49 protein-coding genes and 1 pseudogene (1 of these 50 only partly in view) are annotated in these 46,801 nt (G+C 64.1%); 25 read left to right on the top strand and 25 right to left on the bottom strand.

The features are described 5' to 3' along the window. From garL to gudD, 4 genes are all read left to right on the top strand, one after another. Positions 1 to 737: the 3' portion of a 2-dehydro-3-deoxyglucarate aldolase gene (gene garL, locus BG57_RS08785; RefSeq protein WP_035962322.1), read on the top strand. The gene continues 49 nt to the left of window position 1, outside the view; only the last 737 of its 786 coding nucleotides appear in the window; the start codon falls outside the window, past its left edge; the stop codon is at positions 735 to 737. A gap of 65 nt (positions 738 to 802) precedes the next feature. Next, complete coding sequence (locus BG57_RS08790) at positions 803 to 1,699, top strand: 2-hydroxy-3-oxopropionate reductase (RefSeq protein WP_035962324.1); 897 nt, start codon at positions 803 to 805, stop codon at positions 1,697 to 1,699. Between the two features lie 172 nt (positions 1,700 to 1,871). Beyond that, on the top strand, positions 1,872 to 3,242 hold the full coding sequence (locus BG57_RS08795; protein ID WP_052005674.1) for an MFS transporter: 1,371 nt from the start codon (positions 1,872 to 1,874) through the stop codon (positions 3,240 to 3,242). Between the two features lie 34 nt (positions 3,243 to 3,276). Next, positions 3,277 to 4,626 carry a glucarate dehydratase gene (gene gudD / locus BG57_RS08800; protein WP_035962329.1) on the top strand — a complete coding sequence of 450 codons (1,350 nt, stop codon included), beginning with the start codon at positions 3,277 to 3,279 and terminating at the stop codon, positions 4,624 to 4,626. A gap of 13 nt (positions 4,627 to 4,639) precedes the next feature. On the opposite strand, the gene BG57_RS08805 is transcribed toward gudD, so the two are convergent. The 3 genes from BG57_RS08805 to BG57_RS08815 form a co-directional block, all read right to left on the bottom strand. Beyond that, complete coding sequence (locus BG57_RS08805; protein WP_035962330.1) at positions 4,640 to 5,476, bottom strand: DUF72 domain-containing protein; 837 nt, start codon at positions 5,474 to 5,476, stop codon at positions 4,640 to 4,642. A 63-nt stretch (positions 5,477 to 5,539) separates the two neighbouring features. Beyond that, on the bottom strand, positions 5,540 to 5,806 hold the full coding sequence (locus BG57_RS08810) for a cupin domain-containing protein (protein WP_035962331.1): 267 nt from the start codon (positions 5,804 to 5,806) through the stop codon (positions 5,540 to 5,542). A gap of 61 nt (positions 5,807 to 5,867) precedes the next feature. Then, positions 5,868 to 6,164, bottom strand: a complete 297-nt coding sequence (locus BG57_RS08815) for a hypothetical protein (protein ID WP_035962333.1) — start codon at positions 6,162 to 6,164, stop codon at positions 5,868 to 5,870. Between the two features lie 300 nt (positions 6,165 to 6,464). Here BG57_RS08815 and arsC point away from each other — a divergent pair, with 300 nt between their 5' ends. The 3 genes from arsC to BG57_RS08835 all read left to right on the top strand — a co-directional run bounded on the left by arsC (position 6,465) and on the right by BG57_RS08835 (position 8,603). Next, positions 6,465 to 6,887, top strand: a complete 423-nt coding sequence (gene arsC, locus BG57_RS08825) for an arsenate reductase (glutaredoxin) (protein ID WP_035962335.1) — start codon at positions 6,465 to 6,467, stop codon at positions 6,885 to 6,887. 115 nt (positions 6,888 to 7,002) lie between these two features. Beyond that, the gene (locus BG57_RS08830; protein ID WP_035962440.1) at positions 7,003 to 7,287 is read left to right on the top strand and encodes a hypothetical protein; all 285 of its coding nucleotides are present in this window, start codon (positions 7,003 to 7,005) and stop codon (positions 7,285 to 7,287) included. 143 nt (positions 7,288 to 7,430) lie between these two features. Then, the gene (locus BG57_RS08835) at positions 7,431 to 8,603 is read left to right on the top strand and encodes a GGDEF domain-containing protein (protein WP_035962336.1); all 1,173 of its coding nucleotides are present in this window, start codon (positions 7,431 to 7,433) and stop codon (positions 8,601 to 8,603) included. A gap of 12 nt (positions 8,604 to 8,615) precedes the next feature. Here the strand turns inward: BG57_RS08835 and BG57_RS08840 are convergent, their stop codons facing one another. After that, positions 8,616 to 9,113, bottom strand: a complete 498-nt coding sequence (locus BG57_RS08840; protein ID WP_035962441.1) for an MgtC/SapB family protein — start codon at positions 9,111 to 9,113, stop codon at positions 8,616 to 8,618. Between the two features lie 178 nt (positions 9,114 to 9,291). Between BG57_RS08840 and BG57_RS08845 the strand changes: the two genes are divergently transcribed. Then, positions 9,292 to 9,690, top strand: a complete 399-nt coding sequence (locus tag BG57_RS08845) for a RidA family protein (RefSeq protein ID WP_035962337.1) — start codon at positions 9,292 to 9,294, stop codon at positions 9,688 to 9,690. Position 9,691: 1 nt separating this feature from the next. Here the strand turns inward: BG57_RS08845 and BG57_RS08850 are convergent, their stop codons facing one another. Then, positions 9,692 to 10,291 (bottom strand): alpha-ketoglutarate-dependent dioxygenase AlkB family protein, encoded by a 600-nt coding sequence (locus BG57_RS08850; RefSeq protein ID WP_035962442.1) that lies wholly within the window; start codon positions 10,289 to 10,291, stop codon positions 9,692 to 9,694. Between the two features lie 149 nt (positions 10,292 to 10,440). Between BG57_RS08850 and BG57_RS08855 the strand changes: the two genes are divergently transcribed. Beyond that, the gene (locus tag BG57_RS08855; RefSeq protein ID WP_035962340.1) at positions 10,441 to 10,833 is read left to right on the top strand and encodes a response regulator; all 393 of its coding nucleotides are present in this window, start codon (positions 10,441 to 10,443) and stop codon (positions 10,831 to 10,833) included. Positions 10,834 to 10,846: 13 nt separating this feature from the next. Here the strand turns inward: BG57_RS08855 and BG57_RS08860 are convergent, their stop codons facing one another. Both BG57_RS08860 and BG57_RS08865 read right to left on the bottom strand, forming a co-directional pair. Further along, positions 10,847 to 11,653, bottom strand: coding sequence for an endonuclease/exonuclease/phosphatase family protein (locus BG57_RS08860; RefSeq protein ID WP_035962341.1), 807 nt, complete (start codon positions 11,651 to 11,653; stop codon positions 10,847 to 10,849). Positions 11,654 to 11,686: 33 nt separating this feature from the next. Further along, entirely contained in the window at positions 11,687 to 12,214 is a 528-nt protein-coding gene (locus BG57_RS08865; RefSeq protein WP_035962443.1) for a hypothetical protein, read from the bottom strand. A gap of 271 nt (positions 12,215 to 12,485) precedes the next feature. On the opposite strand from BG57_RS08865, the gene BG57_RS08870 reads away from it, so the two are divergent. The 5 genes from BG57_RS08870 to BG57_RS08890 all read left to right on the top strand — a co-directional run bounded on the left by BG57_RS08870 (position 12,486) and on the right by BG57_RS08890 (position 17,052). Then, positions 12,486 to 13,463, top strand: coding sequence for an AAA family ATPase (locus tag BG57_RS08870; protein ID WP_035962342.1), 978 nt, complete (start codon positions 12,486 to 12,488; stop codon positions 13,461 to 13,463). A 183-nt stretch (positions 13,464 to 13,646) separates the two neighbouring features. Beyond that, positions 13,647 to 14,747, top strand: coding sequence for an NAD(P)/FAD-dependent oxidoreductase (locus BG57_RS08875; protein WP_035962343.1), 1,101 nt, complete (start codon positions 13,647 to 13,649; stop codon positions 14,745 to 14,747). 142 nt (positions 14,748 to 14,889) lie between these two features. After that, entirely contained in the window at positions 14,890 to 15,204 is a 315-nt protein-coding gene (locus tag BG57_RS08880) for a high-potential iron-sulfur protein (RefSeq protein ID WP_035962344.1), read from the top strand. Positions 15,205 to 15,439: 235 nt separating this feature from the next. Continuing rightward, positions 15,440 to 16,744 carry an MFS transporter gene (locus tag BG57_RS08885; protein ID WP_035962352.1) on the top strand — a complete coding sequence of 435 codons (1,305 nt, stop codon included), beginning with the start codon at positions 15,440 to 15,442 and terminating at the stop codon, positions 16,742 to 16,744. Further along, a complete protein-coding gene (locus BG57_RS08890; RefSeq protein WP_035962354.1) occupies positions 16,741 to 17,052 on the top strand; it encodes a cupin domain-containing protein in 312 nt (103 codons plus the stop codon). Before BG57_RS08885 ends, BG57_RS08890 begins: the two co-directional genes overlap by 4 nt. Before the next feature lie 3 nt (positions 17,053 to 17,055). On the opposite strand, the gene BG57_RS08895 is transcribed toward BG57_RS08890, so the two are convergent. Together BG57_RS08895 and BG57_RS08900 are read right to left on the bottom strand one after the other, a co-directional pair. Continuing rightward, the gene (locus tag BG57_RS08895) at positions 17,056 to 17,325 is read right to left on the bottom strand and encodes a hypothetical protein (RefSeq protein ID WP_035962355.1); all 270 of its coding nucleotides are present in this window, start codon (positions 17,323 to 17,325) and stop codon (positions 17,056 to 17,058) included. A 54-nt stretch (positions 17,326 to 17,379) separates the two neighbouring features. Continuing rightward, positions 17,380 to 18,138 carry a Mut7-C RNAse domain-containing protein gene (locus BG57_RS08900; RefSeq protein WP_035962357.1) on the bottom strand — a complete coding sequence of 253 codons (759 nt, stop codon included), beginning with the start codon at positions 18,136 to 18,138 and terminating at the stop codon, positions 17,380 to 17,382. Between BG57_RS08900 and BG57_RS08905 the strand changes: the two genes are divergently transcribed. The 4 genes from BG57_RS08905 (at position 18,137) to BG57_RS08920 (ending at position 20,859) form a co-directional block, all read left to right on the top strand. After that, a complete protein-coding gene (locus BG57_RS08905) occupies positions 18,137 to 19,111 on the top strand; it encodes an NAD(P)-dependent oxidoreductase (protein ID WP_268238056.1) in 975 nt (324 codons plus the stop codon). The genes BG57_RS08900 and BG57_RS08905 overlap by 2 nt on opposite strands. 69 nt (positions 19,112 to 19,180) lie before the next feature. After that, positions 19,181 to 19,816, top strand: a complete 636-nt coding sequence (locus BG57_RS08910) for a LysE family translocator (protein ID WP_035962358.1) — start codon at positions 19,181 to 19,183, stop codon at positions 19,814 to 19,816. Between the two features lie 226 nt (positions 19,817 to 20,042). After that, positions 20,043 to 20,486 (top strand): hypothetical protein, encoded by a 444-nt coding sequence (locus tag BG57_RS08915; RefSeq protein ID WP_035962359.1) that lies wholly within the window; start codon positions 20,043 to 20,045, stop codon positions 20,484 to 20,486. 7 nt (positions 20,487 to 20,493) lie between these two features. Then, the gene (locus tag BG57_RS08920; protein WP_035962361.1) at positions 20,494 to 20,859 is read left to right on the top strand and encodes a response regulator; all 366 of its coding nucleotides are present in this window, start codon (positions 20,494 to 20,496) and stop codon (positions 20,857 to 20,859) included. A gap of 185 nt (positions 20,860 to 21,044) precedes the next feature. On the opposite strand, the gene argC is transcribed toward BG57_RS08920, so the two are convergent. The 3 genes from argC to BG57_RS08935 all read right to left on the bottom strand — a co-directional run bounded on the left by argC (position 21,045) and on the right by BG57_RS08935 (position 23,426). Continuing rightward, positions 21,045 to 21,998 (bottom strand): N-acetyl-gamma-glutamyl-phosphate reductase, encoded by a 954-nt coding sequence (argC, locus tag BG57_RS08925; RefSeq protein WP_035962363.1) that lies wholly within the window; start codon positions 21,996 to 21,998, stop codon positions 21,045 to 21,047. 129 nt (positions 21,999 to 22,127) lie between these two features. After that, complete coding sequence (locus BG57_RS08930; protein ID WP_035962365.1) at positions 22,128 to 22,694, bottom strand: flavodoxin family protein; 567 nt, start codon at positions 22,692 to 22,694, stop codon at positions 22,128 to 22,130. Positions 22,695 to 22,835: 141 nt separating this feature from the next. Continuing rightward, on the bottom strand, positions 22,836 to 23,426 hold the full coding sequence (locus BG57_RS08935) for a YbhB/YbcL family Raf kinase inhibitor-like protein (RefSeq protein ID WP_035962447.1): 591 nt from the start codon (positions 23,424 to 23,426) through the stop codon (positions 22,836 to 22,838). Between the two features lie 280 nt (positions 23,427 to 23,706). On the opposite strand from BG57_RS08935, the pseudogene BG57_RS08940 reads away from it, so the two are divergent. Beyond that, positions 23,707 to 24,436, top strand: a pseudogene (locus tag BG57_RS08940) (response regulator). An 83-nt stretch (positions 24,437 to 24,519) separates the two neighbouring features. On the opposite strand, the gene BG57_RS08945 reads toward BG57_RS08940, so the two are convergent. Beyond that, entirely contained in the window at positions 24,520 to 25,206 is a 687-nt protein-coding gene (locus tag BG57_RS08945; RefSeq protein ID WP_035962448.1) for an orotate phosphoribosyltransferase, read from the bottom strand. Between the two features lie 557 nt (positions 25,207 to 25,763). On the opposite strand from BG57_RS08945, the gene BG57_RS08950 reads away from it, so the two are divergent. Together BG57_RS08950 and BG57_RS08955 are read left to right on the top strand one after the other, a co-directional pair. After that, positions 25,764 to 28,037: an NADP-dependent malic enzyme gene (locus tag BG57_RS08950; protein ID WP_035962367.1), complete on the top strand. Its 2,274-nt coding sequence runs from the start codon at positions 25,764 to 25,766 to the stop codon at positions 28,035 to 28,037. A 200-nt stretch (positions 28,038 to 28,237) separates the two neighbouring features. Then, a complete protein-coding gene (locus tag BG57_RS08955; RefSeq protein ID WP_052005675.1) occupies positions 28,238 to 28,534 on the top strand; it encodes a hypothetical protein in 297 nt (98 codons plus the stop codon). A 59-nt stretch (positions 28,535 to 28,593) separates the two neighbouring features. Here BG57_RS08955 and BG57_RS08960 read toward each other — a convergent pair whose 3' ends face one another. Then, positions 28,594 to 32,175 carry an indolepyruvate ferredoxin oxidoreductase family protein gene (locus BG57_RS08960; protein ID WP_035962369.1) on the bottom strand — a complete coding sequence of 1,194 codons (3,582 nt, stop codon included), beginning with the start codon at positions 32,173 to 32,175 and terminating at the stop codon, positions 28,594 to 28,596. A gap of 289 nt (positions 32,176 to 32,464) precedes the next feature. On the opposite strand from BG57_RS08960, the gene BG57_RS08965 reads away from it, so the two are divergent. Continuing rightward, positions 32,465 to 32,668: a hypothetical protein gene (locus tag BG57_RS08965; protein WP_035962371.1), complete on the top strand. Its 204-nt coding sequence runs from the start codon at positions 32,465 to 32,467 to the stop codon at positions 32,666 to 32,668. Positions 32,669 to 32,764: 96 nt separating this feature from the next. On the opposite strand, the gene hppD is transcribed toward BG57_RS08965, so the two are convergent. Beyond that, positions 32,765 to 33,868, bottom strand: coding sequence for a 4-hydroxyphenylpyruvate dioxygenase (gene hppD, locus BG57_RS08970; RefSeq protein WP_035962373.1), 1,104 nt, complete (start codon positions 33,866 to 33,868; stop codon positions 32,765 to 32,767). 143 nt (positions 33,869 to 34,011) lie between these two features. Between hppD and BG57_RS08975 the strand changes: the two genes are divergently transcribed. Beyond that, positions 34,012 to 34,515, top strand: a complete 504-nt coding sequence (locus BG57_RS08975) for an Lrp/AsnC family transcriptional regulator (protein ID WP_035962374.1) — start codon at positions 34,012 to 34,014, stop codon at positions 34,513 to 34,515. 77 nt (positions 34,516 to 34,592) lie between these two features. Here BG57_RS08975 and BG57_RS08980 read toward each other — a convergent pair whose 3' ends face one another. The 9 genes from BG57_RS08980 to BG57_RS09020 form a co-directional block, all read right to left on the bottom strand. Continuing rightward, positions 34,593 to 35,261 (bottom strand): GNAT family N-acetyltransferase, encoded by a 669-nt coding sequence (locus BG57_RS08980; protein WP_035962450.1) that lies wholly within the window; start codon positions 35,259 to 35,261, stop codon positions 34,593 to 34,595. Positions 35,262 to 35,463: 202 nt separating this feature from the next. Beyond that, positions 35,464 to 36,072, bottom strand: a complete 609-nt coding sequence (locus BG57_RS08985) for a TetR/AcrR family transcriptional regulator (protein ID WP_035962375.1) — start codon at positions 36,070 to 36,072, stop codon at positions 35,464 to 35,466. A gap of 37 nt (positions 36,073 to 36,109) precedes the next feature. Further along, complete coding sequence (locus BG57_RS08990) at positions 36,110 to 36,889, bottom strand: DUF1835 domain-containing protein (protein ID WP_035962376.1); 780 nt, start codon at positions 36,887 to 36,889, stop codon at positions 36,110 to 36,112. 96 nt (positions 36,890 to 36,985) lie between these two features. Beyond that, entirely contained in the window at positions 36,986 to 38,074 is a 1,089-nt protein-coding gene (gene paaE / locus BG57_RS08995; RefSeq protein ID WP_035962378.1) for a 1,2-phenylacetyl-CoA epoxidase subunit PaaE, read from the bottom strand. A 21-nt stretch (positions 38,075 to 38,095) separates the two neighbouring features. Continuing rightward, complete coding sequence (gene paaD / locus BG57_RS09000) at positions 38,096 to 38,620, bottom strand: 1,2-phenylacetyl-CoA epoxidase subunit PaaD (RefSeq protein ID WP_035962380.1); 525 nt, start codon at positions 38,618 to 38,620, stop codon at positions 38,096 to 38,098. Further along, a complete protein-coding gene (gene paaC, locus BG57_RS09005; RefSeq protein WP_035962382.1) occupies positions 38,620 to 39,417 on the bottom strand; it encodes a 1,2-phenylacetyl-CoA epoxidase subunit PaaC in 798 nt (265 codons plus the stop codon). Before paaC ends, paaD begins: the two co-directional genes overlap by 1 nt. 9 nt (positions 39,418 to 39,426) lie before the next feature. Further along, the gene (paaB, locus tag BG57_RS32465; RefSeq protein WP_035962383.1) at positions 39,427 to 39,711 is read right to left on the bottom strand and encodes a 1,2-phenylacetyl-CoA epoxidase subunit PaaB; all 285 of its coding nucleotides are present in this window, start codon (positions 39,709 to 39,711) and stop codon (positions 39,427 to 39,429) included. A gap of 24 nt (positions 39,712 to 39,735) precedes the next feature. Next, the gene (gene paaA, locus BG57_RS09015) at positions 39,736 to 40,737 is read right to left on the bottom strand and encodes a 1,2-phenylacetyl-CoA epoxidase subunit PaaA (RefSeq protein WP_035962384.1); all 1,002 of its coding nucleotides are present in this window, start codon (positions 40,735 to 40,737) and stop codon (positions 39,736 to 39,738) included. A 168-nt stretch (positions 40,738 to 40,905) separates the two neighbouring features. Then, positions 40,906 to 42,381 (bottom strand): MFS transporter, encoded by a 1,476-nt coding sequence (locus tag BG57_RS09020; RefSeq protein WP_035962385.1) that lies wholly within the window; start codon positions 42,379 to 42,381, stop codon positions 40,906 to 40,908. Positions 42,382 to 42,561: 180 nt separating this feature from the next. Between BG57_RS09020 and BG57_RS09025 the strand changes: the two genes are divergently transcribed. Continuing rightward, complete coding sequence (locus BG57_RS09025; protein ID WP_035962386.1) at positions 42,562 to 43,848, top strand: TIGR03862 family flavoprotein; 1,287 nt, start codon at positions 42,562 to 42,564, stop codon at positions 43,846 to 43,848. 163 nt (positions 43,849 to 44,011) lie between these two features. On the opposite strand, the gene BG57_RS09030 is transcribed toward BG57_RS09025, so the two are convergent. After that, positions 44,012 to 45,175 carry a 50S ribosomal protein L11 methyltransferase gene (locus BG57_RS09030; RefSeq protein WP_035962387.1) on the bottom strand — a complete coding sequence of 388 codons (1,164 nt, stop codon included), beginning with the start codon at positions 45,173 to 45,175 and terminating at the stop codon, positions 44,012 to 44,014. A 131-nt stretch (positions 45,176 to 45,306) separates the two neighbouring features. On the opposite strand from BG57_RS09030, the gene BG57_RS09035 reads away from it, so the two are divergent. After that, the gene (locus tag BG57_RS09035) at positions 45,307 to 46,617 is read left to right on the top strand and encodes an SGNH/GDSL hydrolase family protein (RefSeq protein WP_035962388.1); all 1,311 of its coding nucleotides are present in this window, start codon (positions 45,307 to 45,309) and stop codon (positions 46,615 to 46,617) included. The last annotated feature ends 184 nt before the right edge of the window (positions 46,618 to 46,801 follow it).

The raw sequence follows: 46,801 nt of genomic DNA on the forward strand, positions 1-46,801 counted from the left end.
CGCTACTGGCGAGAGAGAAGCTGATCGGCTGCTGGTCGTCGCTGGCGAGTCCGATCGTCACCGAGTTGCTGGGCGTCGTCGGTTTCGACTGGATCCTGCTCGACGCCGAGCACGCGCCCAACGATGCGCTGACGCTGATTCCGCAACTTATGGCGCTCAAAGACAGCGTCAGCGCACCTGTCGTGCGTCCGCCGGCGAACGAGCCGGTCGCGATCAAGCGTCTGCTCGATGCCGGCTTCGTCAACTTCCTCATCCCGTTCGTCGACAGCGCCGCCGACGCCCGCCGCGCCGTCGCCGCGACGCGGTATCCGCCGCACGGCATCCGGGGCGTGTCGGTCGGGCATCGCGGGAACCGTTACGGGACTGTCGCGGACTACTTCAAGGTGGCGAACGACAACATCAGCGTCGCGGTGCAGATCGAGAGCCGCGCGGCCGTCGATGCGATCGACGAAATCGCCGCCGTTGATGGCGTCGATGCGCTCTTCGTCGGACCATCCGATCTCGCCGCCGCGTACGGCCAGCTCGGCAACGCGAATCATCCGGACGTGCAGGCGGCCATCGCTCACGTATTCGAACGCGCGCACGCGGCGGGCAAGCCGAGCGGCATCCTCGCGCCCGTGCAGCAGGACGCGGAACGCTATCTGTCGATGGGCTGCACGCTCGTCGCCGTCGGCGCGGATCTCGGCATGCTTCGCAACACGGCGCAGGCCGTGAAGAAACACTTCATCGAAGAGTAAGCTGCGACAGGTTCGCGCTTCTCTCGCAGCACCCGGACATCGACACCTGAACAAAGGAGCAATACATGGCGACAAAAGCAGGCTTCATCGGTCTCGGCATCATGGGCCTTCCCATGGCGGCGAATCTCGTCAAGAACGGCGTCGAGCTGGCGGCGTTCACGCGCAGCGGCGTGCCTGCCGAACTGACGCAGGCGGGCGCCACGGCAAGCGACAGCCCCGCAGCCGTCGCGGAAAAAGCCGACGTCATCTTCCTGATGGTGCCGGATACGCCCGACGTCGAGCGCGTGCTGTTCGGCGAAAACGGCGTCGCGAATTCGCTGCGCGCGGGACAGATCGTCGTCGACATGAGTTCGATCTCGCCGATCGCCACGCGCGAGTTCGCCGCGAAAGTGCGCGAGCGCGGCGCCGATTATCTCGATGCGCCCGTTTCCGGCGGCGAAGTCGGGGCGAAGGCGGCGTCGCTCACGATCATGGTCGGCGGCGCGCAAGCCACCTTCGACAAGGTGAAGCCGCTCTTCGAGATGATGGGCAAGAACATCTCGCTGATCGGCGAGGTCGGCGCGGGGCAGGTGTGCAAGGTCGCGAACCAGGTGATCGTCGCGGCGACGATCGAAGCGGTCGGCGAGGCGCTGCTGCTCGCGTCCAAAGCGGGCGTCGATGCCGAAAAGGTCCGCACCGCGCTGATGGGCGGCTTCGCGTCGTCGCGGATTCTGGAAGTCCACGGCGAGCGGATGACGAAGCGCACGTTCAATCCGGGCTTCCGCATCGAACTGCATCAAAAGGATCTGAACCTGGCGCTCGCGACCGCGCAATCGCTCGGCGTATCGCTGCCGAACACGGCGACGTGTCAGGCGCTCTTCAACGCGTGCACTGCGCACGGCGGCAAGGCGTGGGACCACTCGGGCATGGTCCGCGCGCTCGAGATTCTGGCGAACCACGAGATCGGGCAGGACGTGAAGTAACCGTTGTTTTGTAGAACGGCACACGGGAAGCCGGCGCGAGCCGGCTTTTTCGTTGGCCTCACATAGAGTTGTCAGACGTCTACTGACTGCACTGCGAAGGCACGGCGAAAAGGCGCTGCATGCCGCGCCAAAGGGTAAACACGCGATGCCATAGTCGTCCGATGACCATAGAATGTCATCAGACAACCTACCACGTCAGGAGACAAGCTTGCGATCCGCTCCCGCCACGCGCGCCGACGACTTGCTCGAATCGGCCAGTTCCAAGGTCAAGCGCCACGTCCTGCCCTTGTTCCTCATCATGTTCATCGCGAATTACATCGATCGGGTGAACGTCGGTTTCGTCAACTCGCACATGCAGACGGACCTCGGCATTGGCGCGGCGGCATACGGGCTCGGCAGCGGGCTGTTTTTCATCGGCTATGCGCTGTTCGAAGTGCCCTCCAACGTGCTGATGCAGAAGTACGGCGCGCGCGCGTGGCTCACGCGGATCATGGGGACGTGGGGCATCGTCGCCGCGGCGATGGCGTTCGTCTGGAACGACACGTCGTTCTACGTGCTGCGATTCCTGCTCGGCGTGGCGGAAGCGGGCTTCTTCCCCGGCGTTGTGTTCTATTTCACGCAATGGCTGCCGCAAAAAGAGCGCGGCAAGGCCATCGCCGTGTTTCTGGGCGGGTCCGCCATCGCGTCGGTGCTGTCCGGGCCGATCACGGGCGGCCTTCTGTCGATTCGCGGCCTCGGCCTGCACGGCTGGCAGTGGATGTTCCTGATCGAAGGCGGCTTCTCGGTGCTGCTGTGCGGCCTGAGCTGGATGCTGCTGAAGTCGCGCATCGCCGACGCGCACTGGCTCACCGCCGACGAACGTCACGCGCTGCAAAGGGCAATCGCGAACGAGCAGGCCGAGCGCGAAGCCACGGGCGGCCGTCACGTGTCCGCGCTCCAGCTGCTCAAAGACCCGCAGATCGTGCTGTTCTGCTTCCTGTATTTCGCGATCCAGCTCACCATTTACGCCGCGACGTTCTGGCTGCCGACGATCATTCGCAAGATGGGCGGCCTCACCGATTTCCAGGTCGGCCTTTTCAACGCGGTGCCGTGGCTGATCGCGATGGTCGCGATGTACTGCTTCGCGCTGCTCTCCGCGCGCTGGCGCTTCCAGCAGGCGTGGCTCGCGACGGCGCTCGTCATCGCGGCGTGCGGGCTGTTCGCATCGACGACGGGCAATGCGGTGCTGTCGTTCGTCGCCATCTGCTTTTCGGCAATCGGCTTCAAGGCGGCGGCGTCGCTGTTCTGGCCGATTCCGCAAGGCTATCTCGATGCGCGCGTCGCGGCCGGCGTGATCGCGCTGATCAACTCGGTCGGCAATCTCGGCGGTTTCTTCGCCCCCGCGACGTTCGGCTATCTTCAACAACATACGGGCTCTGTATCGGGCGGCCTGTATGCGCTCGGCGTCGCGTCGCTGATCGCGGCTGCGGCGGCTTTCCTTACGCGCAACCGGCGCTCGGACGGGACGCCCGTCGGCCACGCATCGCCCCGCAATGCACATTGAACGCGGCTTGACCATCCACTTCGGGACCACTCACATGTCGACCAACGCAATCCAACCGAACGCCACTCCGAAAGTCACCGAACTGCGCGTCGTGCCCGTCGCGGGCCGCGACAGCATGTTGATGAACCTCTCCGGCGCCCATGCGCCGTTCTTCACGCGCAACATCGTCATCCTGACGGACAGCGCGGGGAACACCGGCGTCGGCGAAGTGCCGGGAGGCGAGAACATCCGCCGGACCATCGACGATGCCCGCGCGTTCGTCGTCGGGCAATCCATCGGCAACATGCAGGCGGTGCTGAACCGCGTGCGCACGCAATTCGCCGATCGCGATGCGGGCGGTCGCGGCCTGCAGACCTTCGACCTGCGCACGACGATCCACGCCGTGACCGCGCTCGAAGCCGCGCTGCTCGATCTGCTCGGCCAGCATCTCGGCGTGCCGGTTGCCGCGCTGCTCGGCGAAGGCCAGCAGCGCGACGAAGTGGAGATGCTCGGCTATCTGTTCTATATCGGCGATCGCAACAAGACCGATCTGCCCTATGCGTCCGGCGAGAACGGCAAGGACGACTGGGAGCGCCTGTGCACCGAAGTCGCGCTGACGCCGGAAGCGGTCGTGCGCCTCGCGGAAGCCGCACAGGCGCGCTACGGCTTCAACGACTTCAAGCTGAAAGGCGGCGTGCTCGCGGGCGATGCCGAAATCGAAGCGGTGACGGCGCTTGCCGAGCGTTTCCCGGACGCACGGGTGACGCTCGATCCGAACGGCGCGTGGTCGCTCGCGGAAGCGGTCCGCCTGTGCCGCGACCAGCACGACGTCCTCGCCTACGCGGAAGATCCGTGCGGCGCGGAGAACGGCTATTCGGGCCGCGAAGTGATGGCGGAGTTCCGCCGCGCGACCGGCCTGCCGACCGCGACGAACATGATCGCAACCGACTGGCGTCAGATGGGCCACGCCATCCAGTTGCAATCGGTCGATATCCCGCTGGCCGACCCGCATTTCTGGACGATGCAGGGCTCCGTGCGCGTCGCGCAGATGTGCAACGACTGGGGCCTCACGTGGGGATCGCACTCGAACAATCACTTCGATGTGTCGCTCGCGATGTTCACGCATGTCGCCGCGGCCGCGCCGGGCAAGATCACGGCCATCGATACGCACTGGATCTGGCAGGACGGCCAGCGTCTGACGCGCGATCCGCTGCAGATCGTCGGCGGCAAGGTGAAGGTGCCGGCGACGCCGGGGCTCGGCGTCGAACTCGATATGGACGAAATCGAGAAGGCGCACGCGCTTTACCTCGAGCACGGCCTCGGCGCGCGCGACGATGGTATCGCGATGCAATATCTGATTCCGAACTGGAAGTTCGACAACAAGCGCCCGTGTCTCGTGCGCTGAAGCTGAACGCTCGTCAGGAGTCGCGCTTCAGCCGCTCGATGAGCGCCATCGCGGCGGCGGGATTGGCAGGCTTGTTCCCGCTGATGACATACAGATAAACGTCGCGCGCCGATGCCTTCGCAGCCGGTTTCCTAGTCTTTCCGACCGTCTGCAGGTCGTCGGGCGCACCGCCTGCCGCCCACTCTTGCACGCGCTTCGCCCAGCGGTCGAGCGCGGCCTTCGTATAGCCGTTGGCCGGCTTTTCGGTCGTGCCCATGATGCGGGCGTAGACGAAAGGCGCGGTCACATCCGCGATTTGCGGATACTTCGAATCGCCCGCGACGACGGCCGCCACACCGTATTGCCGAAGCAGCGCGACGAACGCCGGATCGACGAAACTCGCGTGCCGCACTTCGACCGCGTGACGAATCGCGCGCCCTTCCACTTCTTGCGGCAGCAGCTTCAGGAAGTTTTCGAAGTCTTCGGCATCGAATTGCTTGGTCGGCGCGAATTGCCAGTTGATCGGGCCGAGCTTGTCCTTCAGTTCGAGCACGCCGCTCGCGAAAAAGCGTTCGATGGATTCGCCCGCTTCCGCCAGCACCCGCCGATGCGTCGAATAACGCGATGCCTTCAGGGAGAACACGAAGTCGTCGGGCGTTTCGTCGTGCCACTTGGCGAACGTCGCGGGCTTCTGCGAGCCGTAGAACGTGCCGTTCACTTCGATGCTCGTCAGCGCGCGGCTCGCGAATTCGAGTTCGCGCTTTTGCGCGAGCCCTTCGGGATAAAAGGTGCCGCGCCACGGCTCGAAATTCCATCCACCGACGCCGATACGAATGGTCGGCGTGCCGCTCGTTTTCTTTTTGGTCGCCATGGGGCGTCTCCTGTCCGAACCCGTCACGAGTGTAACGAACAAGGAAGGCGCGCGTGCGCGGCGTCATTTCCTCCCGACGAGATAGCTCACGCCCTGCGGACCATACTGCTCAGAATGCGCGGCATTGGCCGGCAAATGAAAGATTTCGCCGACGCGATACAGCCGCGCGTCATCGCCGATGCGGATTGTCAGTTCGCCTTCGAGAATCAGCGCCTTTGCCTCGAACGGATGCGTGTGGATGTCGAGCGAGCCGTTCGGTTCGCGCGTGACGGTGACGACTTCATCGAAGCCCTCGGCGGAAAGAAGGGTGAGATAGGCGTCGCGTTGCACGAGGGAATCCGGACGAAAGAGGGAAGGGCGCGCCGGACGCGCCCCGGGCGCCGATGCGAAATCAGTTGCCGAAGAAGATATCGCACTGCGGTCCGCGGACGCAGGGCTTGGAGATCGGGCTGCCGCCCATGCTCATCGAGCCGGCGCCGCCGCGCGTCGATGGCATGCCGCCATACGATGTATCGCCGGTGCTATCCATGCTTGCGCCCTGCTGCATCGCGCCGGGCTGGGTCCATGTGTCCGGCGTGGCCTGCCCTGGCACTTGCGCGGTCCGATAATAAGTCTGCTGCGCCGATGCGATGCCCGCGACGGCGAGTACCGAGACGGCAAGCGCCGTCTTGATGAGCTTCGATTTCATGTCTTCGACTCCTTGAGTGGGACGCGCGACGATTCATGCGATGCTGTCGCGCATCCGTTCGTATCCGGTGAGCCGCAGGAAGCGCGCAGTGCGGACGTTCGTGCATCGCTTCGCGGGCGTTGCGCGTGTTCGCGGCAATTCCGTTATAGGCGGCGGCCTTCGCAATGAACAGGAAATACGCTTATACGTCGGCGATCCGGTCGCGCGCATGACACGATGCGGTCAACGACGACATGCGCTGCCAGCAATAGAATGCAAGTCATTCACGAGCCCGGAAACCATCGAACCAAGGAGAGCGCGATGACCGTCACCATCTATCACAACCCCCAATGCGGCACTTCGCGCAACACGCTGGCGCTGATCCGCAATGCGGGCATCGAGCCGAACGTCGTCGAGTATCTGACGCATCCGCCGAGCCGCGAGACGCTCACCACGCTGATCGCGCGCGCCGGTCTGTCGGTGCGCGACGCCCTGCGCGAAAAGGGCACGCCCTACGCGGAACTTGGCCTCGGCGATCCCGCGCTTACCGACGATCAGCTAATCGACGCGATGCTCGCGCATCCCATTCTCATCAATCGCCCGTTCGTCGATACGCCGGTCGGCGCGCGGCTGTGCCGTCCATCGGAACTGGTGATCGACATCCTGCCGTCGCCGCAGAAAGGACCGTTCACGAAGGAAGACGGCGAGGTGGTCATCGACGAGCAAGGCAAGCGCGTGCGCTGACGCTGCAAGCCGTTACTCCGCGTTACCTTTCTGGCATTGCTGTTGCACCTGTGTCAGACATCGCCTTCTAGACTGCACCTGACTCACACGGCACTCGGTGCAGGAGATAAGCGAGATGAAGAACAAACTTCTTGGTACGGTCGTCGGGCTCGCGGGACTGGCGGCGCTTGCGGTATCGGCATCGGCGTCTGCGCATGTCGATGTGGCGGTCGGCGTCGGCGTGCCGGCTTATTACGGCCCTGCCCAACCGGTGTACGTGCAGCCCGCCCCGGTCGCTTACGGCTATGGCTACGGATACGATGACGGCTGGCGCGAGCAACGCTGGCGCGAGCGTCGTGAGCGTCACTGGCGGCACGAGATGCGCCGCGAAGATCGCTGGCACGACCGGCACGGCTGGTAACAAACCGGCTTCTGAGACGCGGCGGGCGTCTGCGGCCCGCCGCGTTCTTGTTGGCGCTGCGTCAGCGTGTCCCGGCCGTACGCCTCAAGTCGCGTGCGTCCGCGCCGTTATTGCGGGGATAGCCGCATTCCAATTCCTTCACGATGTTCAGTCCGGTCAGCATCCTCGTCGTCACCGCATTGTCGAGCGTGCTCTCGATACTGGTGCTGATCTCGTTGTCATCCCACGCCATCGACGGCGTCCCGCGCTGGCTCTGGGCGAACGTGCTGGCGATCGCATCGCTTGCGCTGTTCGCGATGCAGAACGTCGTGCCCGCGTGGCTCGGCGTCGTCGTCGCGAATCAGCTCATCGCGGCAACGGCGCTTCTGATCTACGAAGGCTGCAACGACTTCTTCGGCGTGCGGCTCGGCACTCAGGCGCGCGCCGTCGGCTGGATGATGTGGCTGGGCGTCATGGCCGGCATCACGTACTACACCTATGTCGCGCCGGACATGCATGTGCGCGTGATGATCGTGTCGGCGTTCCATGCGGCGTGCGATCTCGCGATTGCGGGCCGCGTGCTGCTGTCGCGCCCGCCCGACCGGCCGCGCTACAACTATCTGTTCGTCGCCGGCGCCGCCTTGCTCGGGACGTTCGGCCACACCGCACGCGGCGCGATCTACACGGTCGCGCCACCGCCGCAGACGGCGCTGCTTCAACCCGGCCCGATGCAGATCACGTTTCTCGCCCTCGGCATTCTCGTGTTGCCGTCGCTGTGCATCGGGCTCGTCATCATGGCGCATGACCGCCTCGCGATGCGCCTCGAAAGGCTCGCCCGTTTCGACGACCTCACCGGCGCGCTGTCACGCAAGGCGCTGCTCGAAGCCGCCGCGTCGCGGCTTGCCCGGTCTTCGCAGGACGGCCGGCGCGAGTATGTCGCGGTCATCGATCTCGATCACTTCAAGAGCGTGAACGACCGATACGGCCACGCGGGCGGCGACGAAGTGCTGCGCCATTTCGCAGCGATCGTGAACGCGCGCATTCGTGACGGCGATGCGTTCGGGCGCATCGGCGGCGAAGAGTTTTGCCTGCTCTGCACGGCGGCGCGCATCGGCGATGTGACCGCGCTGGTCGAGCGCCTGCGCGCGACGGTCGCGTCGACGCCTTGCGGCGTATCCGGCGGCGTGCTGCGTTACACGTTCAGCGCGGGCATCGCGGCGTGGGATGGGCGCGAATCGCTGGCCTCGCTGATGGCGCGCGCCGATGCGCGGCTGTACGCGGCCAAGCTCGCGGGCCGGGATCGCGTGAACGGGCCGGTGGAGAACGCGGCCACGTAAGCCGTGCGGCGTTCAGTCATCGTCGACGCCGCCGCGCGCTGCGCGCTCGCCGGGCGGCTTGCGCATCCATCGCCGAAGCAGGCTTTTCTCGACGACGCGCCCCACGATCAGCAGCACGATCAGCATGACCGTCGCGATGATCGCCAGGCTCCAGATGCCGAGCCCGCACAGGATGCCGACAGCCGCCGTGACCCAGATCGAAGCGGCCGTCGTCAGCCCGCGAATGCGGTTCTCCGCCTGGTTCTGGATGATGACGCCCGCGCCCAGAAATCCGATTCCCGTCACGATGCCCTGCACGACGCGCGACACATCGGCGTCGTCATAAAGCGTGCGCGTGGAGAAGCCCATTGCGCACATCGTCGCGATGCACGCCCCGAGCGATACCAGCCCGAGCGTTTTCATGCCTGTCGGCTTGCCGTGCAAATCACGATCGATGCCGATGATGCAGCCCACGAGCACCGCGCACAGCATGCGCAGGACGGCATCGGCGAGAATGGGGTAGGGCAGCATCGCGGGCTCCGTTGTCGGTTTTCTTGTCGCGCGGAGAAGGCGCGGATCGGCGTAGTGCAACTTTAAGTCCGTCGATCTTCGCATTGAAGCGGTGCAAACGACAGTGGCGCGCACCGCGCGATTTTTTGTCGCGATAACGTGCTGTGCTCTGCATCAGCCTAGAGGCGACTGAAACGACATGACCCACCAGACCCGATTCTCGATGATCGACGCGGCCCCGACGCCGGTCGGCCCGTTCTCGCACGCGGCGGAAGCCGATGGCTGGGTCTTCCTGACCGGCCAGATGCCCACGCATCCCGACGACGACACCGCGCCGCTGCCCGACGGCATCGCAGCGCAGACGCGGCGCGTGATGGACAACCTCATCATCGTGCTGACGGGGCTCGGCCTCACGCTCGACCACGTCGTGAGCGTGCGCATCTTCCTGACCGAGTTCAAGCGCGATTACGACGCGATGAACGCCGTCTATCGCTCGTACTTCGCGCCGAAGCCGCTGCCGGCGCGCACGTGTATCGGCGTGACGGCGCTCGCCCGCGATGCGCTCGTGGAAATCGACTTCGTCGCAAGGCGGCCGTAGATCACCGGCGCGCCTTCGACGCATCCACCCACCGGAACGTCAGGTTGATGCGCTCGCCACGCGCGCCCGGCTCCTTCGGCACGCGATGCACCCATTCGAGCTGCGTGCGTCCGCGCATCACCAGCAGGCTGCCGTGCGTGAGCGAGAGCGTGTGCGTCGTGTGCGTGCGGACATGGCGGAACTCGAAGGTGCGCGCCGTGCCGAGGCTCACCGATGCGATCACCGGCTCCGGTCCAAGCTCGCGCTCCTTGTCGGCGTGCCAGCCCATGCTGTCCTGCCCGCCGCGATAGCGATTGATCAGCACGCTGTTGAAGCGCGCGCCGGCCGTCTTTTGCGCGGCATCGCGAAGTTGCGCGACGGCGGGCGTCCACGGCTGCGGCACGTTGCGGATGCCCGAATAGACATAGACCGCATCCGGCTCGCCCTGCCACGCAGTCAGACGAGGCAGCGGCACGCGCCCGCCCGGCGTGTTCATGTGGTCCTGTTGCCAGCGCACTTCATCGATCAGCGCGCCCATCAGGTCGCAGCCGGCGTCCGCGCCGATCCAGTCGGGATGCCACGCGATATCGGGCTTGGGAATGTCGTCGAAGAGATCGAACATGGCGATGCGCGCCGATCCGGCCAAAAGATTTCACGATAGCAGAGCCATCGCGCGCCGGCGTTGCGCTTTTATCGCTTGGCCGCGCGTTTGGGCGCGAGCGGAGCGTGTGCTACAGTCGGCGCGATCATCTCGAAAATAATGGAAATCGCATGACGACCACCGCCGAAGCACACGGCGGCGCGGAGAGCCGCCGCATTCTGCTTGTCGACGATAGCGCCGACGCCGCGTTCGCGATGTCGATGCTGCTCGAAGCCATGGGTCACGAAGTGCGGACGGCGCACGACGGCGCGTGCGCGCTTAACTCCGTCGACGATTTCCGGCCCGATGTGGTGCTGCTCGATATCGGCCTGCCGGGAATGAGCGGTTTCGAGGTGGCCCGCGAGATGCGCAAACGCGATGCGACACGCGGCGCGCTGCTGCTCGCGCTCACCGGCTACGGCAGCGCCGCCGACCGTCAGACCGCGCTCGACGCCGGCTTCGATCATCACCTCACGAAGCCGGTCTCCATCGGCGATCTTCAGGCGTTGCTCTCGCGCGCCTGAGCACGAGCACGTCTCATTCGATCCGCAGTCTCGCCATATAGGGCAGGTGATCGGAAAGCCACGCGGTATCCTGCGTCGGCACGATCCACTCGAGCGGCTTCAGTCCTCGCACGAACATCTTGTCGAGCGCGAGCGCCGGGGAGAACGCCGGAAACGTGCGGCCGGATTCGCCGAGCATCGTCGCCACTTCGTTCATGCCGAGCTCGCCGAAGAGCGCCACGGAGTCGTTGCGCCAGTCGTTGAAATCGCCCGCCAGCACGAGCGGGCCGTCCGGCGCTTCCTTCGCGATCCAGTGCGCGATCCAGTTCATCTGACGCAGCCGCGCCGCACGCGTCAGCGCGAGATGCGCGCAAAGCAGCGTAATCGCGTGACCTGCAAAAGTCGCCCGCGCGACGAGCAGCCCGCGCTTTTCGAAGCGATGCGCGGAGATGTCCCATCGACCGGAAAGATCGAGCGGATGCGGCGAGAGGATCGCGTTGCCGTGCCGCCATGACGGCTTGAAGACGTTCGGGCCGAGCGCGATCTGCAATTCGAGCGCGGTGGCGATTTCGGTGGCCTGGCAATGCCAGACATCGTCGAGCGGAGCGGAGAGCGGCTTGCCGAAGCCGCTTGCGAGCATCGGCTGCGGCATGCGCCGCGCCATGGCTTCCTGAAGGAAATAGACGTCCGCGTTGGTGGTCTGAACCCACCGCTGCATCGCGCTCCACGCGCGCAGGCCGAGCGGCGAGCGGCCCTTGTGCAGATTCCAGCTCACCGCCGTGAAATCCGGCGTGACCGCATTCGCGGACGGTGCTGGCGGAAGATGTTCTGGGTTTCGCATACTTTCGTTGTCTTTGTACGCGCCGGCAGCCGGTCACTCGGCCGGCGCGGATGGAGCGAGGCTGGCGCGCACCCGGTACGCCAGCGAAGGATTGCTGTCGATGATCTGCCATTGCGCCCATTCTCCCGGCTTCACCACGAGGCCGGGATGCGAGCCGCTCACCTGACGCGGCGTCGGCGGCACCTTGCAGCCGGAAGCCGACGTGCGCGATGCATCGTCTTCGATCATCTCCTGCGCATCGATGGCGAGCGTGATGTCGTCGGCGCTCGCGTGCGTCGGGGACACGGTGACGGTGCGTTGCAAATCGATATCGCCCGCCGGCTTGTCGGCGCAACCGACACGATTCTGCACGACATTGTGATGCGTGTCGGTGCGGGCCTGACCGACATTCGTCGTCTCGGTGAACGAGTCGATCTGCTGACCGTCGCGCACGACTTGCAGTTCCCAGTTGACCGGCTGCGGCGTGGTCTGCGCGAAGCCGTGAGTCGCGGCGAGGCAGGCGCTCAGGATGAGAGCGGATTGGACCCGATGCAAAAGTGCGGTGCGGTTTCTTTTCGTCATTGAAAGCTTCTCCGGCGCGCGGGCATGATCGGATGGCGGCCCGGCCGCGCCTGCGATGGCGTGCGGCGGCCGCCGAATCGGCGTTGCTCGGCCAGTTGGGGAGCACATTCCGAACCCGCCCGCCGCATCGATCCCGACGATGATACTAGCGCGCGGCGTCATCGGCAGAAGCGGCCGCGATTGGCAGCAGACGCGGCGGACTGCTCGCTTGCGCGTCGTTTTGTCATCGATACACTGAAACCGTCGATCAATCAAAACGACGGGGTGTGACATGACGACGGCCGTGGTCAAACAGGAACTGGCGGTGGCATCTTTCAGCAAGGTCTACAGTCTCGACGAGGTGGAGACCGCGCTCAACGAACTGCCCGACGGCGCAAGCGACGCGCTGCGCGCCACCTACGAAAAGATGCTCAAGGTCGGCAATCTGCGCTTTTGCGTGAAGCCGAACCGTATGCCATCCATCGACGATCTCGCGGCTTCGCTGCCAAATTTCGACGAACCGCTCGACGACATCCGCAAGCAGATTGCGCTATGCCTCGAAACCGACGATCGCCTCGAACTCATGCCGATGCTGCTGCTCGGCGAGCCGGGCATCGGCAAGACGCATTTCGCGAAACAGCTTGCGCGGCTGCTCGGCACGTCGAGTCATTATGTTGCGATGAGTTCGCTCACGGCCGGATGGATTCTGTCGGGCGCGTCGTCGCAATGGCGCAATGCGAAGCCGGGCAAGGTATTCGATGCGCTCGTGAACGGCAGTTACGCGAACCCCGTCATCACCGTCGATGAAATCGACAAGGCCACCGGCGACGCGCAGTACGATCCGCTCGGCGCGCTCTACGCGCTGCTCGAACACGACACGGCGCAGGCGTTCATCGACGAATTCGCGGAAGTGCCGATCAACGCGGGCAACGTCGTGTGGATCGCGACGGCCAACGACGCCCGCGCGATCCCCGAGCCGCTTTTGAACCGCATGAACGTCTACGAGATTCCCGCGCCGGACCGCGACGGCGCGCGGCGTATCGGGCAGGCGATCTACGCGGAGATTCGCGAAGCGCACGCGTGGGGCGCGCGTTTCCCCGAAACGCTCGGCGACGCCCCGCTCGATGTGCTCACGCAAGCGTCGCCGCGCGGCATGCGTCGCGCGATGCTCAACGCGTTCGGCAACGCGCGCATCGACGGAAGGCATCACGTCGAGGCGCGCGATATCCAGCTCGACCGGCAGTCGCGCCGAAAATCGATCGGTTTTTGACGAGGCGAAACTGCCGAAATTGACTAAAACTGCCCGATAACCTGTCTTTTTGGTCATCTGGCGGCCAGATCCTTGCCTTTTTCCGAATTGCACCGGAAAACAACGCTAACTGCGTGGCTTTGTTGTGCGACGCGCAATAGTCGCGCACGTAGAATAGTTAGATTGGGTTGCGCGGAAAGGGACATGGATCGGATCGAATGCGTGGTCATCGGGGCGGGCGTCGTCGGGCTCGCCATTGCGCGTGCGCTGGCGCTGCGCGGGCGCGAAGTCATGGTGCTGGAGGCGGGTGAAGCCATCGGCGTCGGCACGAGCTCGCGCAACAGCGAAGTGATTCACGCGGGCATCTACTATCCGCGCGGCTCGCTGAAAGCCGAACTGTGCGTGCGCGGACGCGAGATGCTCTACGAATTCTGCGCTGCGCATGGCGTGCCGCATCGGCAATGCGGAAAGCTGCTCGTCGCGACGGCGCGCAACCAGATTCCGCAACTGGCGGCCATCGAACAGAAGGGCATCGAGAATCGCGTTGAAGGGCTGGCACGCATCAGCGGCGCGCAGGCGATGGAAATGGAGCCGCAGTTGCGATGCGTCGAAGCGGTGTATTCGCCGCGCACGGGCATCGTCGATAGCCATCAGTTCATGCTCGCGCTGCAGGGCGACGCCGAGAACCACGGCGCGGGCGTCGTGTTCCATACGCCGGTCGTCGGCATCGATGCGCGCGAAGGGTGCTTTATCGTCGAGACGGGCGGCGATGCGCCCGCGCGCTTCAGGGCGTCGTATCTGATCAACAGCGCCGGGCTGCACGCCAACGACATCGCGCGCCGCATTCGCGGCCTCGACGACCGTCACGTGCCGCCGCTCTACTTTGCGAAGGGCAATTACTTCAGCGTGAGCGGGCGCACGCCGTTCGACCGTCTCATCTATCCGATGCCGAACGAAGCGGGTCTCGGCGTCCACCTGACGATCGATATGGGCGGTCAGGCGAAGTTCGGCCCGGACGTGGAATGGGTGACGTCGCTGAACTACGACGTCGATCCGCGCCGCGCCGATTCCTTCTACGCGGCGATCCGTGCCTACTGGCCCGGCCTGCCCGACGACGCGCTGCAACCGGCTTACGCGGGCATCCGGCCGAAGCTTTCCGGTCCCGGCCAGGCCGCCGCCGATTTCATGATCCAGGGCAAATCGGCGCATGGCGTGCCGGGACTCGTGAATCTCTTCGGCATCGAGTCGCCGGGGCTGACGGCATCGCTTGCAATTGGCGAACGCGTCGCCGACATGGCGCGCTAAGGATCGCTAGCGGGCCGCCAAGGGACCGTGCGCGCTTATTCCTGGCATTCGTGGTCAACCAATCGCTCGCGTGTTGATATGCTCGGGAAGTCGCCGTCGTCAGAACGGCGCTTTCCCCCAATACAACATGGAGCGAGTCACCATGAAGACATCCCGTCGCACGTTTCTGATCACCAGCGTGGGCGTTGCATCGACGTTCGCGCTCGGCTCACGCGCCGCTTTCGCCGAAGCGCCGAAGGTCGAAGAAAGCGATCCCACCGCTCAGGCGCTCGGCTACAAGCTCGACGCAAGCAAGGTCGACAAGGCCAAATTCCCGAAATACGCGGCTGGACAGGACTGCGGCAACTGCCAGTTCTATCAGGGCAAGGCCGAAGATCCATTCGCGCCGTGCCCGATGTTCGCGAACAAGCTCGTCGCATCGAAGGGATGGTGCAGCGCATACGCGAAGAAGGCGTAACGCGGTAAAAACCGTGTTCATCGAGGCGCGCCCGGCTGCAAAGCCCGGCGCGCTTTTTCTTGTGCGGCTTCTTTCGCTTTTGTTCATTGCTTGATAACCCAACGCGCGGTCTTTACACTCGCCTAGGCTAAAAAAGCCTCCCGCTTCGTTTCTCTCGCTTCGAGGGCGGCGGCGCGGCACACCGGATCATCGGACGCGCGAGTCCGGCGGCACATCCAACGACAAAGGGGTACGCATGGCAGGCAGACCATTGAACGCGCGCGCTGTAGTGGCCGCCGTGATCGGCAACGCGCTGGAGTGGTACGACTTCACCGTTTTCGGCTTCATGACCGTCGTGATCGCGCGGCTGTTTTTCCCCAGCGAAAGCGATTACTCGTCGATTCTCCTGACCACCGCGACCTTCGGCGTCGCGTTCGTGATGCGGCCTGTCGGCGGCATCGTGCTCGGGCTGTATGCCGACCGCGCCGGGCGCAAGGCCGCGCTGATGCTCGTCATCGCGATGATGACGCTCGGCATCCTGCTGCTCGCGATTGCGCCGCCGTACTCCGCAATCGGCATCGGCGCGCCGCTCATCATCGTGGCCGCGCGGCTGATTCAAGGGTTCTCGGCGGGCGGCGAGTTCGGCAGTTCGACGGCGCTTCTGATCGAAGCCGCGCCGTTCTCCAAGCGCGGGTTCTACGGCAGCTTCCAGATGGCGAGCCAGGCGGCGGCGCTGCTGCTCGGCGCCGTCGTCGGCGCGGCGATTTCGCGCGGAATGTCGCCGCAGGCGCTCGAGTCGTGGGGCTGGCGCGTGCCGTTCATTCTCGGGCTCGTGATCGGGCCGGTCGGCCTCTACATCCGGCGCAACATGTCGGACACGGAAGCCTTCCTGCACGCGCGAAAGACGGCGCAACGCGCGACGCTCGGCGAAGTGTTCCGCGGGCATAGCCGCGAGATTCTGTGCGGGCTCGGCTCGGTCGTCGCGCTGACGGTCACGGTCTACGTGCTGATCGCCTATTTGCCGACGTTCGCCGTGAAGCAACTGAAGCTGCCGTTCGGGCAGTCGTTCACGGCGTTGATCGTCGGGAATCTGCTGCTGACCGTGCTATGCCCGGTGGCGGGCGCGTGGTCCGATCGCATCGGCCGCAAGGGGCTGACGCTGTGGTCGCTGCTGATTACGCTTGTTCTGATCTATCCGCTCTTTGCGTGGCTCGCGGCGGAGCCGAGCGTGATGCGGCTCGTCATCGTGCAGAGCGTGTTGTCGATCACGCTCTCCGGCTACTACGGCCCGTTCGGCGCGCTGCTCGCGGAGCTGTTCCCGGCGCACGTGCGATCGACCGGCTTGTCGCTCGCGTATAACATCGCGGTGATGATCTTTGGCGGCTTCGGGCAGTTTATCGTGACGTGGCTGATCCGCGTCACCGAATCGCAGCTCGCGCCGACCTTCTATGTGATGGGCGGACTCGTGATTTCGCTGGTCTCCGTCGCATGCATTCCCGCCGCGCGTCACGCCGACGTCGACGAATCGCGCAGCGTTACTCGCCAGGCAGCATCGAAATGAAGGTGATTGAAAGCAGCAAGTTCACTGCCGAGCGCGCGTGGGGCGCGCTCGATATCTGCGTGATGAACGGCACCTCGTGCCGTCTGCACTGGACCGATGCGCCATACAAATGGCACGTCAACGACGGCGAGGAAGTCTTTGCCGTGATGGACGGCGTGGTGCGGATGCACGTACGCGATGCGGACGGCGAGCGCACCGTCACGCTCCATGCCGGCGATATCTTGCACGCCCAGGCCGGTGACGAGCACTACGCCGAGCCCGTCGGCGCGGCGCGCATTCTGGTGATCGAGAAAGAAGGAAGCGTTTAGGGCTCAGCGTTGCAGGCCGGCTGCCACGAGCAGTTCGGCCAGCGCTTCGGTCATGCCGCCTTCGTTTGCTTCGGCGCGTTCCTTCAGTTGCTTGACGAGCTTTTCGTCGAGCTTGCATGCGAAGGGCACGAGGCCCTTTGCCTGATCGAGCTTGCGCTGCTCGCGCCGATCCATCTTCGGCGCGTTCGCGTCGCCGATGGCCGCGCGGCCGCCTTGCTTCAGTTCGTTGGCGAGCTTGAACGCCTTGGTCTGTTCCAGTTGAAATTTGTTCACGCGATGCTCCGATGCGGCAGTTTTGAATGTGCCGTATTGTACGTGGCCGCGCGCTCACGCCTGAGCGGCTTCGGCCAGCGCGTCGATGCGCGCGCGCATTCGCTTCCAGTGCGAGCCTTCCCAGAACACGCGATGACACACATCGCACGTGACAAAGCGCGTATGGCGCTGGCGCACGCCGTCGGGCACGCGATGGTCGATTTCGTCGGCAGCGGCGGGGCGCAGCGGCGCGTTGCACATCAGGCATAAGCGAAACGCGCGCAGATGCGGCGCCAGGTCGAGCCGTTCCGCGACTTCGCGCCATTGCTCGTCCGGTTGCAGCGCGCGCACATAGCAGCCGCGCAGCACGGCGCGACGCTTCAGCAACTCGCGATCGCGTGTCAGCACGATGCGCGATTCCTCCTGCGCGAGACGCTCGATTGCGTCGTCGGCGAAGTTGTTGTCGAAGCGCGTATCGAAGCCGCCGAGCCGCAGCAGTTGCGCGAGGCCGCCGAGATGGGCATCCGCGATGAAGCGAAGATCCGCTGCCTTCATCGGGGCGCGCAAGAGCAGCGAGCCGTCGGCCATGCCGGGCGGCGCGCGATGCGGCGGATAAACCTCGATGAGATCGCCGGGCTGAATCTGCGCGTCGAAGCCGGTGGGGTGGCCGTTGCGCAAAATCAGATCGACTTCCGTGTGCGGCACGCCGAGCGCTTCGATCATGTGTTTGGTCGACGATGTCGGCGGACAGGCGCATTCGAACGTGCGCCCCCTCTGCGACCGGGCGACGAAATCGTTCAATTCGTGATGGAAATGAAAGCGCGCCGTGACCATGCAGCAGTATCGCATTGGCCGCCGCTGCGTGCTTCGGGGCGATGTGCTCTACTGGCGTGCGACGTTGCACGGATCATCGAACTCACAGCGGAGCACAGGCATGGATATCGGTTTTATCGGATTGGGAGAAATGGGCGGCGCGATGGCGAGCAACGCGCTGAAAGCGGGACATTCGGTGCGCGTGTGGAACCGCTCGCGCGACAAGACGCGGTCGCTGGCGGATCAGGGCGCGTCCGTGGTCGATACGCCCGAGCAGGCCTTCGCCGGCGACGCCGCGTTTTCCATGCTCGCCGACGACCACGCGCTGCGCTCGGTGCTCATCGACGGCGGCTTGCTCAAGCACGCGCCGAAGGGGCTCGTGCACGTCAACATGGCGACGATCTCGGCGGCGCTTGCAGTCGAACTGGCGGAACTGCACGCGCAGCATGGCGTCGCGTATGTCGCCGCGCCGGTGCTCGGCCGGCCGGATGTCGCCGCGGCGGGCAAGCTCAACATTCTCGCGGCGGGCGCGGATGCGGACATCGACCGCGTGCAGCCCGTGTTGGATGCGTTGGGGCAGAAGACGTGGCGCGTCGGTCAGCAGCCGCAGCACGCGAACGTGCTCAAGCTCGCGGCGAATTTCATGCTGGCCTCGGCGATCGAGACGGTCGGCGAAGCGGCGGCGCTCGTGACCGGACACGGCATCGAGGCGCAGGCGTTTCTCGACGTCATCACCAATTCCCTGTTTCCGGGGCCGGTCTATGCGGGCTACGGCAAGATGATCGCGGAGCGCCGCTACGAGCCCGCGTTGTTCAAGGCGCGGCTCGGGCTGAAGGACGTGCGCCTCGCGATCGCCGCCGGCGATGCGGTCAACGTGCCGCTGCCGGTCGCGAGCGTAGTGCGCGACAACCTCGTCGATGCCCTCGCGCACGGCGACGGCGAGAAGGACTTCGCGGTGCTCGGACAGGTCGCGGCGCGGCGCGCGGGCCGATAAACAACACTCACGCTGGCCGGGGAGGGGCACACGGCATAATCCCTTCCTTTCTTTTCTTTCCCTGCCGCGATGAAGTTGCAATTCTGGTGGCCGTTCGTCGCCTCCGCATTCGTCATATTCGCCATTCCCGGGCCCAGCCTGCTGCTCATGATGACGCACGCCGCGCGCTACGGCATGCGCCGCTGCGTCGCGACGATGGCCGGATCGCTCTGCGCGCTCGTCATCATGGTGTCCGGATCGGCGGCGGGGTTGCACGTGCTGCTCGATGCATGGCCGCGCGTCTTCGATGCGTTGCGCATCGCCGGCGGCGCCTATCTCATCTGGCTGGGCGTCAGAAGCTGGCGCGCGAAGGCAGGCCCCGTCGAGGCGCGCGATCAGCGCGGCGTTGCCCAGGCGCCCGTGGTCAAGTCCGCGACGCTCTTTCGCAATGGCTTTCTCGTCGCCAGCAGCAATCCGAAAGCGATCGTCTTCGCCGCCGCGATACTGCCGCAATTCATCGATGCCAGTCAGCCGATACTCCCGCAGTTCGCCGTCATGTTGCCGACGTTCGCGGTTATCGTGGTCGGCTGGTACGCGGTGTATGCGGGCCTCGGCGCGCGCATCGGCGAGAAGCTGAGAAGCGAGGGCGTCGCGCGGGCGTTCAACCGGTTGACGGGCAGCGTATTCGTCGGCTTCGGCGCAATGATGGCGCTGCTGCGGCACTGATATTCCGGACCGCTAACGTCTGCACAAACGGGAGCACAGTTTGCTTTGATTGCCACGCTTCATTCGCTTGCGAACAAACAGCTTGGGCTGCCCGGGCGATAGTAGCGGTCGAGGAGCACAGCGAGAAAGCAACTGTCGCGCGGCAGGACGCAGCGACACGTTGCATGGGATGAAGCTCGGCGCGCGAGTCGACACGCGAGCCGGCTGAAATCGACAGGAGACGCCCATGCATCCAGAGAGACGAAGCGTCGTGCTTGCCGCGCTTCGTTGCGGCGTGTTGATCACGTTGTCATTCGCGATCGCGGCGCGCGCCGACGATACCCCGACCTCGTGCGATGCACTGAAGCGCATCGTGGCCGCATCGCCGATATTTTCGTCGCTGACGGCGATCGACGGCCGTCCGGTCGCGCTGTCCTACGGCGACGACGCGCAGTGCGCGGCATCGCCGGCGAATTACCGATGCACATGGACGCCGCACGGCGGCTCCGGTGCCGACGCGCTGCAAAGCGTGGCCGCCGACATCGCGGCGTGCCTGCCCGACGCCACCCACGACGAGAATTCACACGCGCGGCAGCACTTCACGATCGGGCCGCGCGGATCGCGCACCGAAATCGCGGCGTCGCAGGCGGGCGCGAACTTACTCAAGCTCGAAATCTACGCAACCCGGTGAGGCGGTCATGACGAAGCGCATCTTGATAGCCGATGACGACGACGACGCGTTGACCGGTCTCGCGCATCTGCTGAACGGCATGGGACACGAAGTCGCGCTGGCGGCTAACGGCGCGCAGGCGGTGAAAGTGGCGGCTCAGTTCGCGCCGGAAGTGGTGATTCTCGATCTGGGCATGCCGATCGTCGATGGCCTCGCGGCTGCGCGTGCGTTGCGCGACACGCCGAACGGCGCGGCGATGCTGCTGGTCGCGCTAACGGGTTGGGGACAGCCGCAGCATCGCGAAATGACGCAGGAGGCGGGCTTCGACATCCACCTCGTCAAGCCGATTTCAGGCGATCAGTTGCAGTTCATCCTGTCGATGACGCAGCCATGAAACCCGGAAATGTTGCGATGCATCAAATTTTTTGGTATAGTCGTTCCTGTCTCCTCCATGTCTCCACTGATATGGATTCAGCCCGCCCACTTAGGCGGGCTTTTTTTCGCCTGTCGCATACATGCTGCGGTGCATGAAAAAAGCCGACGTAGAGGTCGGCTTTTTGGCTCGGGACAGCTGCGCGGTCAGCTTTGAAGGCCCGCGCCTTCGTCCGCGCCGATGGCCAGGTTCATACACTGGATGGCCGCGCCCGATGCGCCCTTTCCCAGGTTGTCCAGCCGCGCGACGGTGACGAAACGCTCGTCGTTACCGAACACGAAAATATCGACGCGATTCGTGTCGTTGCAGGCCTGAACATCGAAGAAGCCGTTATCCAGATTGCTTTCCGCGTCGAAGGGCATCACCCGGATGAACGGCTCGTTCGCGTAGTACTCGGCGAGCATGGCGCGCACGTCTTGCGGCTTGGCCGGGCGCGCGAGCTGGTCGGGCGAGAAATAGGTCGTGACGGCGAGACCCTTCAGAAACGGCCCGACGATGGGCGTGAAAATCGGCGCACGCGCGAGGCCGCTGCGCACCGACATCTCCGGCAAGTGCTTGTGCGTCAGGCCGAGCGCGTACGGGCGCGGGCTCATCAGGCGCGCGTCGCCGCCCGCTTCGTACTCGGCGATCATCTTCTTGCCGCCGCCGCTGTAACCGGTAATGGAATACGCGTGCGCGGCAAAGTTCGCCGGCCCGAGCCCGCCCGCGACTAGCGGCTGCATCGAGAGCACGAACGCCGACGCGTGGCAGCCCGGCACCGCAATGCGCTTCGCCGTGCGCAGGCGCTCGCGCTGCGCGCGCGACAGTTCGGGCAGGCCGTAGGCCCAGTTGTCATCGGTTCGGAAGGCGGTGCTTGCGTCGATCACGCAGGTTTTGTCGTTGCCCGGCTCGACGAGCGAAACCGATTCGCGCGACGCCACGTCCGGCAGGCACAGGAACGTCACGTCCGACGCGTTGATGAGCCGGCCCCGCTCGGCGACGTCCTTCCGCTTCGCCTCGTCGATGCGCAACACTTCGATGTCACGGCGCTGCGACAGATATTCGAAAATTTTCAGGCCGGTGGTGCCTTCCTGTCCGTCGACAAATACTTTCGTGGTCATCTCGATCTCGCTGGTTCGGGCGACGACGCACGCGCGCCTGCCGCAAAAGCGCCATTCTAAGTCGTTTCCGAGACTGGTTGATGTCGCGGCGCGCAGCAAACGCGATGCGCCCGCGTAACGCCGGGCGGCTTACCGGCCGGTCCAGCGCGCCGTGACGGCGGCGATGCGCGCGCCGAACGCTTTCGCCGTTTCCAGATCGCCAACGGGCGGCGCTTCTTCAGGCGATGCATCGGCGGGCGATTGCGCGAGCAGCCCCGTGAAGCCGCCGACGAAGTTCAGGTCGTTGCGCATCGCGGCCTTGGTGTTCGACGGCATCATGCCGGTGCCCGCCCAGATCATTCCGTGCTGCATCGCGAGCGTGACGAGATAGGAGATCGTCGAGAACTTGTCGCCGTTCATCGTCGCGGAGTTGGTGAAGCCGGCCCCGATCTTGTCCTTCCACTTTTGCGCGAACCAGGGTTTCGAACTGGCGTCGGCAAACTTCTTGAAGTCGGCGGACGGCCCGCCCATATAGGTCGGCGCGCCGAAGATGATGGCGTCGGCGGCGTCGAGTTCGGCCCAGGCGGCGTCGTCGATTTCGCCGACAGGCAGCAGTTTCCCGTTTGCGCCGGCGTCGTTTGCACCCGTGAGCACGGCTTCGGCGACTTTCTTCGTGTGACCGTAGCCGCTGTGATAAACGATGATGATGTTCGACATGTTTCCCTCTTGCCTGCCGGTCCGCGATAACGGCGCGGCGCGCCGGACGCGAATGGCCCGATGCCCGCGGCCAGTCTAGCAAGAAGAAATTCGCCGCTACTGGGGCGAACGCACGCAGGAAGCGAAATAATCGCGACGCGCCTATCGCTTGAGGGTGAAGGTGATTTGCGCGCTGGCGATGGCCATCGTGCGGATTTCGTGCTCAAACATGAGCGCGGGCGTGCCCTGACGCAGCCGCAGTTCGTTGCCATTGAGCGCATACACCGTCAAGACATAGCGATGCTCCTTGCCCGGCGGCGGGCACGGGCCGCCATAACCTTCGGTGTCCCAGTCGTTGCGCGCTTCGACCGCGCCGAGCTTGCGCAGCGCCCCGGACGCGCTCGCATTGGCCGGCAAACGCGTGACGTTCGCGGGAATGCCGGCGACGGCCCAGTGCCACCAGCCGCGTCCGGGCGCATCAGGGTCGAAGATGGTTATCGCAAAACCCCGGGTCTGCGCCGGCGCGCCGCGCCATGCAATCTGCGGAGAGCGATTGCCGCCCTTACAGTCCGACTCGCTGAAAAGCAATTCCCGGCCGACGGGTTTGCCCGGCACGAGGTCCGTGCTCGAAACGGTGAACGCCGGCTCTGCCGCCACGTCGCGTGTAAATGACAGAATCGCCAGCAAACTGATTGCACTCGAAGCAACTACGGCAGCATTTCTCCAACGCATGATCCGGCATGCGACGCGCATGGCTGACTCCAAGCAGAGGCTTTCGCGCGTATAGCAGCGTTTCGCCGACTGCAACGATGTTTTTTGTCTCAGTGATGCGCTTCATACGGAGATGCAGTTTAACATTGCAACAAAGCATTAAAAGGTTGATCCCTTGGGACTCAACCTATAGCGCAAATTCAGTGGCGTTCTGTATGGCGCTTCTGAAGGCGGTCACCACACCAGACTCTGTTGGCCAAAATATGAGCTATTTGACATTGTTTCGCGTGGCAGTCAATGAACCGAACTTGGGGAAGAATAAATGAGCCAGCGAATACAGGTCATCATCGCAGACGACCACCCGGTGATTTTGTTCGGCGCCACTCAGGCACTCAGCAAGTTTCCCGAAGTGGATGTCGTCGGACAGGCGCGCCAGTCGACCGAACTCGTCCAGCTGCTCCAGAAAACGCATTGCGACGTTCTGGTGACGGACCTCGCCATGCCCGGCGGGTCTTACGGCGACGGCATGCCGCTGCTCGGCTACATCGGCCGCCAGTTCCCGAAGGTGCGGCTTGTCGTGCTGACGATGCTCGAAAATCCGGCCTTGCTCAAACGTTTGCGCGAGGTCGGCGTCATGTCGATCATCAACAAGGCCGACGACATGAACCACATCGGCTGGGCCATCCAGCACGTCATGCGCGGGCAGGAGTATCTCGGGCCATCGGTGAAGGCGGCGCTGGACAGCATGGGCATCGGCGCGAGCGGGCAGCAGCGCGAGCGGGCAGCAGCGCGGCGTCATCCTGTCCAAGCGCGAACTTGAAGTGGTGCGCCTCTTTGTGTCCGGCATGACGATTACCGAAATTGCGGGCCAGTTGCGGCGCAGTATCAAGACCATCAGCACGCAAAAGAACACGGCGATGCGCAAACTCGGCATCGAGCGGGATTCCGAGTTGTTTCAGTATGCGCAGAGTAACGGGTTAATGAATCTCTCCGCGTATTCAGGCGACGGCTCGCTTGAAGATTCACCGTTGCCCAACCCCAACCCGCTATAGCAGTTAATTGGCGCGAAAATAAGAAAAGCCGCTGACTGAAATCAGCGGCTTCTCTTTTTTATGCATTAAAAACAGCGAATGGTTTATTGCGGCGCTGCGGTGGCGCCGCCGTGCGCGGCGGACCATTCTGCCGGCGCGTGCAGGAATTTCTCGACTTCATCGAGCGTCCTGGTTTCGAAGTAGCCCTGCTCCTTCGCGACGCGCAGCACGTCCCACCAGGTTGCGAGCGCGTGCAGATCGACATCGATGTCTTTCAGCACGGACACGCTTTCCTTGAAGATGTTGTAGTGGAAAAGCACGAAGCAGTCATTCACCGTCGCGCCGGCCGTACGGAGCGCGTTGATGAAGTTGATCTTGCTGCGGCTGTCGGTGGTCAGGTCCTCGACGAGCAGCACGCGCTGGCCTTCGGTCAGCAGGCCTTCGATCTGCGCGTTGCGGCCGAAGCCCTTCGGCTTTTTGCGCACGTATTGCATCGGCACCATCAGGCGATCGGCGATCCACGCGGCGAACGGAATGCCGGCAGTCTCGCCACCCGCGACGGCATCGATCTGTTCGTAGCCGACATCGCGCAGGATCGTGGCTTCCGCCATTTCCATCAGGCCGCGGCGCACGCGCGGATACGAAATCAGCTTGCGGCAGTCGATATAAACCGGGCTCGCCCAGCCGGACGTGAAGATGAACGGTTTTTCCGCGTTGAAATGAACCGCCTGCACTTCGAGCAGCATCTTGGCGGTGGTGTCGGAGATCGTCTGGCGATCAAAGCCTGTCATGGGCGAATCCTTGGACTGATATGACGCTTCGAGAAGCGAGAAGGCGGCGCGAGGCCCGGGCGTATGGGCGGGACGCGAAACGAGCCGTCTTTCGAAGGACTGTTCCACGTGTCCCTGCGCGCGTGTCGACGGGACTTTCGACGCCCTGAGCGCCGGTGTCCCATGCACGGCTAACCGGCGATTTTACCCGAGGCCGCGCGCCTCTTGTCACAGATGTTTACGGCTCCGCCAAACGCCGCGTTCATTCGTCACTCGCCTGCGGCTCCACGCGCGCCACACGCGGCGATTCGCGCGACGCTTCAACGCAGCCACGACATGCATTGCAATGCTGCTTCGCGTCATTGCAAGGGCGCGGTGTACACTGAACGTCCAAAAAAATCGAGCCTTCGTCCGCCCGCTTCACCCCCGCGGGACGCGACGCCGTGTCTATCCGACGCGCCGGGCGACTGAAAAACAAGGGTCCATTGATTCACACCCCCACTCATTGTTCGAGCGGTCGCAGGCTGTGAACCCTGTTCGAATAAATTTCCAAACGTCTCAGGATAATCAGGTCAATCATGGACGAACAACTGAAGCAAAGCGCTCTCGCGTATCACCAGAATCCCCGTCCCGGCAAGATCTCGGTCACGCCGACCAAACCGCTGTCGAATCAGCTCGACTTGTCGCTCGCGTATTCGCCGGGCGTCGCGGCCGCTTGCATGGCCATCTTCGATGAGCCGCTCGACGCGCAAAAGTACACGTCGCGTGCCAACCTCGTCGGCGTGGTGACGAATGGCACGGCCGTGCTGGGTCTCGGCAACATCGGCCCGCTCGCGGCCAAGCCGGTGATGGAAGGCAAGGGGTGTCTCTTCAAGAAGTTCGCGGGCATCGACGTGTTCGATATCGAACTGGACGAAACGGACCCGGACAAGCTCGTCGACGCGATCGCGATGCTCGAGCCGACGCTCGGCGGTATCAATCTGGAAGACATCAAGGCGCCGGAATGCTTCTACATCGAAAAGAAGCTGCGCGAGCGCATGAAGATTCCGGTCTTCCATGACGATCAGCATGGCACGGCGATCATCGCATCGGCGGCGATTCTCAACGGCCTGAAAGTGGTCGGCAAGAAGCTGGACGAAGTGAAGCTCGTGTGCTCGGGCGCGGGTGCGGCGGCGATCGCGTGTCTGGATCTGCTCGTGCATCTGGGCCTGAAGAAGTCGAATACGCTCGTCACCGATTCGAAGGGCGTGATCTACGAAGGCCGCGGCAGTCTCGATGCTTCGAAGGAGCGCTATCAGGCGAGCACCGACGCGCGCACGCTCGGCGATGCGATGCACGGCTGCGACGTGTTCCTCGGTTGTTCGAGCGCCGGCGTGCTGAAGCCGGAAATGGTCGCGACGATGGCCGACAAGCCGCTGATTCTCGCGCTGGCGAATCCGGAGCCGGAAATCCGTCCGGAGGAAGCGAAGAAGGTGCGGCCGGATTGCATCATCGCGACGGGCCGTTCGGACTATCCGAACCAGGTCAACAACGTGCTGTGCTTCCCGTTCATCTTCCGCGGCGCGCTGGATGTCGGCGCGACGACGATCACCGAAGAGATGAAGCTCGCGTGCGTGCGCGCGATCGCGGAACTTGCGGAAGAAACCGATCAGGGCGATGAAGTCGCGAAAGCCTACGAAGGCCATTCACTCGAATTCGGTCCCGAGTATCTGATTCCGAAGCCGTTCGATCCGCGTCTCATCATCAAGATTGCGCCGGCTGTCGCACAGGCAGCGATGGATTCGGGCGTCGCGACGCGTCCGATTCAGGACATGGACGCGTATCGCGAGACGCTCGGGGCGACGGTGTATCGCACGGGCATGGTGATGCGCCCGGTGTTCGCGGCGGCAAAGGCGGCGCCTGCGCGCATCGCGTTTGCGGAAGGCGAGGACGAGCGCGTGCTCCGCGCCGCGCAATTCGTGCTGCTGGAGAAGATCGCGAAGCCGATCATCATCGGCCGTCCGGCGGTGGTCGAGATGCGTTTGCAGAAGATGGGCTCGAAGCTGAGGCCGGGCGTCGATTTCGAGGTCGTGAATCCGGAAGACGATCCGCGTTATCAGAAGAGCTGGCAGGCGTATCACGAGATCGCTGCGCGCGAGGGCGTGACGCCGGAAAGCGCGAAGGCCGCGCTGCGCAAATTCAACACGCTGATCGGCGCGATCCTGATCCATACCGGCGATGCGGACGGCATGATCTGCGGGCTCATCGATACGTATCAGGATCACCTGAAGTTCGTCGAGCAGGTGCTGGGCAAGGCGGAAGGCGCGAACAACTTTGCGGCGATGAACCTGCTGATGCTGCAAGGCCGGAACCTCTTCATCAGCGATACCTACGTCAACGAAACGCCGACGCCCGAGCAACTGGCCGACATGACGATTCTCGCGGCGCGCGAGATCGAGCGATTCGGCATTCAGCCGAAGGTGGCGCTGGTGTCGAACTCGAACTTCGGCAGCGTGCCGAGCGCATCGAGCAAGCGCATGGCGGAAGCGCGCAAGCTGCTGGCGCAGCGTGCGCCGGATCTCGAGGTCGATGGCGAAATGCACGGCGATGCGGCGCTGTCGGAGAGCGTGCGCAAGGCGTCGTTCCCGGGGACGACGCTGCACGGCGAGGCGAATCTGCTGATCATGCCGAACGTCGAGGCGGCGAACATCACGTACAACCTGCTCAAGATGGTGAGCGGGGAAGGCGTGACGGTTGGGCCGTTCCTGCTGGGTGCTGCCAAGCCGGTGCATATTCTGACGCCTGCCGCGACCGTGCGGCGGATCATCAATATGACGGCGGTGGCGAGCGCCAATGCGAGCGTCGCGAAGTAAGCGTTAGCGAACTGCGTTAAGGAAGGCGATCCGGGGAACCGGGTCGCCGTTTTTTATTGCCAAGTCGATACGCGGTTGTGGGCGGCAGACGTCGAGTAGCCGGGCCGGTTGCGAAGCCGCTGGCGCTCTATCGTGTCTGGTGAAAGCCGATCGATCCGGCTGTGCTGAAATACGGGTCCCGAAACTTTGGACGCCGTGGCATGGAGATCATCGTTGAAACTTTCCGCGCATTCGGTGAAGCCTCGGCCGCGGCAATCCGCGTGCGCCCGCTGGCGGGACAAGGCTTCAGCACCGCGTTGCGCGTCGAATGCAGTCGGAGCATGCGACAGCAATATCCGGTCGGCACGCTCTTTAGACTGGCGGTCAAGCCGATCGAACGTGAAGGCACGCCGTTGCTGTATGCACACCACGCAGCCCCCTTCGAGCGAGTGACGCCCGACGCAGCACAGCGCTTCATCGCTGAAAAATACCGAAGGACCGGTGCGACGATGCCTTGACGCGAACACCAAAGAAAAAGGCGGTCCGTGCGGACCGCCTTCATCAACGCAGACGCCACTCACGCCACCTGCCGCTTCTCCCCGCCTTCACGATCGCGCCACCGCGCCAGCAGCTTTTCCCACTTCACCTTCGCTGCCTTGACGTTGTTGTCCTTGATGTGGCCATACCCGCGCATCGAATCCGGCAGGCTCGCCAGCTCGATGGCCAGCGGCAGTTTCGGCATCGTCAATCCGGCGATCAGCTCCCTGACGAGCGCCTCGTACTCGCCGATCAACGCCCGCTCCATCTTCCTTTCTTCCGTCCGCCCGAACGGATCGATTGCCGTGCCGCGCAAGAATTTGAGGCGAGCGAGAACGCGCATCGCCGGCATCATCCACGGGCCGTACTGCTTCTTGACGAGCCGTCCGTGTGCGTCCTTCTTCGAAAGCGCAGGCGGCGCGAGATGGAACTTGATCTTCCAGTCGCCTTCGAAGCTGCTCTTCACCTTCTCGAGGAAAGCCGGATCGGCATAGAGACGCGCGACTTCGTACTCGTCCTTATAAGCCATCAGCTTGTGCAGGTTCCTGGCGACCGCTTCCGTCAGCAGAAAATCGCTGGCTCCGAGCGCCGCTTCCGCCGCACGCACCTCCGCGACGAGCCGTCCATAGCGCGCGGCGTACGCGGTGTTCTGATACTTCGCCAGGTAGTCGAGCCGCTTGTCGATGAGCGTATCGAGCGCCTTCGGCGTGTGCAGCGTGATGATCTTGCCCGGCGCGGCGCCGTCCTGGGTTGCTGTGCCATGAGCAAGCCGCGTCACGGCTGCAAGATCATGCGCGGCGCGCCGTCCCCATTCGAACGCGGCAAGATTCTTCTCGACTTGCACCGCATTCAGCTCGATCGCCCGCACCAGCGATTCATGCAGCAGCGGCAGCCACCCCTTCTGCCACGCATATCCGAGGACGAACGGATTCGTGTAGATCGCATCGCCCATGAGCGCGACGGCGAAGCGGTTGGCATCGACGAGCGAGACATGCTCGCCCGCCGCCGCGCGGATATCGGCTTCCGCACTCGCGCCCGGAAAACGCCAGTTCGGGTCCTTGATGAACGCGGCAGTCGGCGTCTGTGCACTGTTGACGACGACGCGCGTATGCCCCGGCTGCATCCGCGATCCGCACTCGTCGCTCGCGGTCACGATCGCATCGCAGCCGATGACGAGATCCGCCTCGCCCATCGCGATGCGCGTCGCGTGGATATCGGCGGGGCGGTTCGCGATCTGCACGTGGCTCATCACGGCGCCGCCTTTTTGCGCGAGGCCGGTGACATCGAGCACGGTCACGCCCTTTTGCTCCAGGTGCGCCGCCATGCCGAGCAGCGCGCCGATCGTCACGACGCCCGTACCGCCCACGCCCGTCACGAGCACGCCATACGGCCGGCCGATCGGAGGCAAGTCAGGCGTGGGAACGGGCGGCATTGCATCGCCGGCAACGCTCGTCGCCTTCGGCTTCTTCAACTGGCCGCCTTCGACCGTCACGAAGCTCGGGCAGAAACCGTTGAGGCACGAATAGTCCTTGTTGCACGTCGACTGGTTGATCTGCCGCTTCGTGCCGTATTCGGTATCGAGCGGCTCGACGGACAGGCAGTTGGACTTCACCGAGCAATCGCCGCAACCTTCGCACACGGCCTCGTTGATGACCACGCGCTTCGCCGGATCGGGAAACGCGCCACGCTTGCGACGGCGACGCTTCTCCGTGGCGCAGGTCTGGTCATAAATCAGAATCGACGTGCCGGCAATCTCGCGCAACTGTCGCTGAATGTCGTCGAGTTCGTCGCGATGATGCACCTCGATGCCCGGCGCAAGCCCGACTTCCGGCGTGTACTTCTCGGGCTGGTCGGTCACGACGACGATCTTCGTCGCGCCTTCCGCCGCCAGTTGATGCGTGATCTGCGGCACGGTCAGCACGCCGTCGACGGGCTGGCCGCCCGTCATCGCGACCGCGTCGTTATAGAGAATCTTGTAGGTGATGTTCACCTTCGCCGCGATCGCCGCGCGGATGGCGAGCAGGCCCGAGTGGAAGTAGGTGCCGTCGCCGAGATTCGCGAACACGTGCTTGTCGCCGGAAAACGGCGCTTGTCCGACCCACGCGACGCCTTCGCCGCCCATCTGGCTGAACGTGCTCGTGTTGCGGTCCATCCAGACCGTCATGTAATGACAGCCGATGCCGGCCATCGCGCGCGATCCGTCCGGCACGTTCGTCGACGTGTTGTGCGGGCAGCCCGAGCAGAACCACGGTTTGCGCTCCGCTTCGACGCGGGGCCGCGCGAGGGCCTTTTCCTTCGCTTCGATCACCGCGATGCGCGCCGCGATACGCGCGCGGACATCGGCGGGGAGATCGAACTTGTCGAGCCGCGTGGCGATCGCCTTCGCGATGATCGCCGGCGATAGCTCGTAATGCGCTGGCAGCAGCCAGTTGCCCATCGGCACCGACCATTCGCCGCCTGCGCCGTCTTTTTCGTCGAATTTGCCGAAGACGCGCGGACGCTGCGCGTCCGGCCAGTTGTACAGCTCTTCCTTGATCGCGTATTCGAGAATCTGGCGCTTCTCTTCGACCACGAGGATTTCGTCGAGACCGCGAGCGAATTCATGCGCGCCCTGCGCTTCGAGCGGCCACACGCAGCCGACCTTGTACAGCCGGATGCCGATTTGCGCGCAGGTCTGGTCGTCGAGGCCGAGGTCGGTCAACGCCTGGCGCACGTCGAGATACGCCTTGCCAGCCGTCATGATGCCGAAGCGCGCACGCGGCGAATCGATCTCGATGCGGTCGAGCTTGTTCGCCCGCACATAGGCGAGCGCGGCGTACCACTTGTAGTCGAGCAGACGCGCTTCCTGCACGAGCGGCGGATCGGGCCAGCGGATATTCAGGCCGCCTTCGGGCATCGCGAAATCGGTCGGAATCACGATTTCCGTGCGATGCGGGTCGATATCCACCGACGCCGACGATTCCACCACGTCCGTCACGCACTTCATCGCGACCCAAAGGCCCGAGTAGCGGCTCATCGCCCAGCCGTGCAGGCCGAAGTCGAGATATTCCTGCACGTTGGACGGAAACAGCACCGGCAGCCCGCACGCCTTGAAGAGATGCTCGGACTGATGCGCGAGCGTCGATGACTTGGCGGCGTGATCATCGCCGGCGAGCACGAGCACGCCGCCATGCTTCGACGATCCGGCCGAATTGCCGTGCTTGAAGACATCGCCGGAGCGATCGACGCCGGGGCCTTTGCCGTACCACATCGAAAAGACGCCGTCGTATTGCGCGCTCGGATAGAGGTTGACTTGCTGCGAGCCCCAGACGGCCGTTGCCGCGAGATCCTCGTTGACGCCGGGCTGAAACACGATCTGATGCGCGGCGAGATGCTTCTTCGCCTTCCAGAGCGACTGGTCCAGACCACCGAGAGGAGAACCGCGATAGCCGGAAATGAACCCGGCGGTGTTGATGCCAGCGGCCTTGTCGCGTTCTTGCTGGAGCATCGGCAGGCGCACCAGGGCCTGGATGCCGCTCATGTAGGCGCGGCCGCGTTCGAGCGTGTATTTGTCGTCGAGTGTGACGGATTTCAACGCGGCTTCTAGCGAAGCTCTTTGTTCTGCGTCTAGCGGGGCGTTCATTATGTGTCTTCCTCCACCCGAGTTTGGGATCACCAAAGCATATTTCGGGCCGTCGCGCCTTGTGGACGCGTTGGCCGGGACTTCAAGTGTGCCGACGCAGTCGTTCCTAAGACAGTGGGAGAAACCCGTTTTCGAGATAGGACAAGCTGCGCGGGCCTGAGCCGGCGGATGCGCTTTGTTACAGGTGTAAAAGTGACCGAAATGCGGAACCCTCGCTCAGGGCGGTGTCTAAACGGGCGCCTGGCGCGGTTTGCCAGGTGTCGCACACGCAGTCATAAGGAGAAATTAAATGAAGCAACGCCACATCCAGAGTTTCCTGATGGTCTCGGCGGCCTTTTTCGCGATCAGCGCGCCGATGAGCGGCGCTCGCGCGAGCTCGCCGTTCGGGGCAACGTCCGCTCCTCAAGTCGTGCAGGCGCGCGCGCAAGTTGCGCAGACGCGCACCGGCGAGCGCCGCGATGCGGAGCGCAGCAACGACGACACGGCGAACTGACCGGCGTCATAGCGGCCGGTTCTTTTCGAGAATCCGCCGCCCAAAGCAAAAGGGACATGAGTGAATCATGTCCCTTTTTTTGCATCTACTCCGCTTTTAACTGGCGCTCGTGTCCTTCAGCACGCCGCGCCGCATCTGATCCAGTTCGATCGATTCGAACAGCGCCTTGAAGTTGCCCTCGCCAAAGCCTTGATTGCCCTTGCGCTGAATGATTTCGAAGAAGATCGGCCCGATCTGGTTCTCGGTGAAAATCTGCAGCAGGATTTCGTCGCGCACGCCGTCGATCAGAATCTTGCGCTTGCGAAGCTCGGCGACGGTTTCGCCGTGGTTCGGCACACGGCGGTCGACGAGCTCGTAATACGTGTCGATGGTGTCCAGCAGCGCGATTTTCGCGGTGCGCAGGCCATCGACGGTTTCGTAGATATTGTTCGTCCCGAGCGCAATGTGCTGAATGCCTTCGCCGTGGTAAGCGTCGAGATATTCCTGAATCTGACCGGCGTTCTCGGAGCCTTCCTCGTTGATCGGAATGCGGATTTTGCCGCACGGTGAGGACATCGCCTTCGACTTGACGGCTGTCACTTTGCCTTCGATGTCGAAATAACGCGCTTCGCGGAAGTTGAACAGGCGCTCGTAGAACTCGGCCCATTCGATCATCCGCCCGCGATGCACGTTATGCGTCAGATGGTCGATATACGTCAGCCCGTGGCCGACCGGATTCGGGTCCGCGCCGGGAATCGGTTCGAAGTCGACGTCGTAGATGCTGATATCGCCGATGCTGCCCGGCTGCGCGCCGTTCTTGCTGCGCCAGCGGTCGACGAAGTAGATCAGCGAATCGCCGATGCCCTTGATCGCCGGAATGTTCAGTTCCATCGGGCCGGTCTTGTTGTCGAAGCCCCACGCGCCGAGGTCGAGCGCGCGCTGATAAGCCTTGCCGGCATCCGCGACGCGAAAGGCGATCGCGCAGATCGACGGCCCGTGCAGGCGCGCGAACCGCTGTGCGAAGGAATCGGCTTCCGCGTTGATGATGAAGTTGATCTCGCCTTGCCGATACAGCGTCACGTTCTTGTGCCGATGCTTCGCAATGGCGGTGAAGCCCATTTGCTCGAACAGCCGTCCGAGCGCGACGGGATCGGGCGCGGTGTATTCGATGAATTCGAAACCGTCGGTGCCGACGGGATTTTCCCAGTTCGATGCGGTCATTGCGTGTCTCCTGATCTGTGCGGCGCTCGAGCGACGTGAAGACAAGTTTAGCGAGGAGGGCGCGCCAAAAACTTGCGAAACAAATCGCCGCTTTCTAAGATTGCGCACGAAGCTGCCAAGACAGGCCGAACAGGAGACAGAAGATGGCTGAACCGGAAATCGACGCCATAGATCGCAAGATCCTGGCGATCTTGCAGGAGAACGGCCGGCTGTCGAATCAGGAAATCGCGGATCGCGTGAGCCTGTCGCCTAGTCCGTGCTTGCGGCGCATTCGGCGGCTGGAGGAGACGGGCGTGATTCGCGGATACGTCGCACTGCTCGACGCCAAAAAGCTCGGGCTCGGACTGCTCGCTTACGTCAACGTGCGGCTGGAAAAGCGCGGTGGCATGCCGGTCGCCGCCGGGACGCCGAAACCGCCGACACACGGCGATCTGTTTCGCGAAGCCGTGCGATCGTGGCCCGAAGTCGTCGCCTGCGATGCGATGACTGGAGAGATGGATTTTTTGTTGCGTGTGCAGGTACGCGACATGGAGCACTTTTCGCGCTTCGTGGACGGTCAGCTGCTGCACCATCCATCGGTGATCGACGTCCGCTCGAGTTTTTCGCTGGAACGCATCAAGGAAACGACGGTGCTGCCGCTTCGTTAGCCGCGCAAAAGAAAAGGGCGGTCTCGGCCGCCCTTTCGTGGTCCCGCTCGCAGCGCGAACTCCGCGCTGCCGGAGACTCAGGCCGCGTCGGCCGTCGGCAAGAATGCCTTGAACATCTGCGTTGCGCGATGCGCCTGGCGCTTAATCGCGTAATCGAACACGGCGGCTTGCTCCTGAAGCATTTCGGCCATGATGCTCGTCTGGTCAGCCGGCTGAAGCGACAGATACGCGTCTGCTTCGCCGTAGGCGTACTCGATCTTCATGCCGGCCTTGCGCGCGATGTGCATCATCGTCTTGTTGCGGGACAGACAGTGCACGTACAGCTCGGAAACGTGAGTGTTGCGGCTGCGTATGGCGGCGCGCTCGAAGAGCTTGGTGCCGATGCCGCGTCCGCGCGCACTTTCCAGCACGGACACGCCGAACTCGGCGGTGCGCTTGTCGCCTTGTGCGGGCAGATAGGCCAGATGCCCGACGCCGACCAGTTCCAGCGACGCGCTGAACACGCCGAAGACCGTGTCGTTCGTGAAGTTCAGGTTGCGGACGTAATTCTCGATGACGTGATCCGGCACGATCTGCCCAAAGCGCAGCAGACGGTCGTCTTCGTCGAGCGAAAGAAAGTGGGCGAGCAGGCGCTCGCGATCGGCAGAAGACAGTTCGCGGACGAGAACTGGCTTACGCGCGGCGTCCGACAGCGGACGGTCGCTCGCGACGATCTGCTCGGCGGTGCGGTTGAAGGTCAGTTCCACGGTGTTCTCCTGTCGTGATGCGAATTGCTGCAAAGCAAAACGCATTTTAGCCGGTTCGGGAGAATCGGATACGGGAAAACCCTTAAAAACCGTGGAGGGGCTGTTCTAAATGTTTGCTAAATCGCAACAATGCCGAGCGAAAACAACGACTTAGAAAATTTGGTGCGGAACAACACGGCATTCTGTCGCATCGCAACAAAAATCAGGCGTTCGCGTCGGCCAAGCCGTGCTCGATCATCCCGACGACCTGTTCCGCAAATTCGCCGTAGCCCAGCTTGCCGCCCGGCTTCAGCCACGTGAACGTCCAGTTGATCATGCCGAACACCATCATCGTGAGGGCGGTCTGATTATCCTTCGACACGCGCTGCGGATAGGCGCGGGCGAGTTGACGGGCGAACGCCGCGACGATGTCCCGCTGACGGCCGAGGACAATCTCGCGCTGCACCTCTTCGAGATATTTCACGTCGTTGAGCAGCGCAACGTGCCGGCTATGCGATGTCTCGTATTCCGCGAGAAACGCGCGCACCAGTTCCGCAAAGGCCTCTCGCTCGTCGAGGCCGCGCCGCTCGCTCGCGGCTTCCACTTCAGCGATGATCAGCATCAGCCGCTTCGTGTAGCGGTCGAGCAGATCGAAGAGAATCGCTTCCTTGCTCGCGTAATAGTGATAAAGCCGCGCTTTCGACGTCCCGCTTGCTGCGGCGAGGTCCGCCATCGACGTGCTGGGGTAACTCGTCTGCGCGAATTTGGCGGCGGCCAGTTCGAGAATCTGTTCGCGTTGTGTTTCGTGGTCAGGCGCTTTCGTACGGGCCATTGATGGACGTTGTTTTCGGCTTAGTGGCTGGGCGAGACTACCGGCGCAGTTCGGCGTCGGCGATTTCCGACGGCGTGCCGCGTATTTTAAGCCGCCCCGCCGCGACGAGTTCGCGGCATCGCCAGAAGGCGACTGAGTCGCTCAGCAGGAAGTCGAAGCGCTGCGCCATCGCCTCGCCGCAGATGCGCCTTGCCGGATGCCATTCGGAACTCGCGACGTCGAGCATTGCTTCATCGACATCCGTCCATGTGCCGGAGACGAGCATGTTGTCGCGCAGGCGGCGGTTTTCGGCGTTGGAGTGCTTTGCTTCCTGCCATTCGAGCGCGAGCCGGCTGATGCGCAGCACCGAAATAGGCGCGGCGCTCGGCAGTTTCACGAGCAGTTGTTGCGGCGAGAACATGCCGACGGCAGTCGCCTGATGGACGTCGCCGCCGGCGGCGTCGCCCAGATCAGCGAGGTTCAGCTTCGCTTCGTTCAGACGCTGCGGCACATTGCGCAGGTGATAAGCGACGCGGCGCAGCGTGAGCTGATCCGCCGCGCTCTGGCCGTGCCACACGACGACCTGCGCGTCGCCGCGAGCCAGACGGCCGAAAAGTGTCTGTTGCGTCTTGAGTTCGGCTTCGAAATCGACCGCACTGTTCCACACCTGACGCCAGAACGTCGCACGCGCGTCCGGCGATTCATCGACATCGCGGATGGGACCGACGGCTAGATCGTCGCGCAGGGCGATCACCTGATCGTTGCGCCCGGCGAGCCGAAGCGCTTCGGTCAGCGACTGGGCGGCGTTGTCGCCATTCGTGACGTGAATCATGTTCATGGTGTCGGCATGCCGGAAGACGATGGGACCGCTCGAAGTGCGATCCCCAGTTTAAGCCAATCGTCGCGCGTGCCGGTGTGGGCTTTCGCGCTCAGATCAACGCTCGTCGAAGCTCACGACGACGCGCTCGCTCACCGGATGACACTGGCAAGTCAGCACGAATCCGTCGTCGATTTCGTGTTGCTCCAGCGTGTAGTTCTTGTCCATCTTCACCGTTCCTTCGACGACCTTCGCGCGACACGTGCAGCAAACGCCGCCCTTGCACGCATACGGCAGCGCGAGTCCCGCCTTGAGGCCGACATCCAGCACGCTCACGCCTTCGTACGGCAGGCGCAGCTTGCGCTTTTTCCCGTCGATGATCAGTTCCAGATCCGCCGCCGGCGTGCTTTCCGTAATCTCGATCTGCGGCACGCCCGCTTGCGGCAGCGGCGAGCCGAATCGCTCGACATGGATGCGCTGCGGCGCCACGCCCGACTCCTTCAGCGCGGCTTCGGCGGCGTCCATCATCGGCGCGGGACCGCAAATGAACGCTTCGTCGATTTCATCCGGCGGCAGCAGCGTTTCGAGGAACGCCTTGCACTTCGCTCGGTCGAGCACGCCGTTGAACAGTTCGACGTCCTGCAGGTCGTCGGACAGCACGTGGTACAGCGCGAGCCGGCTCATGTAGCGGTTCTTCAGGTCTTCGAGCTCTTCCGCGAACATGATCGCGTCGACGCTGCGGTTGCCGTACACGAGCGTAAAGCGGCTGGTCGGCTCCATGTCGAGCGTCGTCTTGATGATCGCGAGCACCGGCGTGATGCCCGAGCCGCCCGAGAACGCGACGTAATGCTTCGCGTGATCGGCGTTCAGGTGCGTGAAGAAGCGCCCGTCGGGCGTCATCACCTCGATTTCATGGCCGGGCTTCAGTGTGTCGAACGCGAAGTTGGAGAAGCGCCCCCCGCGCACACGCTTGATGCCGATGCGCAATTCGCCGTCGCGATCGTAATCGGTCACGCCGACGCAGATCGAGTACGAACGCCGCGTCTCTTCGCCGTCGATATGCGTCTTCAGCGTCACGAACTGGCCTTGCGTGAAGCGAAAAGCGTCGCGCAGTTCGGGCGGCACGTCGAACGAAACGGTGACGGCATCGGCGGTTTCGGGACGCACGTCGCGGATGCGCAGCGGATGGAATTGCGGTGTCGCCATGATGATCGTGTCTCGGAGCAGTCAATACGGCTTGAAGTAATCGAACGGCTCGCGGCAGTCCAGGCAGCGATACAGCGCCTTGCACGCCGTGGAGCCGAATTGCGCAAGCCTTTCCGTGTGCGCGGAGCCGCAGCGCGGACAGGCGATGACTTCCTTCTTGTACGGCACGAAGCGCAGCGGTTGTTCGGTGCTGCTGCAAGCACCCGTCGGCGGCGCGATGCCGTAGCGGCGCAGCTTTTCGCGTGCGTCGTCGGTAATCCAGTCGGTCGTCCAGGCGGGCGCGAGCACCGTCTTCACGCGATGCGCGCCGAGTGCCGCGTTGTCGATCGCCTGCGCGATGTCCTCCGCAATCTGCGACATCGCCGGGCATCCCGAGTACGTCGGCGTGATGACGACTTCGAGCACGCCGTCGTCGCCGTGGCGGACGTCGCGCAAAATGCCGAGTTCGCGGATCGACACCACCGGGATTTCCGGATCGGGCACCGATTCGAGGACGGACCACGCGCGCTGCAGCGTGGCGTCGGCGTGGGCGTTCGCGGCTGTCATCACCAGGTCGCGCCCGGATGTTGCCGCGCGATGCTCTGCATTTCGGCGAGCAGATAGCCCATGTGCTCGGAATGTTCGCCGAGCTTGCCCGTGCTGATGTGCTTCGCTTCGGCGGGCGCGCGGAGCGTGGCTTCGTCGATCGCCGATGAAACCGCTTCGCGCCACGCAGCCTCGAAATCGCTTGCGAGCGGCGCGATGCCCGCTTCGGCCACCGCGCGCTCGACGGCGTCGGGATGAAAGAACTCGCGCGTGTACGGCATCAGATAATCGAGCGCCGCCTGCGCCCGCCGATGCGATTCGTCCGTGCCATCGCCCAGGCGCACGAACCAGTCGCGGGCGTGGTGCAGGTGGTAGCGCGTTTCCTTGATCGACTTCGCCGCGATCGCCGCGAGGTGCGTATCCGACGACGCCTGCAACGCCGTCCACAACTCGGACATCAGCGCCGAATACAGAAAGTTGCGCACGATGGTGACCGCGTAGTCGCGCTCGGTGCGCGCCGTGCCCGCGAGCGGGCCGAAGTGCGGCAACTCGACGAGTGTGTAATTCGCGAACTCGCGCTCGGCGCGGAAATACGCATAATCGTCTTCGGTCTTCTTCTGACCGGTGAGTTCGGCTTCGAGCGTCGCCGCGTGCGAGTACAGCAGCCGCGCCTGACCGATCAGATCGAGACTCATGTTCGCCAGCGCGATGTCCTCTTCCAGCGCCGGGCCGTGGCTGCACCATTCGGCGTTGCGCTGACCGAGGATCAGCGCGTTATCGGCGAGACGCAGCACATAGGCGAGATGTTCGGTGCTCATGTCGCGCCCTTACATGTGGTTGATTTCGTCGGGCAGCACGAAGAACGTCGGATGCCGATAGATCTTGTCGCCGGCGGGCTCGAACAGCTCGCCCTTGTCGGCCGGATCGGACGCCGTGATCGCCGCGGACGGCACCACCCAGATGCTCACGCCTTCCTGGCGCCGTGTGTAGACGTCGCGCGCCATGCGCAGCGCGGCGCTTGCGTCGGCAGCGTGGAGGCTGCCGCAGTGTTTGTGATCGAGTCCCTGCTTGCTGCGCACGAAGACTTCCCAGATCGGCCATTCCTTGCTCATGTCGATATCTCCTCGATGCTCGCTTCAGGCCGCAAGCTTCTGCGCGCGCGCCTTCTGTTTCTCCGCGTAGGCGATCGCGGCCTCGCGCACCCATGCGCCGTCGTCGTGCGCCTTGACGCGGGTGGCGAGGCGCTCCTTGTTGCAGGGGCCGTCGCCGTTGACGACGCGCCAGAATTCTTCCCAGTCGATCTCGCCGTAATCGTGCGCGCCGCGCACCGCGTTCCACTTCAAGTCCGGATCGGGCAGCGTCACGCCGAGAATCTTTGCCTGCTCGACGGTCGCGTCGACGAACTTCTGGCGCAGGTCATCGTTCGAAATGCGCTTGATGCCCCACGCGAAAGACTGGCCGCTGTGGATCGAATCCTTGTCACTCGGGCCGAACATCATCAGCACCGGCCACCACCAGCGGTTCACGGCCTGCTGCACGAGATCCTTTTGCGCCTGCGTGCCTTTCATCATCGCGAGGAGGGCGTCGAAACCCTGCCGCTGATGGAACGACTCTTCCTTGCAGATGCGGATCATCGCGCGCGCATACGGCCCGTAGGTGCAGCGGCACAGCGGGATCTGGTTCATGATCGCCGCGCCATCGACGAGCCAGCCGATCACGCCGACGTCGGCCCACGTGGGCGTCGGATAATTGAAGATGCTCGAATATTTCGCCTTGCCGGCGTGCAGCGCATCGACCAGTTGATCGCGCGAGACGCCGAGCGTTTCCGCCGCGCTATATAGATAGAGGCCGTGGCCGCCTTCGTCCTGAACCTTGGCGAGCAGGATCGCCTTGCGCTTGAGGCTGGGCGCGCGGCTGATCCAGTTGCCCTCCGGCTGCATGCCGATGATTTCCGAATGCGCGTGCTGCGAAATCTGCCGCACCAGCGTCTTTCGATACGCCTCCGGCATCCAGTCTTGCGGCTCGATTTTGCCGTCGGCCTGCATCACGGCGTCGAAGCGTTGCTGCTCGGAAGAGGCGTCGGCGGGGGCGTCCGAAGCGGGTTGCTGACCGGGAAGATCGAGAGATTGGGTGTACATGGCGGACACTCGCTCATGGGAAGTCGCTGTCGGCCGATTATAAACCGACCGGACGGTCGGGTAATCGGTTTTTTCGAGATGACCGGGAATTCCCCTAGGCGATCCGGCAATGAAAAATGGCGCCGCTCCTTTCGGAGGCGGCGCCGCTTCTCGATGCAAGCGTGCGGATTAGCGCGCGGTCTGTCCGGTGAAATCTTCCGCGTCGACGTCATAGCCCGACGGCTCCCAGCGCACCGCGAACAGCGCGACGAGCCCGGCGAGCGGCGCCACCGCGATGATCCAGAAAACCTTCGTCCCGAGCGCCGCCGACAACACCGGGAACAGGAACAGCGAAACGGTCGAACTGGCGCGCATCAGCGTCTGATTGAAGCCGACGCCCACGCCGCGCAGCGATGTCGGATAGCTCAGCGACGCGAACGTCATGCTATGCGACCCCGGCCCGATGCCTTGCCCCAGCAGGAACGCGGCAAGCAGCGCAATCGCGATGACGACCTGTGTGCCCGTCGCGGGCTTGCCGACCAGCGCGAGTCCGACGAGCGCCACCAGCTGAAACGCGTAACCGACGACCGTCAGGTTCCACGCGCCGAACTTCGGCACGGTCCGCACGGCGAACAGCCCGCCGGCGAACGCGAAGCACAGGTTCAGCGCGAGCGACGCGAGAATCGTGGTGAGCATCGACTGCGCGAGAAAGCTGGAGATGATGACCGGCAGCCCGAACGCGACGGCGTTATACGCAAAGGACGACGCAATCGCGATGACCGTCGCCAGCACCGTCCGGCGCAGGTACACGCCGCGCAACAGCGCCCCATAGTTGGCGAACGACGCGCGGCGCGCTTTCGGCGCCTTCGATGCGGCGGACGCGCTGTCATCGACGCGCGCATCGATGCCATAGGAACGCTTGAGGATCGCGGCGGCGCCGGCGAGATCGCCCTGATTGGCCGCCCACACGGGCGATTCGCTCATGTAGCGGCTGCGGATCGCGATGATCGCAATCGCGGGCACCGCGCCGAAGCCGAGAATCAGCCGCCACAGCCAGCCCGCGTTGTGCTCGGGCAGCACGGCGTACAGGCCCAGCACGAGCAGATAGGAAACGCTGATCGCGGCGTACCAGGTCGGGCACCACATCGCGACACGGGCGGCCTTGTTGCCACGGCCTTGCAGCCGTGAGAATTCGGCGAGAAACGCCATCGCCACCGGCAAATCGATGCCGACGCCCAGTCCCATCACGAAGCGCGCTCCGCCGAGCACCCACGCGTTCGGTGCGAGCGCGCAGGCAATCGCTGCGACGACGAAGAAGAACATGTCGGCCATGAACACGCGATAGCGGCCGATCTTGTCGGTCAGATAGCCGCCGAGAAATGCGCCGATGATCGCGCCGAACGTAATCGCGGACGCGACAAAACCGGTTCCGGTCGGCGTCAGCGAAAACTCGCGTGCAATGTCCTTCACGCCGAACGCGAGCGCGCCGAGGTCATAGGCATCCAGAAAGATCCCGCCGAGCGCAATCGCGACGACGATGCGCGCGTCGCTGCCGACGGCCGCGCCACGATTGACGAGGTTGGACACATCCGCGGCGCTGCGGATGACGGGGCGCGCATCGGCGGCCCGGGTGGAAGCGCGATCGGGCGCGGTGGAGACTGACATGAGCTAGACCGGAAAGGTAAAAAGTTGTCGATGCAACGAATGGCGCGATCGTACTGGCCCGGCTCCGCGCGACCAAATTCTTTTTCGTTATTTGATGACTTACGACGGCGGCGGCCTGCGCCGCGTCGCGCCGACCGTGCGATGCGACAATGACGCTCTCGATTTTTAGCGGCTTTCAGCATGGCGTCTGTCAACAACAAGGAATCGGCCGATGAGGTGGTCGAGGTCGCGATCGTCGGCGGCGGGCCGGCTGGCCTGATGGCCGCCGAAGCGCTTGCGGCAGGCGGCGCGCGTGTCGACGTGTTCGACGCGATGCCGTCGGTTGGTCGGAAGTTTCTGATGGCGGGCAAGGGCGGCATGAATCTCACCCACTCCGAACCGTCCGATGCGTTTCTCGCCCGCTACGGCACGCGTCGCGCGAACATCGCGCCGCTGCTCGCGCGTTTCGATGCCGCCGCGTTGCGCGAATGGGTCCACGGCCTGGGCGTGGAGACGTTCGTCGGCAGTTCGGGACGCGTCTTTCCGACCGACATGAAGGCGGCGCCGATGCTGCGCGCGTGGCTGCATCGGCTGCGCGCGTCGGGGGTGAGGCTGCACATGCGGCATCGATGGCTCGGCTGGGCCGGCGATGGCGTCTCGGTCTCGCGTTTCGCCACGCCGGAGGGCGAGAAACGTGTCCGTCACGACGCGCTCGTGCTTGCGCTGGGCGGGGCGAGCTGGCCGCAACTCGGCTCGGACGGCCGCGCGGTGGCGCATCTGGCGGCGCGCGGCGTGAATGTGCGGCCGTTTCTGCCGTCGAACTGCGGGTTCGATGTGGGATGGACGCCGCACTTCAGCAGCCGCTTCGCGGGCGAGCCGCTCAAGTCGGTCGCGATCGGCGTGCCGCGTGCGGACGGCGCGGTGGACTGGCGCATCGGCGAGTGCCTGATTACGGAGCAGGGCATCGAAGGAAGCCTGATTTACGCGCTTTCCGCACCGATTCGCGATCATCTGATGGCAAGCGGCGATGCGGGGACGACGCTTCTGCTCGATCTGACGCCGCAGCTTTCCGCCGAGCGTGTGAGGGATGAGGTGCTACATCCGCGCGGGGCACGTTCGCTGTCGAGTCACCTTCAGAGCCGGCTGCATCTGGCGGGCGTCAAGGCGGGACTGCTGCGCGAATGCCTCAGCAAGGATGAATACGCCGATCCCGAGACGCTCGCGGCGCGCATCAAGGCGCTGCCGCTGCGCGTGCTGCGTCCCCGGCCGATGGCGGAAGTGATCAGTAGCGCGGGCGGCGTGGCGTTCGAATCGCTCGATCAGCGTTCGATGCTCACCGCGCTGCCCGGCGTGTTCTGCGCGGGCGAGATGCTCGACTGGGAAGCGCCGACCGGCGGTTATTTGCTGACGGCGTGTTTTGCGAGTGGACTTGTCGCGGGGGAAGGGGCGCTTGCCTGGCTCAGGGAGCGGGCTCGCGAGATGGACTGAAGGCGATCGGGCGCGTGAGGAGGTACGGCTGAGCGAGCGGGCGGAGCAGGAAGTGCCGCGAGAGCACTAGCGCACGGACGGTTCGACAGCCGGAACAGGCGCGCGGCGCGGCACTTCGACATCCGGCGACCGCGCCCGCGATCGCCGGAAATGGCGGTCCAGGTTACCGTGCAACCAGCCGCCAAAGCGACGTCACTTCCGCCGATCGCGCCGCGTAGAGCGGATCGGCCTTATCGGCTGCGCGCGGATGATGCGGCTTGACGTCGATGCGGCCGTCGACCTTGAGACCCGCTGCGTCGATCCATTCCTGCAACTGCGCACGCGTCCGCAGCCCGAGATGCTCGGCAAAGTCGGACAGAATGAGCCAGCCTTCGCCGCGGGGCGTCAGATGCGCGGCGAGGCCGTCAAGGAAGCCGCGCAGCATGCGGCTGTCGGGATCATAGATCGCGTGCTCAATCGCTGCGCTCGGCCGCGCCGGCAGCCACGGCGGATTGCATACGACCAGCGGAGCGCGTCCTTCGGGGAAAAGGTTCGCCTCGACGATTTCGACCTGCTTGTCGAGGCCTAACTGCCCGATGTTCTCGCGCGCACACGCAAGCGCGCGCGGATCGAGGTCGGTGGCAACGATCCGCTCGACGCCACGCCGCGCGAGCACCGCCGCAAGCACGCCGGTGCCGGTGCCAACGTCGAAAGCAAGCGAACGGGACGGCAGCGGCTGATTCGCGACGAGATCGACATACTCGCCGCGCACAGGCGAGAACACGCCGTAATAAGGATGAATCCGGCCGCCCGTCGCCTTGATCTCGACGCCTTTCTTGCGCCACTCATGTGCACCGACCAGACCGAGCACCTCGCGCAACGACACCACCGAAGCTTCGTCGGCCGGTCCGTACGCCTCCTCGCAAGCCTGACGCACGTCCGGCGCGCGGCGCAGCGGAATTACGTATTGGTCGTCGAGGGGAAGGACCAGCATCGCCAGCGTCCGCGCCCGCTGCGATTGCGCGAGACGGTGCAGATTGAAGGCATCGACGGGCGAGGCGGGCTTATCGGCCGGCGCCTTTTTCGATTTGCGCGGCTTGTTGTCGATACGGCGGGCCATTGCCTGCAACAACTGGCGCGCGTTCTGAAAGTCGCCGCGCCAGAGAATCGCGGTGCCTTCGCAGGCAAGGCGATACGCGTGATCGGCGGTCATTTGATCGTGACCGATCACGACACGCTTCGGCGGCTGGTTGCCGCTTTCCGATCGCCAGCGGGCGGAGCGGGCTTCGCCATCCTCTTCCCAGTGAAGTTGCGGCGGAACGTCTGATGTGGTGCTTTTCAATTGCATGGCGTGATCGCGAGAAAGGATTTGGCTGCATTGTGAGGCCATTTGGCGCGCGCGGGCCGACGGACCGTTGAATCGATGCCATGCGTGTGACGATCAGGCACAATTCTGCCTTTCTCCGAACGCACCGCCGAATGAAACTCCGAGTTCTCGCCGCGACTTGCGCGGCCGCGCTTGTGCTCCCGTTCGCTTGCGCATCGACCGCGATTGCCGCCGATCCGCCCGAGGCGCCCGCCAACGACCACTGGGTCAGCGCGTGGGCGACGGCCCTACAGGCGATTCCGCAACTGGCAAAGACGCCGCCGCTTTATCGCGCCCCGGAAGTCGGCGGGCGGACCGTGCGTCAGGTGATTTATCCGCAGCTTGCCGGCAAGGAAATGCGGCTGCGAATCAGCAACGTGTACGGGACGGAGCCGCTCGTCGTCGAATCGATGAGCGCGGCGCGCGCCGTGAGCGGCAGCGGCGCGGCGGTGCAGGCAGGAAGCGGCCGGCCCGTGCTCTTCGCCGGCCGCAAGAGCGTGACCGTTCCGCCGGGCGGGCAGATCACGAGCGATCCCGTGGCGTTCGATGTCGTCGCGAATCAGCCGCTCGCAGTCAGCATGTTCATGGGGAAGGATCAGAAACTCGTGGCGTGGCACCGGATCGCCAGTCAGGTCAATTATGTGTCGACGCCGGGCGACCGGACGGAGGACGCCTCCGCCGCCTCGTTCCGCACGCGCTTCACTCAATATGCGTGGCTGACGAACGTGTCGGTGCAGAATCCGTCGGCGCGTGCGGTGGTGGCAATCGGCGATTCGATCACCGACGGCATGCGCTCGACGCTCAACGCGAATCGCCGTTGGCCCGACGCGCTCACGCGACAGATCGCGCAGAAGGGCAACGGGCAAGTGGCGGTCGTCAACGCGGGAATCAGCGGCAACCGGCTGCTGAGCAATTCACCGTGCTACGGCGAGGCGGTGGTCAGCCGCTTCGACCGCGACGCGCTGCGCCACCCGGGCACGCGGGCGATCATCGTGCTCATCGGCATCAACGACATCAATTTCGCGGCGATGCCCGCGCGCGACGGCCTCGACTGCGACGCGCCTCACACCCAGGTCAACGCCGACGCGCTTTTGCGCGGGTACCAGCGGTTGATCGCGCAGGCGCATCAGCGGGGCATCAAGATATATGGCGCGACGCTGACGCCGGCTTCGCTGCCGCCCGAGCGCGAAGCGATTCGCACGGCGGTGAATGCGTCGCTTCGCTCGAGCCGGGCGTTCGACGGCGTGATCGATTTCGACGAGGCGTTGCGCGACCCGTCGCGGCCGAGCGTGCTCCAGCGTCAATACGATAGCGGCGATCACATCCATCCCAGCGACGCAGGATATGCGGCGATGGCGGCTGCGGTGCCGGTCGAACTCGTGGCGGGCGCGGGCAAGGCGGCGTCGGCGGGCGTCGGAAAATAAATTTGCGTCATCCCCTTGTAATCGACGTCTGCTTGACCTAATATTCCGGTCCTCGTCGCAAGACGGGGAGACGCCAAAGAAACAGGTGTCCTCGAAGTCGGCAGATTTTGGAAGCGAAAGCGAAAAAAGCTGTTGACAAAGAGAAAAAGATTCTTCATAATCTCGTTTCTCTGCTGCTGATGCA

The organism is Caballeronia grimmiae (assembly GCF_000698555.1).
Lineage (GTDB): Bacteria > Pseudomonadota > Gammaproteobacteria > Burkholderiales > Burkholderiaceae > Caballeronia > Caballeronia grimmiae.

Excerpts from the sequence above, each read along its gene's own strand:
- BG57_RS08850 (WP_035962442.1), bottom strand. The coding sequence starts at position 10,291 with ATGTTCGATCTCTTCGACGACATTCCCAAGCCCGATATCGCGTGGCAT.
- BG57_RS08910 (WP_035962358.1), top strand. The coding sequence starts at position 19,181 with ATGAAGTTGCAATTCTGGTGGCCGTTCGTCGCCTCCGCATTCGTCATA.
- BG57_RS08830 (WP_035962440.1), top strand. The coding sequence starts at position 7,003 with ATGAAGAACAAACTTCTTGGTACGGTCGTCGGGCTCGCGGGACTGGCG.
- BG57_RS08955 (WP_052005675.1), top strand. The coding sequence starts at position 28,238 with ATGGAGATCATCGTTGAAACTTTCCGCGCATTCGGTGAAGCCTCGGCC.
- BG57_RS09025 (WP_035962386.1), top strand. The coding sequence starts at position 42,562 with ATGGCGTCTGTCAACAACAAGGAATCGGCCGATGAGGTGGTCGAGGTC.
- BG57_RS08960 (WP_035962369.1), bottom strand. The coding sequence starts at position 32,175 with ATGAACGCCCCGCTAGACGCAGAACAAAGAGCTTCGCTAGAAGCCGCG.
- BG57_RS08885 (WP_035962352.1), top strand. The coding sequence starts at position 15,440 with ATGGCAGGCAGACCATTGAACGCGCGCGCTGTAGTGGCCGCCGTGATC.
- gudD (WP_035962329.1), top strand. The coding sequence starts at position 3,277 with ATGTCGACCAACGCAATCCAACCGAACGCCACTCCGAAAGTCACCGAA.
- paaB (WP_035962383.1), bottom strand. The coding sequence starts at position 39,711 with ATGAGCAAGGAATGGCCGATCTGGGAAGTCTTCGTGCGCAGCAAGCAG.
- BG57_RS08845 (WP_035962337.1), top strand. The coding sequence starts at position 9,292 with ATGACCCACCAGACCCGATTCTCGATGATCGACGCGGCCCCGACGCCG.
- BG57_RS08915 (WP_035962359.1), top strand. The coding sequence starts at position 20,043 with ATGCATCCAGAGAGACGAAGCGTCGTGCTTGCCGCGCTTCGTTGCGGC.
- BG57_RS08985 (WP_035962375.1), bottom strand. The coding sequence starts at position 36,072 with ATGGCCCGTACGAAAGCGCCTGACCACGAAACACAACGCGAACAGATT.
- BG57_RS08975 (WP_035962374.1), top strand. The coding sequence starts at position 34,012 with ATGGCTGAACCGGAAATCGACGCCATAGATCGCAAGATCCTGGCGATC.
- paaA (WP_035962384.1), bottom strand. The coding sequence starts at position 40,737 with ATGTACACCCAATCTCTCGATCTTCCCGGTCAGCAACCCGCTTCGGAC.
- BG57_RS08790 (WP_035962324.1), top strand. The coding sequence starts at position 803 with ATGGCGACAAAAGCAGGCTTCATCGGTCTCGGCATCATGGGCCTTCCC.
- BG57_RS08870 (WP_035962342.1), top strand. The coding sequence starts at position 12,486 with ATGACGACGGCCGTGGTCAAACAGGAACTGGCGGTGGCATCTTTCAGC.
- hppD (WP_035962373.1), bottom strand. The coding sequence starts at position 33,868 with ATGACCGCATCGAACTGGGAAAATCCCGTCGGCACCGACGGTTTCGAA.
- BG57_RS08860 (WP_035962341.1), bottom strand. The coding sequence starts at position 11,653 with ATGCGAAACCCAGAACATCTTCCGCCAGCACCGTCCGCGAATGCGGTC.
- BG57_RS09035 (WP_035962388.1), top strand. The coding sequence starts at position 45,307 with ATGAAACTCCGAGTTCTCGCCGCGACTTGCGCGGCCGCGCTTGTGCTC.
- BG57_RS08935 (WP_035962447.1), bottom strand. The coding sequence starts at position 23,426 with ATGCGCGTCGCATGCCGGATCATGCGTTGGAGAAATGCTGCCGTAGTT.
- arsC (WP_035962335.1), top strand. The coding sequence starts at position 6,465 with ATGACCGTCACCATCTATCACAACCCCCAATGCGGCACTTCGCGCAAC.
- BG57_RS08930 (WP_035962365.1), bottom strand. The coding sequence starts at position 22,694 with ATGTCGAACATCATCATCGTTTATCACAGCGGCTACGGTCACACGAAG.
- BG57_RS08890 (WP_035962354.1), top strand. The coding sequence starts at position 16,741 with ATGAAGGTGATTGAAAGCAGCAAGTTCACTGCCGAGCGCGCGTGGGGC.
- paaD (WP_035962380.1), bottom strand. The coding sequence starts at position 38,620 with ATGACAGCCGCGAACGCCCACGCCGACGCCACGCTGCAGCGCGCGTGG.
- BG57_RS09020 (WP_035962385.1), bottom strand. The coding sequence starts at position 42,381 with ATGTCAGTCTCCACCGCGCCCGATCGCGCTTCCACCCGGGCCGCCGAT.
- BG57_RS08795 (WP_052005674.1), top strand. The coding sequence starts at position 1,872 with ATGTCATCAGACAACCTACCACGTCAGGAGACAAGCTTGCGATCCGCT.
- BG57_RS08920 (WP_035962361.1), top strand. The coding sequence starts at position 20,494 with ATGACGAAGCGCATCTTGATAGCCGATGACGACGACGACGCGTTGACC.
- BG57_RS08855 (WP_035962340.1), top strand. The coding sequence starts at position 10,441 with ATGACGACCACCGCCGAAGCACACGGCGGCGCGGAGAGCCGCCGCATT.
- BG57_RS08905 (WP_268238056.1), top strand. The coding sequence starts at position 18,137 with ATGCAGCAGTATCGCATTGGCCGCCGCTGCGTGCTTCGGGGCGATGTG.
- BG57_RS08865 (WP_035962443.1), bottom strand. The coding sequence starts at position 12,214 with ATGACGAAAAGAAACCGCACCGCACTTTTGCATCGGGTCCAATCCGCT.
- BG57_RS08945 (WP_035962448.1), bottom strand. The coding sequence starts at position 25,206 with ATGACAGGCTTTGATCGCCAGACGATCTCCGACACCACCGCCAAGATG.
- paaE (WP_035962378.1), bottom strand. The coding sequence starts at position 38,074 with ATGGCGACACCGCAATTCCATCCGCTGCGCATCCGCGACGTGCGTCCC.
- BG57_RS08880 (WP_035962344.1), top strand. The coding sequence starts at position 14,890 with ATGAAGACATCCCGTCGCACGTTTCTGATCACCAGCGTGGGCGTTGCA.
- BG57_RS08990 (WP_035962376.1), bottom strand. The coding sequence starts at position 36,889 with ATGAACATGATTCACGTCACGAATGGCGACAACGCCGCCCAGTCGCTG.
- BG57_RS08835 (WP_035962336.1), top strand. The coding sequence starts at position 7,431 with ATGTTCAGTCCGGTCAGCATCCTCGTCGTCACCGCATTGTCGAGCGTG.
- BG57_RS08875 (WP_035962343.1), top strand. The coding sequence starts at position 13,647 with ATGGATCGGATCGAATGCGTGGTCATCGGGGCGGGCGTCGTCGGGCTC.
- argC (WP_035962363.1), bottom strand. The coding sequence starts at position 21,998 with ATGACCACGAAAGTATTTGTCGACGGACAGGAAGGCACCACCGGCCTG.
- BG57_RS08900 (WP_035962357.1), bottom strand. The coding sequence starts at position 18,138 with ATGGTCACGGCGCGCTTTCATTTCCATCACGAATTGAACGATTTCGTC.
- BG57_RS09030 (WP_035962387.1), bottom strand. The coding sequence starts at position 45,175 with ATGCAATTGAAAAGCACCACATCAGACGTTCCGCCGCAACTTCACTGG.
- BG57_RS08965 (WP_035962371.1), top strand. The coding sequence starts at position 32,465 with ATGAAGCAACGCCACATCCAGAGTTTCCTGATGGTCTCGGCGGCCTTT.
- BG57_RS08840 (WP_035962441.1), bottom strand. The coding sequence starts at position 9,113 with ATGCTGCCCTACCCCATTCTCGCCGATGCCGTCCTGCGCATGCTGTGC.
- BG57_RS08805 (WP_035962330.1), bottom strand. The coding sequence starts at position 5,476 with ATGGCGACCAAAAAGAAAACGAGCGGCACGCCGACCATTCGTATCGGC.
- BG57_RS08950 (WP_035962367.1), top strand. The coding sequence starts at position 25,764 with ATGGACGAACAACTGAAGCAAAGCGCTCTCGCGTATCACCAGAATCCC.
- BG57_RS08815 (WP_035962333.1), bottom strand. The coding sequence starts at position 6,164 with ATGAAATCGAAGCTCATCAAGACGGCGCTTGCCGTCTCGGTACTCGCC.
- paaC (WP_035962382.1), bottom strand. The coding sequence starts at position 39,417 with ATGAGCACCGAACATCTCGCCTATGTGCTGCGTCTCGCCGATAACGCG.